This window comes from Catenuloplanes niger (genome assembly GCF_031458255.1).
GTDB lineage: Bacteria > Actinomycetota > Actinomycetes > Mycobacteriales > Micromonosporaceae > Catenuloplanes > Catenuloplanes niger.
The window spans coordinates 922,747-978,494 of sequence record NZ_JAVDYC010000001.1 but is presented as its reverse complement, the minus strand read 5'-3'; the positions used below and the strand labels follow the sequence as shown (position 1 = coordinate 978,494).

Sequence of the window (55,748 nt, the reverse complement as noted above, 5' to 3'; positions counted from 1 at the left end):
GCGCAGGGCGGCTGGCCCACCGCCCGCCGGCCGGAGGAGCTGCGCGAGCAGGTGCTCGACAGCCTGACCACCCTGGGGGTGGAGAGCCTGGACCTGGTCTACCTGCGCATGGGAGACGCGCAGGGCCCGCGGGCCGCCTCGCTGGCCGAGCCGTTCGAAGCGCTCGTCGCGCTGCAGAAGGAGGGTCTGGTCCGGCAGCTGGGGGTCACCAACGTCACCGCGGAGCAGGTGGACGAGGCGCGAGCCATCGCGCCGATCGTGAGCGTGCAGAACATGTACAACCTCGCCCACCGCCACGACGACGCGCTCATCGACCGGCTCGCCGCCGACGGCATCGCGTACGTGCCGTTCTTCCCGCTCGGCGGGTTCACCCCGCTGCAGTCGGACGCGCTGTCCGCGGTCGCGGCGCGGCGCGGCAGCACCCCGATGGCGGTCGCGCTCGCGTGGCTGCTGCACCGCTCACCCAACATCCTGCTGATCCCGGGCACCTCGAAGGTGGCACACCTGCGGGAGAACGCCGCCGGCGCGGCGCTCACGCTCGCCGCGGAGGACCTCGACGAGCTGGACCGGATCGGACGCCCGACGGGATCCGCCGCCGGCTGACCAGCGGCACGTGCCGCCTCGCACGCCGGCGCGGGGCGGCACGCCACCGATGCGGCACAGCGCCGCAAAGCGATCGAAACTAGGCTGTAGTGGTGAGCCGATCCACTCCGTACGGTCGCCGGCTGCTGGCCGCGGTCCCCGAGCTGGACCTGCGCCGCTCGCTCGCCGGCAGTCTGGCCTCGTCCGGATACGTGGTCGAAGCGGTCGACACCGGCGCCGCGGCCGTCGGGCTGCTCGGTGCCCAGCACTACGACCTGCTCATCGTCGACGTCGACATCCCCGACCTGCTGGACCTGGCCGACCACCGTCCGGCCCTGGCCGACAAGCCACCGATCCTGTGCGTGACGTGGTGCGAGTCGCTCGACGACCTGGTGCCGGAGATCGGCGCGGAGGTCGCCGACTACGTCACCAAGCCGTGCCGGGCCGCCGAGCTGCTGGCCCGGGTCGAGGTGCTGCTGCGGGCGCGCGACGCCGTGCGGGACCCGGTGCTGCGGCACGGCGACCTGCTGCTCGACGAGGTGACCTGTCAGGCGTGGCGCGGCGACCGGCCGCTGGAGGTGACGGCCGCGGAGTACCGGCTGCTGCGTTACCTGCTGCACAACGCCGGCCGGGTCCTGTCCAAGGACCAGGTGGCCTGGCAGGTGTGGGGCGAGGCGCGCGGCAGCAACGCGATCGAGCGGCTGATGTCGCGCCTGCGGCACAAGGTCGACCTGACCGGGCCCGCGCTCATCCGGACCCGGCGCGGGTTCGGCTATCTGCTGGGTGAGTGACGCCGGTCACGTCAGCGTCGCGTCAGGTCCGGGTCCGGCCCGTGTCAGCCGCCGCTGCTGGCATGGGTCCCATGTCCGAGACCCTGATACCGGAGTATCCGTCACCCCGCGAGGCGGCCTGCCCGTTCGCACCCTCGGCGACGATCCGCGCGATGCCGCCGGTCGCGAAGGTGCGCATCTGGGACGGCAGCACGCCCTGGTTCGTCACCCGGCACGCGGACCAGCGCGCGCTGCTCAACGACCCGCGGCTGAGCATCGACGAGAAGCGGCCCGGATATCCGCACATGACCCGGGCCCGGGCCGCGTCCGCGCCGCACCACCCGCCGCTGATCACGAACACCGACCCGCCGGAGCACACCCGGCTGCGGCGTACCGTCAACGCGCCGTTCATGGTCAAGCGCGTGGAGGCGCTGCGGCCGCGGATCCAGCAGGTGCTCGACCGGCTGATCGACGAGATGCTGGCCGGACCGAACCCGGCCGACCTGGTGCAGGCGATCGGCCTGCCGGTGCCGACCATGGTGATCACCGAGATCCTCGGCGCGCCGTACCAGGACCACGAGCTGTTCCAGACCGCCAGCCACGCGCTGATCAGCCACGAGTCGACGCCGGAGGAGGCCGCGGCGGCCGGGCGCGCGCTCGGCGGCTACCTGGCGGACCTGTTCGACGCGAAGACCGCGGACCCGGGTGACGACGTGATCTCCGAGATGGCCGGGCGGGTGCGGGCCGGTGAGATGAGCCGCGCGGAGGCGATTATGATGGCCAACGCGATCCTCATCGCCGGCCACGAGACCAGCGCCAGCATGATCTCCCTGGGTACGCTGGCGCTGCTGCGGCACCCGGACCAGCTCGCGCTGCTGCGGGAGCGCTCCGACGACGCGCGGTTCGTGGCGAACGCGGCCGAGGAACTGCTGCGCTACCTGACGATCGTGCACACCGGCGTGCGGCGCATCGCCGATGCGGACATCGAGCTGCACGGCACGGTGATCAAGGCCGGTGACGGCGTCATCTTCGAACTCGCCGGCGCGAACTACGACCCGGCCGAGTTCCCCGAGCCGATGGTGCTCGACCTCACCCGCCCGGCCCGTTCGCACCACGCGTTCGGCTACGGCGCGCACCAGTGCCTCGGCCAGTCCCTCGCGCGCGTCGAACTGCAGGTCGTCTACGGCACGCTCTACCGCCGCATCCCCACGCTCGCGCCGGCGGTGCCGTTCGAGGAGGTGCCGTTCGCGATGGAGGGCGTCGCCTACGGCCTGAGGTCGCTGGCGGTGACCTGGTGATGCGCGTGGAGTTCGACGAACCGAAGTGCGTCGCCGCCGGGCAGTGCGCGATGGTCGCACCGGACGTGTTCGACCAGCGCGACGAGGACGGCGTGGCGATCGTGCTCGACGCCGAGCCCGGCCCGGACCGGCACGACGCGGCGCGTGAGGCCGCCGCGGTCTGCCCGGCCGCGGCGATCCGGCTGGTGGAGGCGTGAGACACGTCGTCGTGGTCGGCGCGTCCGCCGCCGGCCTGGCCGCGGCCGAGACGCTGCGCCGCGAGGGTTTCACCGGCCCGCTCACGCTGATCGGCGAGGAACTGGACGCGCCCTACGACCGGCCGCCGCTGTCCAAGCAGATCCTCGCGTCCCGGTGGGACGCCGAACGGCTCGCGCTGCGCACCACCGAACAACTGGCCGCGCTGGACCTCGACCTGCGGCTCGGCGTGCGGGCCACCGGGCTGGACCCGGCGGCCCGCACGGTCGCGCTGAGCACCGGCGAACGGATCTCCTACCAAGGTCTGATCATCGCCACCGGGGTACGGCCGCGCGTGCTGCCCGGCCGAGGCGCGCACGTGCTGCGTACCGTGGGGGACGCTCTTGCCCTTCGGGCCCGGCTCGGTCCGGGACGCCGGCTGGCCGTGGTGGGCGCCGGGTTCCTCGGTGCCGAAGCGGCCGCGGTCGCCCGTGGTCTGGGCTGCGAGGTCGTGCTGCTCGAACCGGCGCCGGTCCCGATGGCGCACGCGGTCGGCGAGCGGGCCGGCCGGGTGCTCTCCGACGTGCACCGCGACCACGGCGTCGACCTGCGCACCGGCGTCTCCGTCGCCGAGACCACCGATCAGGGGGTACGGCTCACCGACGGCACCCTGATCGAGGCGGACGAGGTGCTGGTCGCGATCGGGTCGGTGCCGAACACCGAATGGCTCGACGGCAGCGGCCTGACCGTCGCCGACGGCGTGGTCTGCGACGAGTTCAGCGCGGCCGGCCCGGACGTCTACGCCGCCGGTGACGTGGCACGCTGGCACAACCCGCTGTTCGGCACCGTGATGCGCGTCGAGCACCGCACGAACGCGGCCGAGCAGGGCATGGCCGCGGCCCGCAACCTGCTGCACCCGGCGGCCCGCAAGCCGTTCGCGCCGGTGCCGTACTTCTGGTCCGACCAGTACGACCTGAAGATCCACGCGTACGGCTACCTGCGCGGCCACGACGCGGTCGAGGTGGTCGAGGGCGACCCGGCCGAGCGCCGGTTCCTGGCCGCGTACCGCACGGGTGACCGGCTGGCCGGCGTGCTCGGCGTCGGCGTGCCACCGAAGACGCTGCGGTCCTGGCGGCAGGCGGTCGCGGCCGGCCAGGACGGTGCGGGCCCGGTCGTCAGCGGGGGCGGCGATCGTAAATGATCACTAATGCGATCAAGTGGAGGCGTGATGAAGTCGATCCAGGTGACCGGGCCCGGCGAGACCGCCGTGGTGGAGGTCGACCGGCCGGTCGCCGGACCGCGCGACGTGCTGGTGCGCATCCGCGCCTGCGGTGTCTGCGGGTCCGACGGCCTGTACATCTCGGTCGGGGGCATTCCGCCGCGGCAGGGCGCGACCCCGCTCGGCCACGAGCCGGCCGGTGAGGTCGTCGAGGTCGGTGCCGACGTCAGGGGTGTGTCGGTCGGCGACCACGTCGTGCTCAATCCGATGGCGGCCGGTGACGGCATCATCGGCAGCGGCGGCGCCCAGGGCGGCCTGTCGGAGTTCGTGCTGGTGCGTGACGCGAAGGCCGGCGTCCACCTGCTGGCCGTGCCGAAGCACATCCCGTTCGAGGTGGCCGCGCTCAACGAGCCGATGGCGGTGGCCGGCCACGCGGTCAACCGGACGAACCCGTCGCCGGGGGACCGGGTGGTGGTGTTCGGCGCCGGACCCGTCGGCCTCGGCGCCGCCATCGCGTACGAGTTGCGCGGCGCGCACGTGGTCGTCGTCGACATCGTCCCCAACCGCCTCGACAAGGCCCTGAAGGTCGGCGCCCACGCCGTCATCAACTCCGCCGAGGAGGACGTGACCCAGCGGCTGCTCGAGATCCACGGCGAGGCTCCCCGCAGCTTCGTGCGCGGCACCCGCCCCGACACCGACATCTACCTCGACGCGGCGGGCGCGCCGGCCGCGCTGGAAACGGCGCTGGCCAACGCCAAGCACGGCGCGACGCTCGGCATCGTCGCCGTCCACAAGAGACCGGTTCCGGTCGACTTCGGCAGCCTGCTGACCACCGAGCTGACCGTCGTGCTGTCCATGGGCTACCCCACCGAGATCTTCGAGGTCACCCAGGACCTCGTCGACCACTGGGAGCGTTACGAAATCCTCATCAGCGACCGCATCCCGTTCGCCGACGCCCGACGCGCGCTCGAACTGGGCTCCACCCCGGGCGCGGCCGAGAAGGTGGTCGTCACCTTCGACGCGTAGCGGCCGCACCGTCCCCGTGACCGGGCGCCCGCCGGTCACCCCCTGGGTGGTGTGATGGCGGCGCGGGCGAGCCGGATGTCGGCCGGGTCGGTGGCCGGGAGGTGTGACACCTCGGGGTCCCAGGGGTGTTCGAGCATGCCGGCCACGGCCCGGGCCGTCTCCACGTTGTCCAGCCGGGCGATGAGGTGCAGCGACATGTCGATGCCGGCCGTGATGCCCGCGCTGGTCACCACCTGCCCGGCGTCGACCCAGCGCCGGTCGCGGACGACGTCGACCCGCGGATGCTGCCGCGTCAGCTCGTCCAGGACCAGCCAGTGCGAGGTGGCGGACAGCCCTGCGCCTCGACTGCGGCGCCGCGGTGGCCACCCGGGTCGCCCGGGGCATCGTCGCCGCACCGCACCGCGAGGGCGGCCAGGCCCAGTACGTCACCCGTCCGGCCGCGCCGCCCGAGCGTGGTGCGCTGAGCGTCACCATGGACTGGGCGCTGCGGAACCTCGACGCCCCTCTGACGGTCGCGGACCTGGCCGCGCACGCGAGCGTCTCCGAGCGTACGTTCGCCCGGATCTTCACCGCCCAGCTCGGTGTCAGCCCGATCAGGTGGCTCACCGCCGCGCGGATCGGCCGGGCACGTGAGCTGCTGGAGACGACGAGCGCCGATGTCGACCACATCGGCCGGGCGTGCGGTCTGGGCAGCCCGGCGAACTTCCGGCACCACTTCCGCCGGGCCACCGGCACCACCCCGACCGGCTACCGCCGCACGTTCGGGGCCGGCCCGGCGGCCTGACCTTCCGGTCAGCAGTTGGACGCCGCGTAGGTGACGGCGCCGATCAGGTCCGCGCGCAGCCGCTGGAACGGGTCCCCGGAGGCGGCCAGCCGCTTCGCGTACGCGTCGAGCCGGCCGACCCAGGCGACGCGGTCGTCCGGGCTCAGGCAGTCGCGGTAGGAGCCGTCGGGACCGCCCTTGGTGATCCGGCCGATCCGGTCGAAGATCGGTTTCAGCCGTGGATGGGTGAGCGGGTCCGCGTCCAGCAGCTCGGCCCGGTCCGGCAGCGCGCGGATCTCGGCGATCGCCGTCATCATCGTGAGGTTCGCCAGGTCGTGCCCGGTGACGGCGGTGGCGCGCGGCAGGGACAGCGCCTGCGCGTCGGTCAGCTCGCCGGCGAGCATCAGCGCGAAGAGCAGGCCGTCCCACGGCACCCGGGCCCGGCGGTCACCGTCCGCTCGCAGGTAGTCGTAGACGACGGTGACCGGCACCCGGCCGCGGTCGGCGGTCCACGGTGGTTCCACCTCCAGCAGCGAGGCGGCGGCCGGTCGCGGGCCGGTGGCCGGGATCGGACCGCCGGCCCGCCGCGCCACGGCCAGCGCGGTGCGGAACGCGGCCAGCCGGGTGTCGTCCGGGTGCGCCTCGGCCAGCCGGTCCAGTGCCGTGGCCACCGCCGGGTCGTGCAGCCGCTCCCAGTTCTCGCGGTGATAGGCCTCGGCCGGGGCCGGGTCGAAGGCGCTGAGCCACTCGCGCAGCGCCACCGGTGACCCGCTGACGGTGGGGGAGAGCGTGGCGGCGTCCTCGAACTGTTTCCGGGCCGGCGTGGCCGTGAGTTCGCCGACCGTGTTGCCGTCGGTGTCCCGCAGCCGCCACCCGGCCATCTCGGTGGTCAGCGCGACCGGTCGCTGTTCCGCGCGCACCTGTTCGAAGAGCGTGAGCCCGTACGCCGTGGCCCGGGACCCGACGACCAGCGGCGCCGGGCCGATCCGCCCGTACCAGCGCAGCAGTTCCCGCAGCCGGTCGATGACCGGCGTGACCACCTCGGGCGGGCCGGCCAGGTCGACCGCGACCACGGGACGGCCGGCGCGCGCGGCGTACGCGTCGACGGCGTCCAGGACGGCCCGGGGCTGCGTGGTCCAGGCACCGAGCCGGTGGACGGGTGCGGGGGCCGGCCAGACGTGGTCCGGGAAGACCCCGGTGCGCAGGACCGCGTCCAGCGCCAGGAGCGGCTGGGCCGCGAGATGTGTCCCGTCCGGGACGAGCCGGGCGACGCGGCGCAGCGTCGCGTCGATGCCCAGCTCGGGCAGCCGCGACCAGGCGTCCGGTGCGGGCAGGTTCCGCAGGCCGGCGAGCGCGGCCGAGGTGTCCGCCCAGGCCCGCCTCGTCTCCGGGTCCGTGCCGGTCAGCTGGTGGACACCGGGCGTGGCCATCCGGATCGCGAACAACGCGTCGTCCAGCTCGGCCGCCGGGTCCCGGCGCAGCAGTGCGGCGATCGCGTCCGGGCCCGGCTGCTGCACCCGGACCGAGTAGACCTGCAGGTCCTCGGTGGGCCGCCGGGTCCGCTGCGGGCCGAGGTCCGCCGGCCGCAGCGTCGCGAGCCGGGTCAGGCCACCGTCGCCCGTCGCGCGGGCCGCCAGGTCCAGCAGCGTGCGGCGGGCGGCGGTCCCACCGGTGCCGGTGATCCGGGTGGCCAGTGCGTCCACCGCTGCCGTGATCTCGGCCGGGTCCGTGGTGTCCGGGGAGACGCCGGCGAGGTCGGCCACCGCGTCGGCCAGGTAGAACGCGTCGGGTGTGCCCGCCGGGGCGTCGTCGCCGGTCAGCGCGCGCAGCAGCGCCCGGTCCGCGTCCGTGACGGGGTGCAGCGCATCCGCCGACGGGGCCGGCACCGCGGGCGTGGTCTGTTCCGGCCGGTGCACGCGGACGCGCCGGGTGCGCAGCTCCAGGCCGGCCGCGGCGGAGAACTCGGCGATCCGGTGCAGCGCGGCCTGCCAGACCGGCCACGGGGTGTCCTGACCGGGGGTGCCGATCACGATCTCCGGGTCGTCCGGCCCGATCCGTGGTGCGGTGCCGGCCGCGCCGATCCAGAGACGGGACCCGATCTGGTACGCGACGGTGCCGGCGCCGAGGTCGTACCGGCCGGACGAGGGGTCCCGGGGCACGGTTATCTCGACGTCCGGGTCGAACGGCTCGGCGCCGACCCGGTAGTGGTCGGCGAACGAGCCCAGCGCCGGCCGGTGGTTGCGGCCGTACGCCGCGAAGTGCCGGGCGTCATAGCCCTCCGGAGGCGTCCGCAGCCGATCCCGCGCGATCGTCACCGTGTGCGTGGTGCCCAGGGCCCGTACCAGCGCGACGGCGTCGGCCGGTGACACCGGCCGGCCCGGCCGCAGCTCGACCACGGTCCCCGGCGGAAGGCTCCGCAGCATCCCGGCGAACCTGCCCGGGTCGGTGCCGGGCCGCAGCCCGATCACCACCAGCGGGCCGTCCTCCGGCGGCCGCCGGGTGATCGCCGGTGCCTCGCCGTCGGGGTGCACGTGGACGCCGGCCCGGCCCAGCCCGGTCACCCGGTGACCGTCCGGTGCCGGGACGTCGATGCCGCTCCAGTCGCGTACCGACCCGGCGGCCAGCAGCGCGCGGTCGGCCCACAGCTCGGTCGCGGCGCGCGGCTCGGCCCGGTGGAGCAGGTCGAGCAGGTCGTGTGCCGTGGCCCAGGCACGGGCCGCGGTCGCCAGGCGGCGACGGACCCGGCCGTTGCCCGTGCCCGGCACGGCCGCGGGCCGCAGCGCGTCGAGGTCCTTGGCGGCCTGCCGCAGCTCCCGGCTCCGGGCGCGCTGCTGCGGGCCGAACGCCCGGCGGACGAGGTCCACCCGGAGGTCGCCGATGTCCGGGCCGCGCAGCATCGCGTTGCGTACCCGTGGGACGGTCCGCTCCGCCAGTTCCGCGGCGCTCACCTCCCGGCGCAGCACCCGGTCCTGGCCCGCGACGACGTGCTGTTCGGCGCGCAGCAGGCCGTGCAGCAGCGCGCGCAGCACCCGGTCGACGTTGCGGTCCCGGGGCAGGGTGAGCGTCCACGTCGCGGAGTCGAGGAGCGGGCCGGAGCCGCCGACCGACACGTGCTCCGGGCGGGGCACCCCGCCCGCGTCCGCCAGCCGGTGGGCCAGCGCGGTCCACGCCGTCACGTCCCCGCCGGCCAGCGCGGTGTGCGCGGCGGTCGCCCACTGCCGTGCCTGTTCCCGCAGCTCGGGGCCGGACATCCGGTACGTGCGGTGGTCGTGGCGGGCGCCGAGGCCGAGCAGTTCGTCGCGCGCGGTCAGGAACGGGCGCTCGTCCGTGTCGTCGGCGACCGTGAGGACCCAGTCGCCGGGTCCGGTGGGTACGTCGTCCCCTTCGGACCGGACGCTCACGCCGGCGGCGCGCAGGTCCTCGGCCAGCCAGCCGAGGCCGACCTGCCCGAGGTGGTCCGCGTACCGCCGGGGGAACACCTCCGGCGGACTCTGGAGCGCGCGGAGCCGGTCCACGGTGATGCCGCGGAGGCCACCGGTGCGTACCGCCTCGGCGGCCAGCACCAGCAACCGGCGCAACGCGTCGATGCCGGTGCCGGTGCCGGCCAGTCGCGCCAGCTCGGACAGTGCCCGGGCGATCTCGTCGTGGCCGGTCGACCGCGGGTCGGCGCCGGCCAGGTCGGCCAGCGCGTCGAGCAGGTGGTACCGGGACAGCGGCCGGCCGTCCGGGTCGGGGACCGGGACGCCGTCGTCGAGGTCGCCGAACAGCCACCGGAACAGTTCCCGGTCCTCGTCGTGCACGGGCCGGATCGCGTCCGGCGACACGTCGGGCAGCGCGGTGGGCATCGGCAGCGGTGCGTGGACGCGGACGTTCTCCGCCGCGAACGGCTCACCGGCGGCCGACGCGAAGTCGGCGACCCGGTCCAGCGCGGTCTGCCAGACGTGCCACGGGGTCGGGCGGCCCGGCGTGCCGACCACCACCGGCGGATCGTCGGGATGCGCGGCCGCTTCCGTGCCGGGCTCGCCGATCCACAGCCGGCCGCCGACGGTCAGCGCCGCTTCGACGCCGGGGCCGAGCCGGAACCGGGCGGTGCCGAGGTCGGCCAGTGCGGTGGGTGCGGTGACCGGGTCGAGCGGGTCGGCGCTGACCAGATAGTGCGCGGCGAACGGGCCGAGCGCGGGCCGGTGGTTGCGCCCGTACGCCGCGAAGTGCCGGATCGCGCCGCTGACCCAGGTGAGGTCGACCCCGTCCGTGCCGATCGTGAGCCGGTGCCGCGGCCCGAGCGCCGCGGCCAACGCGACCACCGTCTCCGGATGGAGGAGGGTGTTGGGGCGTAACTCGACCACGGCGCCGTCGGGCAGTTGCGCCCGCAGCGCGTGCAGCGCGCCGGAGACGTCCATCCGGGCCGGGAAGTCGACGACCACCAGCGGCCCGGTCGCCGGTGGCCGGCGCGCGAGCGGGGCCGGGCCGTGATCCGGTCCGGTCACCGTGTGCCGCGCGTACAGGTGCACGCCGGCCGCGCCCAGCGGGTGCGCGGTGAAGCCGGCCAGTCCGTGGACCCGCACGCCGCTCCAGTCGCGGACCGAGCCGCCCGCCGCCCAGCTCCGGGTCACCGCCAGGTCGGACGCCTTGCGCGGCATCCGTCCGTACCGCAGCTCGAGGTCGGCGGCGAGCTGCCGCCAGGCCGAGTCCTCCGCCACGAGCCGGCGGTGCAGCCGGCCGCCGGGCCATGCCTCGGCCGGTGGGGTCATCGACCGCCGCAACTCCGCCAGGCGTTCCCTGGCCCGCCGCACACCACCGGATCCGGTGTCCCATTCGCGGCCGGCGACGTCGGCCGGCCCGGGAGGCGGCGGTGGCATCGACGACAACGCCTGCCGGATGCTCGCCGGCAGGCCCTCGGCCTGGCCGGTCAGCCGGCCGGCCAGCATCATGCGCCGTACGGCCAGCGCGTAGCGTTCGCTCTGGGTCAGCGCGCCCACGAGCGCGGACAGCATCCCGTCGAGGTGCTGCCGTCCGTCGAGGGTCAGCGTCCAGGTGTCGAGTGCGAAGCGGCCCTCCCGAACGGCGCCGGTGTCGTCGATGAACACGTCGGTGACCGGCGGGACACCCAGCTCCTCGGCGACGGTGCGGGCCAGCGCGGTCCACGCCCGCCGGCGCCGCGCCGGGTCGGTCAGCTCGGCCGCCCGCGCGGTCGCGAGCACGCGCACCCGCTGTTGTGTCTCGGTCTGGGCGAGCCGGTACGACCGGTGTGCGTGCTGGTTCTCCAGGTCGAGCATCGAGTCGCGGGCGTGCCACAGCGCGCGCAGGGTGCCCTCGTCCGGTGCCAGCGTGTGCACCGTGACGCGGCGCTCGGCCGGCCGTACGTCGTTCACCTCACCGTGCGTCACGGTCCAGCCGGCCTGGATCAGGTCGTCGGTGAGCCACTCGATCTTCCGGTCCTGCAGGAACGAGTCGAGCGGCAGCGGTTTCGAGACCTGCACGGCGCCGCGCTCGTCGGACCGCACCCGCATCGACACGTCCAGGTGCGCCACCCGGCTGCGGTAGAACCAGACGGCCGGGTCGACCAGGTCGCGGCGCAGCGGGGCGTCACCGAGCCGGCGCTCGACGAACTCGCGTGCGCGTACCCGCCGCTGGTGCCCGGCGGTGGTGACCGCGCGCCGCAGTTTGCTGCCGGCGTAGCCGGTCTCGTCCGCGAGCCCGGCGAAGTAGTCGACGCTGTCGTCCGTGACGGTCACGGTGGCCTCGGCCGGCCGGCCGGTGAACGCCCGGAGCATGCCGGGTTCACCGCCGGCGGTGCCCGGGTCGAGGAGGGCGGTCACGGTCCGGTCCGACGCGGGTGCGGCCGAGCCGTCCGGGCCGGCCACGATCGCCCGGGAGTCGAGGTCCGCCTGCAGCAGGGCCCGGCCGGCGTCGCCGAGCAGCCGGACGGTGCCGGCCAGCGGCTCCGGCAGACGATCGGTGGTGAACGGCCGCAGTCGCGCCGTGCCGCTCTCCTGGGTCTCGACGAGCGTGTAGTGCAGTGCGTCGTGCCGGTGGACCAGCACCACGTGTGCCTGCTCCACCGCCCAGACCGGGGTGACCGCACCGATCCGCAGCGCGGTCAGCCGGGCCGCGGTGGCCGGCTCCTGGAAGAAGCCGCCCATCCGCGTGGCCAGCCGGTCGCGGCCGCGCACCGCGTCCTCGACGGCGGACGGCAGCGGGATCCCCAGCGCGCGGAGCACGTCCGTCACCCGGTCGGCGCAGTCCGGGTCGGTGCCGTCCCAGGGGTCCAGCGTGTCCAGCGCCCCGATGAGGAGGTCCGCCCAGGGCGAGGCCGTGGCCAGGGCGGCGGCGAGCGCCCGGTCGGCCGCGTCCGGGAACACCGCGTCCGGGCTCGCGCCGGACAACCGGGCCACGAGCGTCGCCGACGACGGCAGGAGCGGGCTGCGCGGGTCCAGGCCGAGCCGTTCGTACGCCCGCTCGCGGGCCCGGTGGTAGGCGGTGATCACGTCGCGGGCCGGTCCGGGTGCCGTCGCGACGAACCGCGCCCACGCCGCGGCCGCGACCGGGTCCTTGGCGAGCAGCGGGGCGACGCGGGCGTCGAGCACGGCGGTGACCAGCGGCAGGTTGCCGGTCGTCCGGGTACGTTCCGGCCCGGTGAGGCGGGCGATGCGGTGCACCGTGTCGTCGGCCGAGCCGGGCTCGGTCAGGCCGCTCCACCGCAACTGTGGTGTCTGCGCCGGCCGGACCGATCGCATCAGCTCGCCGAGCTGCCAGGTGCTGGTGTGCGTGCCGTCGAGCCCCCACGCGGTGCGCAGATCCTCGGGCAGCTCCACCTGGCGCAACTGCACGCCGCCCCCGGCACCGGCGACGAGCACCCGGTCGGTCACGGTGCGGACCAGCTCGCGCAGCGGCGGTTCGGTCAGGAACGGCTCCAGCAGCTCCCGCCACACCGAATCCGGATCGGGGAAGCCGGCCACCACCGGCGCCACCGCGGGCAGGTACAGGTCGCGGCCGCGGAAGAGCAGCTGCCACGCCAGCACGGCGGCGAGCCCGGCGAGCACCGCCGGCCGCTCCGCCTCGGTGAACGATCGCGTCGGGGTGAGCGGATCCGGCCGGTACCAGCTGGCCGCGTGTCCCATGTGGACCGACCGCAGCCGGGGCAGCGCGCCGTCGCCCGTACGGTGCCGGCCGGGCAGCCGGCCACCGATCTGCTCGAGGATCTGCGGCCCGGCCGTCCACAGCAACGGTCTGCGCAGCATGTCCATCGCGCGGTGCTCGGCGACCTCGACACCGCCCGCGTATCCGCTGAACAGCGACCAGATCGGTGCCATGAGCTCCGACTGCCTCGTCGCGTGGTTGTCCGCGATGAGCTCGCGGAACTCGCGGACGGCCGGGTGGTGCCGGGCGCCGAGGATCCCGGAGTTGTTGATCCGGCGCTTGCCGTCCCTGCCGTACGCCCCCTCGTGGATCGCCCAGCCGTACCGCTCGAACAGCGTGCGGACCTCGGCGGCGAACGCGGCGGCGTCCTCGACGGCGTTGTCGCCGTCGGAGTAGAAGCCGCCGAAGTCGGCCACGATGCGCCAGCGCAGGACGTCCGCGGCCGCGGTGTATCCGTCGACCGTGCGCGCGCCCAGGTGCACCAGGAACGCGTCGTCCACCGGGTTCGAGGCGTGGTAGACGTCCTGGACCGGGATGACCCGGATGCCGTTGTCGCGGGCCCACTCCAGGCCGGCCGCGGTCGGCGGCTCGGTCACCCACAGCGTGGTGAAGTAACCCTCGCCGGCCAGTGCCCGGGCCTGCTGTGCGGCGCCGGCCATGAACGCCGCCGCGGCCGGGTTGTCCGGCGAGACCGGGGAGCCGACCCAGATCATCGGTACGTGCGTCGGCATCTCCTGACCGGCCGCGTTCCGCAGGACCGTGCCGGTCTCCGGCAGGCCGTCCAGCGACACGGGCCCGGCGCGGCCGGTCAGGTCGAGCCGCCGGAAGAACGCGTCGAGCTGGCCCGTCCGGATGCCGTCCAGGGGCCGGGCGAACGCGGGCGTGGGCGCCTGCTTACGCGCCCCGAAGTAGTCCGGGCCGAACGCGGGGTGCGCGGGAGCGGTCCGGTCCATGCCGGCGCGCAACCCGCCCACCGCGCCCGGCATGACCGGCTCGTCGGGGGTGATCGTGATCTGCGGGACGGACGTGTCCCGGGCGGCTTCGAGGAAGGTGGCGAGGGCGCCGGGCCTCCCCGACCCGGCCAGCAGCGCCGGTGACGCCGGGCCGACCTCCGGGCCGGTCGCCCAGATCGTGCCGTCCTCGGCGAACAGCCAGGTCAGCCGGTCGCCGCCGAGCCCGGGCACGCGGACGAGCGCGGCCGAGCCGGGCGCGGACAGCAGCGCGCCGGCCAGGTCGTCCGGTGCGGGCCCGGCCCCGCGGAAGGTCTCCCAGATCTCGGCGGTCGTCGGCGGTGTGAGGCGGGCCGGGTCCCAGCCCTCGGTGGAGCCGGTCAACACCATGCCGACCGCCAGCGGGTACGCCGGCGACGTGGCCGCGCCCAGGTCCCGTACCCGCTGAAGGGGTGTGGTGGTCATGTCGGCGGCGAGCCGGGCGGCGGTGCGCAGCAGCGCGCGGGTGGAGGCGTCGCCGTCGGGGAGGACGCGCAGCGCGACCGGCGTGCCACCGGTCTCCCGGTCGTCCGGACCGACCGGCACGATCCGCGCGCCGGCCGAGGGCGGGACGGCGGCCGGTGGCAGGTGCGCCGGAACCCCGGCCGTCTCCGTCGCGCGCAGCCACGCGTCCGGGTCCGGCCGCTCGCCCGGGACCGGGACGAGCACCAGGTCGTGCGAGCGGTCCAGCACGCTCAGTGCCCGGCCGAGCGACTGCATCGCGGTCGTGCTGTCCAGCGCCACCCGCGGCACGAAGATCGGTCCGCCGGTGGCCTGGCGGGTCGCGTTCATCGCCCGGACCAGCGCCATCTGGTCCACGCTCGCCGGCGTCTGCCCGGGGTGGAAGTACACCCCGCCCGGGACGGGCAGGAACATCCCGTCTCGGCAGACGACGTCGAGCAGTGGATGAGCGGGCATGGCGAACTCCTGAGGACCGGGCGGTCCCGTTACTACGCGGTACCGGCGACACCGGTTCAGCCGGCCGGTGCCCGCGCGTTCGTCGCGGGCCGCGGGCTCGCCCGTTCGGGTCGGACCGTAGCGCAATAACGGGCTATTCCGTTGACCCGGTCCCGTGGCGGACGCAGCATTGTCGCGACCGGAGCCCCGGGCGACCGGTACGTGCCGATTGAACAGGAGTCGCTACCGTGCGCGCCGTGGAGAACGGTCACCCCGCACATGCCTGCACGCTGCCGGCGGTGCCGTTGCTGACCAGCCGGGAGCTGGGCTGGACGACGGCCGACGTGGGGATGTACGCCGACCCGCCGGTCTGCGACGACTACCGGGTGGAGTTCGCGAAGCCGATGATCCACGTGGCGCTCAGCGGCCGGTACGACCGCGGCACCCGCCATCGGGGCCGCTGGCAGGTCGTGGACCGGGTACCCGGCTCGATCTGTGTCGCCCCGCCCGGCGAATTCGGGCGGATGCGCTGGCGCAGCACCTCGGACGTGCCGATGCGCTCGCTGCATGTGCACCTCGACCCGGTGGCGACCGGCGGCCGGCCGATCGGGCTGGCGATGGGCGTGCGTGACCCGTTCCTGTCGGCCGGTGTACGCGCGCTCGAGCAGGCCCTGCGGGCCGGTGGCCCGGCCCTCTACGCCGACTCGGTCGCCCGGACGCTGGCCGTGCACCTGGCCTGGGGGCCGCGGTCACCGGCCGGGCAACGCATGCCGCGGCTGAGTGAACAGCAGGTCGATCAGCTCACCGACTACATGCGTGCCCGGCTGGCCGACAACGTCACCGTGGACGATCTGGCCGGCGTCGTCGGGGTCAGCAGGTTCCATTTCATCCGGGTGTTCTCCGCGACCACCGGGCAGACCCCGTACCAGTACCTGCGCCGGATCCGGATGGCCGCGGCCGCTGACCTGCTGCGCGGCACCGCCCAGCCGATCGCCCAGGTCGCGCTCGCCTGCGGCTACCGCAGTCCCGGGCAGTTCGCGGCCGCGTTCCGCAGGGAGTACGGCGTCAGCCCCACCGACTACCGCGGGTAGCGCGACCGGGATCACGGTCCGGCGTGTCGCGCCCGGGCCGGGTCAGGGCCTGATGAGCGAGGTGACGCCCGCGACGAGCGCGGCTCTGCGCTGCGCGGGGTCCGGTTCGACGGGCGCCAGCTCCTTCAGCGACCAGGCGGCGGTGTCCCAGCTGAGCACCATGGCGAGCACCATGGCCAGCAGTTCCACCGGCGAGATGTCGTCGCGGACCTGGCCGGACTTCTGCGCGGCCTCGATCGCCGCGATCCGCTCCCGGTACTGCGTGACCTCCGAGTCGATGCCGTGCTGCCGTTCCAGCGACGCCCAGCGGTACAGCCGGGACACGTGCGGACGTACCTGCAACCGGTCGAACAGCTCGGCGGCGTAGCGGGGCACGTCCCCGTCGTCCAGCGTGATCGCCTGCGCCAGATCGCGCATGCACTCGGCGACCACCCTGTCGAACAGTTCTTCCTTGGCACCGAAGTGCATGTAGATGGACCGTTTGTTGGCGCCGGCGGTGTCGGCGATCCGGTCGACCCGGCCACCGGCCAAGCCGTGCTGGGCGAACTCGTCGGTCGCCGCTTTCAGGAGTCGCCGCTTGGTGTCGGTCGCGTCGGGTGGCATGCGCACATCGTACATAACCATCCGGATATTTATCTCCCCGGCCGGCCGGCGGTGAGAGCAATTTCCGGCGTGTGCCCGCAGCCGCCGGTGCGCGACCCGCGCAATGTCGGGGGCATCGCTGGAAGAGCGGGCGCCGAGGCCCGATAGTCGGCCAATGATCTTGCGGTCCATCCTCAGATTCACCCTTTCGTCCGCCGTAGCGGCCGGCGCCGTACTGGCTCCGGCGCTTCCCGTCCTGGCCGCGCCCGCGGTGCGCGTCGACTACGTCGCGCTCGGCGACTCCTACGCGGCCGGCGTCGGCGCCGGCGCCGAGTCCACGGCCTGCCGGGTCACCGACGGCGCGTTCCCCCGGCTGTGGGCCGAGCCGGAGCTGGTCGACCTCACCCTGGCCGCCTGCAGCGGTGCGACCTCCGCCGATGTCGCCGCCACCCAGCTGGGTGCGCTGAGCGAGACGACCGACCTGGTCAGCGTCACGGTCGGCGCCAACGATCTCGGGCTCACCACGATCCTCCGCACCTGCGCCACGGCGCCGCAGGGCGAGGCGTGCACCGTCGCGCTGGCCGGCATCCCGCAGGCGCTCGCCACCACGGTCCCGGCCGGCGTCGCCGCGCTGCTGACCCAGGTCCGCGCGGACGCGCCCGCCGCGAAGCTCGTCGTCACCGGCTACCCGGTGCCGTTCGCCGAGGCCGCGCAGTGCCCGCAACTGCCGCTGCCGCCCGCGCTGCGGACCGCCGGTAACAGCGCGATCGCCGGACTCAACCAGGTGCTGGCCGCCCAGGCCGTGGCGGCCGGTGCCACGTTCGTCGACGTGACCGGCGCCTTCGCCCCGCACGCCCTGTGCACACCGCAGCCGTGGCTGGTGGGCGTGGCCGGACTGAACGACGGGACGGTGCTGCACCCGACGGCGGCCGGGCAGGCCGAGGGATACCTGCCGGCGTTCATCGCGGGCGCCGGCTCCGTCGAGGACGTCGTGGAGTGGATCCGCCAGCGGGACACCGCCGCGAGTGCGTCGCCGTCGCCGTCCGTGCCGGCCTCCGTGCCCGCCTCCACGCCGGCCGGCGTCGCGGCCCCGCCGGCTGACGGTGCGGGCGGTGGCCTGCCGGTCACCGGTCCGCGCGTCGGTGCTGTCGTCGCCGTCGGTGTGTTCCTCGTCGTCCTCGGTATCGTCGGGCTCGTGGTGTGGCGCCCGCGCCGGGTGCGGACCCTGTCGGAGTAGCGCGGACCGGTGCCGGGGGATGGGCGACCGGGCTGACGCCGCGGGGGAAGCGGCGCACCGGGAGGTGCGGGTGGCGATCCGGGCCCCGGACCCGCTCGCCCGCGCGGGCGTCGCCGCTCTGCTCCGGCACCACCCCGGCCTGGTGCCGGCCGGCCCGCGGCCGGACGTGCTCGTGCTCTGCTGTCCCCGGTTGACCGCCCAGGCCGGCGCGGGCCTGCGCCGGGTGGCGGCCGGGGCACCGGTGGTGCTGGTCGTCGACACGGCCGAGGAGGAGGACGCGCTCGTCGCCGCCCGGTGCCGCGTCGTCGCCGTCCTCGCCCGCGCCTCGGTCACCGCCGAGGCGCTCGTGCATTGCGTTCTGGCCGCCGCCGACCTGGGTGGCGGCCTTCCGCCCAACCTCGCCGGGGAGTTGCTCGCCCGGATCGGGTACCTGCGCCGTGACCCGCTCTTCCTGGGCCGCGCCGGACTCACCCCGCAGGAGGTGCGGGTGCTGAGACTGTTGGCGGACGGGCTCGGCACCGCCGAGGTCGCGGCGCGGATGCGGTGCTCGGAACGGACCGTCAAGACCCTGATCCACCACCTGAACCATCGGCTGGGGTTGCGGAACCGTCCGCACGCCGTGGCCTACGCGCTGCGCGCCGGCGCGATCTGAACCCGGGGTTCGCCCGCTCAGATCGCTCCGCTGCGGATCGCGTAGGCCACGGCGTGCGCGCGGTTGCGCAGGCCGAGGCGGCTGGTCAGCTCGTGCACGACGTTCTTGACGGTGCGGTCCGACAGGAAGAGCCGCCGGCCGATCTCCTCGGTGTTCAGGCCGTCGGCCAGTAGGGCGATGATCCGCACCTCGCGAGGGTGCAGGCCGGCGGTGGCCGGCCCGGCCCGTTCGATCAGCCGCAGCAGCCGGCCCACGAGGTCCGGTGGCAGCACGCCGTTGCCCGCCCGTACCGCCGTGACGGTGTCGATCAGCCGGTCGGCCGTGGCCGCCGCGCGCGGCACCACGGCAGCCACCCGGTGGCGCACCGCGCGGAGCAGTTCCTCATCCGTGATCTCGCCGACGACCAGCACCGCGGGTGCGGTCGAGTGGCGCAGCGCGTCGATCACGGCGGCGGAGAGGCGTTCGCCCGCCACCACCAGAACCTCCGCGCCGTCGTCCACGACGGACAGTCCCGCCGCGCCGTCCAGGCAGGCGAGGAGGCCGGCCCGGTCCAGCGGATCGCCGGCGACGAGCGAAATCCGTACGTCCACGGTGCTCTCCTTCGGGCCCGTGCGGTGTGACCGCGGGGCGGGTCCCATCGTACATAACTATCTAGGTATTGACATTGGGGTCGCGGCTCCGTAGGAATGTACCTAGTTAGTTACGTCGTCGGGCGGCAACCACACCACTTCACTTCGGCTCGGGCCGGTGGCGAGGTGCTGCCCGCGACCGGACGCGCCACGACCAGCAGATCGGAACCCCATGAACGACAAGCAGCAGTTCCCGTGAGAGCGCTCAGATTCCACGAGTACGGCGGACCGCTCGCCGTCGACGACGACGTGCCGGCGCCGACCGCCGGCCCGGGCCGCACCCTGGTCACCGTCGCCGCCACCGCGTTCAACCCGGTGGACCTCCTGATCCACGGCGGCTTCCTGGAGCCGGCACTGCCGCACATCCCCGGCGTCGAGATGTCCGGCACCACACCCGACGGACGCACGGTGATCGCGGCCCTGCCGATGAACCTCGCCGGTGCCGCGGCCGAGCTGGTCGCCGTGCCCGACGACCTGCTGGCACCCGCGCCGCGCAGCATCCCGCTGGCCGACGCCGCCGCCATCCCGGGCGGCGCGCTCACCGCCTGGCAGGCCGTCACCGAGCACGCCGACGTCCGGGCCGGGCAGCGGGTGCTGGTCAACGGCGCCGGCGGTGGGGTCGGCGGTTTCGCCGTGCAGTTCGCCAAGCGGCGCGGCGCCACGGTCGTCGCCACCGCCAGCCCGCGCAGCACCGCGGCGGTCCGCGCCGCCGGCGCGGACCAGATCATCGACTACACCGGTACCGACCTGACCACCGCGCTGACCGAGCCGGTCGACGTGGTGATCAGTCTGAGCCGCGGCGTCCCCGGCCTGTCCCGCCTGGTCCGCCCCGGCGGCGTGCTGGTCAGCGCCGTCGGCCCGGCCGAACCGGCGGACGGCGTCCGCATCGTCGAGATGTACGTCCGCGCCGACGCCGCCCAGCTCACCGAGATCTCCCGGCTCGTCGACGCCGGTGAGATCCGGGTCGACGTCTCCGAGCGGCGGCCCGTGGCCGGCCTGTCCGAGATCTTCGCCCGCGCGGCGAAGGGTGACCTCCGCGGCAAGGTGGTCCTCCTCGTCCAGTACGGCGACGGACTCCGGCCGGTGCGCACGTGACCGGCGACGAGGCGCCCCTCGACGGCGTACCCGTCGAGGCGCGACGCATCGTCGCGGTCCGGACCGGCCCCGTCGGCCGCCCCACCAACTGACCACCTGATGTCCGTGAGGCGCCGGCCACCGGCCGGAGCCCCCGCGATCCCACCTAGGAGTACACATGTCACGCACCTGGTTCATCACCGGAACGTCCTCCGGCTTCGGCCGCCAGCTCACCGAGCAGCTGCTCGACAGGGGTGAGCGGGTCGCCGCGACCGCGCGCCGCACGGACAGCCTCGACGACCTGGCCGACCGGTACGGCGACCGGCTCTGGCGCGCCCGGCTCGACGTCACCGACACGGCCGCGATGCGTGCGGTCGTGGACCGCGCGTTCGCCGAGCTCGGCCGGGTCGACGTGGTCGTGTCGAACGCCGGTTACGGCCTGTTCGGCGCGCCGGAGGAGCTCACCGACGCGCAGATCGACCGGCAGATCGCCACGAACCTCACCGCGTCGATCCAGCTGGCCCGCGCCGCCACCCCGCACCTGCGCCGGCAGGGCGGCGGGCGCTACATCCAGGTCGCGAGCATCGGCGGCCAGATCGCGTTCCCGGCGATGAGCCTCTACCACGCCACCAAGTGGGGCATCGAGGGCTTCTGGGAGTCCTCCGCGCCGGAGCTCGCGCCGTTCGGCATCCACGTGACGATCGTCGAGCCGGGCGTGGCCCGTACCGGCTTCGGCGTGAGCAACTCGACGCTCGCCGCGCCGATGCCGGAGTACGCGGACGGGCCGTCCGGTCTGCTGCGGCGCATGCTCTCCGGCGAGTTGCCGCCGCTGCCCGCGCCCGGCGACCCGGTGAAGATCGCGGCGGCCATCATCGCCTCCGCCGACCAGCCGAATCCGCCACTGCGCCTGACGCTCGGCTCGGACGCCTACACGCAGGCCACCGCGGCGCTGCGCGGTCGCCTCGACGCGCTCTACGCCGGGCGGGACCTCGCCTTCTCCACCGACGCCGACGACGTCGCCGTCCTCGCCACCATCTGAATCCATCCGAATCCCTCGAAGGAGCCTGTCATGTTCGATTTCACCGGCAAGACTGTCCTGATCACCGGTGCCTCCGGCGCCCTCGGTGTCGCGCTGGCCGTCCGATTCGCCGAGGCCGGCGCGAACGTCGTCGCCGCGTCCCGCAAGGGGTACGAGGAGGTGGCCGAGAAGGCCGGCGGCCGTAGCATCGGGGTCCGCCTCGACGTCACCAGCGAGGCCGAGTGGGCGGACGCGCTCGCCCGCACCGAGGCGGCGTTCGGGCCGCTGGACGTCCTGGTCAACAACGCCGCCTACCTGCGGGTCGGTACGTCCGAGAGCATCCCGGTGGAGGAGTTCCGGCGGGTGGTGGACACCAACCTCACCGGCTCGTTGCTCGGCATCCGCGCGGCGGCCCCGTCGATGCGCAAGGCCGGCGGGGGAGTGATCATCAACGTCAACTCCATCGCCGGGCTCAACGCCGCGCCCGGACTGGCCGCGTACAGCAGCAGCAAGTGGGCGTTGCGTGGGCTGATGCGGGCGGCCGCGGCGGAGCTGGCCCGGGACAACATCCGGGTCAACTCGGTGCACCCCGGCATCATCGAGACGCCGCTGGCCTACGGCCCGGACGGCAGCCCGCTGGTCCCGGTCGACCGCCTGGCGATCCCGCGCAACGCCTCCGCGGAGGAGATCGCCGACGTCATCCTCTTCTCCGCCTCGGAGCAGGCCCGGTTCGCCACCGGCTCGGAGTTCCTCGCGGACGGCGGCTTCGGGCTCGGCGCCGTCGCCTGACGACCGTCCCACCGGCCCGCCGTCGTGAGGTACGACGGCGGGCCGGCGTGGGTGCGCGGTCCGGCACGCGATGCGGGACGGCGTTCGCGGCCGGACTGCCCGGCTCTCCGGCCCCGCCCGGACGTCACGGATGCGGTGACGAAGGGGCATCGGCGACGACCGCGGGATCCGGCTGGCGGGCCCGGGCGCGTCCGCGCTCGCCGGCGAGGCGGCCCGGCTCCGGCGGCACGCGGACGCGGCCGTGACCCGGCTGGGAGCCCGGCCGGTGACGGCCTGACCGCGCCGACGCGTTCGGCCTCCGGCGTCAGTTCTCCGGTGTGCCGGTGAACAGGGCGATGAGCTCGCCGATGCGATGGTCCGCCTCGGCGGGATGCCGGAAGCTGCCGGTGGTGTCGATGGTGTACTCGTTGCGGCGCCCGACGCGTTCGCGGTGCAGGTAGCCGGCCTCCTCGAGGTCGGCGACGATGGCTTGCGCGGCACGCTCGGTGATGCCGACGGACGCCGCGACGTCGCGCAGCCGGGCGGTCGGCTCGCGGGCGATGGCCAGCAGCACGTGGGCGTGGTTGGTCAGGAACGTCCACGTTCGTGCCGAGGGTGTGGTGGCCGGTCGAGCTGCCGCGGGCATGCGGGGTGCCTCCGTGGGTGAGGTGTGGCTGCCGCCTGAATATACGTTCCGTGACACACGAAAACTGCATCGCACTTCGGGTGCCCGAGCCCTTGACGTACGAACTGTGCTTCGTGAATAATCGATCGTAGTTCGAGGGGGAGTACCCGACGATCCACGCATCGCCGTCAGTACGGGCCGGCTCATCCGGATCCCGGCGGTGCAGCCACCGGTGCGGTGGCCCGGGGAGACCTTCGTCCAGCAGCGCCGTAGGGCCCGTCACGCGGGCTCTCCGGCCCGGACGAAAGGTTCCCTCCACTGTGTCCGTGTCCTGGTGGATCTGGGCTCTGCTCATGCTGGCGATCGCGGCGATGCTCGCCGTCGATCTGTTCCTGCACCGCGACAACCACGTCATCGGCTTCCGCGAGGCCGCGATCTGGTCCGGCATCTGGATCGCCGCCGGCCTGCTGTTCGGCGTCGTCCTCTGGGCCTGGCAGGGCGCCGACGTGGCCGGCACCTACTACGCCGGCTACCTGATCGAAAAGGCGCTGTCGATCGACAACGTGTTCGTCTTCGCGCTGATCTTCACCTACTTCGCCGTACCGGCCGCGTACCAGCACAAGGTGTTGTTCTGGGGGGTCATCGGCGCTCTCGTGTTCCGGCTGGTCTTCATCTTCGTCGGCGCCGAACTGCTCGAGACGTTCTTCTGGACCGCGTACGTGTTCGGCGCCTTCCTGATCTACACCGGTTACAAGATGGCGTTCCGCCGGGACGAGCAGACCCCGCCGGACCGCAACCCCGTCGTCCGCCTGGTCCGCCGGATCATCCCGACCGACTCGGCGTACCACGGCGACAGGTTCTTCGCCCGGGTCGACGGCAAGCGCGTCGCCACCCTGCTGTTCGTGGTCCTGATCGCGGTCGAGGCCACCGACCTGATCTTCGCGATCGACTCGGTGGCCGCGATCCTGGCCATCACCACCAGCACGTTCATCGTCTGGACCGCCAACGCCTTCGCCATCCTCGGCCTGCGCAGTCTGTACTTCTGCCTCGCCGGGCTGCTGCGCCGCTTCGTGCACCTGCACTACGGCCTGGCCGTGCTGCTCGCCTTCGCCGGCGTCAAGCTGATCCTGTCCGAGACCCCGGTCGGCAAGCTGCCGATTCCGGTCACCCTCGGCGTCATCGTCGTCACGATCACGGTGTCGATCGTGTGGAGCCTGCGCAGCACCCGCGGCACCGACGCGCGTGACGGCGGTGACCTCGACCCGGCCGGCACCTCACCGGACACGGCGCGCTGATCCGCCGGCGGGCCGGAGCGTGGTGGCGGCGACCCGGCCACCACGCTCCGGCACGCGGTCGGGCGCCTACCCCCTCTCGTCGTCCGGCGTCGGCAGGAGGGTGTGCAGCGTGCGGGTGAGGTGGCGGATGCGCGTGCGCGGAGAAACCGGGACGGAGCCTTGCCACCGCCTAGACGTTCCGTCTAAGGTTGGACGAAACGTCTAGGAGTGTGGTGTGGGATGTCGGATTCGGCAGATGCGATCTTCGCCGCGCTGCGCCCGGTCGTGGCGGGCATCGCCGCCACCTTCGGCAGCGCGTGCGAGGTGGTGCTGCACGACTATCGCGACGAGGAGCACTCGGTCGTCGCGGTCGCCGGAGACGTCACCGGCCGGCGCGCCGGTGACGCGATGAGCCAGATCGGGCTCCGGGTCCTCGCCGCCGGTGACGAGGCCACCAATGAGGTCAACTACCTCACCCGGACGGCCGACGGCCGGACGCTGAAATGCTCGACGCTGCCGCTGCGCGACGGGCACGGTGTGCTGATCGGCGCGCTTTGCATCAACGTCGACGTCACCGTGCTGCACCGGGCCGCCGCGATACTGACCGACCTGGCGGGGACGGCGGCCGCGGCGGCCCCGCTCGGCGCGACGAACTTCTCCGGCGACCTCGACCAGGTCGTGTCGGCGCTCGTCGAGGAGGCGGAGGCCGCGCGTGGGATGCCGGTGGCCGCGATGGACAAGCACGATCGGCTCGAGGTCGTGCGGGCGCTGCACGACGCCGGCGTGTTCGCGCTGCGTGGCGCGCCGGGCCGGGTCTCCACCCGGCTGGGCATCTCCCGTGCCGCGCTCTACAACGACCTGGCGGCGATCAGGGAGAACGGCTGATGCGGGTCCTCGAGGAAGCGCACACCGTGCGGCTCGTCGACGACGACCTCGCGCTCGCGGCCGCCCGCGAGGCATTTCTCGCCACCGGGGACGGGGTCACCTTCCCGGTCGTGGTCGGCCACGGCGGGCGCCGGGCCGACCGCTTCACCCTGAAGTCCGGCACGGTCGGCGCGGAGACCGGTGTGAAGATCGGCAGCTACTGGCCCGGCAACGACGCCGGCGGCATCCCGCGGCACGGCTCGGCCGTGATCCTGCTGGACCAGCGCACGGGCCGGCTGGCGGCCGTCGTCGAGACGGCCGCGGCGAACGCGTATCGCACCGCCGCCGCCGACGCGCTCGCCGTGCTGACCCTGGCCCGCCCGGACTCCCGGGTGCTCACCGTGATCGGCACCGGGCACCAGGCGCTGCACGACGTGCGTGCCGTCGCGCGGGTCGGTTCCTTCGCCACGGTGCTGGTCGCCGGCCGCCGTCCCGAGGCCGCCCGCGCGTTCGCCACCGAGATCCGGCGGCTGACCGGACTGCCCGCACGCGCGGCGACCGCGGAGGCCGCCTGCCGGGCCGCGGACGTCGTCATCACGGCCACGACCTCGGCCCGCCCGCTGTTCGACGCGGACTGGATCCGGCCCGGTGCCCACGTCTCGGCCATGGGTGCGGACGCGCCCGGCAAACAGGAGCTTCCACCGCGGCTGTACGAGCGCGCCACGCTCTTCTGCGATCTGGCGGCGCAGTCGCGCGCGATCGGCGAGTTGCAGCACGCCCCGGTGACGGCGCCGGTCACACAGCTCGGCGACGTACTCCGCGGCCGGGCCCCGGGCCGTGTCTCGGCCACGCAGATCACGGTCTTCGACAGCTCCGGCTTCGCGCTCCAGGACCTCACGCTCGCGGCGGCCCTGCTCGCGCGCGCCGACCAGCACCGCACGGAGATCTGCGAATGAACACGCTCAACGACCCCCAGACGCCGTTCGCCGTCGTCGACCGCGCGCGGACGGACCGCAACATCGCGCGGCTCCGGGCCCACCTGCACGCGTCCGGCGTACCGCTGCGGCTGCACGTCAAGACGTCCAAGTCCCTCGACGTCGCGGCACGGGTCTTCCCGGGCGGTCCCGGCCCGGTCACGGTGTCCACCCTGGCTGAGGCCGGGTACTTCGCCGACGGCGGATACACCGACGTGCTCTACGCGGTCGGCATCGACCCGCACAAGCTCCCGCGCGTGCTCGCCCTGCGGCGCCGCGGCGTGGACCTGGCCGTGCTGCTCGACAGCGTCGCACAGGCCGACGCGGTGGCGAAGGCGTCGGCCGATGCCGGCGACCCGGTGCCCGCCCTCATCGAGATCGACTGCGACGGGCACCGCGGCGGTATCGGCGCCGACGACCCGATCCTGCCGGAGATCGGGCGGCGCCTCGCCGACGGCGGCGCCGAACTCCGCGGCGTGCTCGCCCACGCGGGGGAGTCGTACTTCGCGGACACGCCCGCGGCCCGCCGGGAAGCAGCGCGCCACGAGCGCGACACCGTCGTCCGCGCGGCCGGCCACCTCCGGCGGGCCGGCCTGCCGTGCCCCGTCGTCAGCGTCGGATCCACGCCCACCGCGCACGCCGAGGCGGACCTCGCGGGCGTCACCGAGGTCCGGGCCGGCAACTACGTCTTCTTCGACCTGGTCATGGCCGGCATCGGGGTCTGCGACGTCGACGACCTCGCGCTGTCCGTGGTCGTGACCGTGATCGGTCACCGCCCCGACCGCGGGTGGATCCTCACCGACGGCGGCTGGACGGCCACCTCCCGGGACCGCGGCACCGCCACCCAGCGCATCGATCAGGGGTACGGGCTCGTCACCACCCTGGACGGCCGGGTCCTGCCGGATCTGATCATGAGTGGCGCGAGCCAGGAGCACGGCACCCTCGCCCTGCGCCCCGGCAGCACCGGTGTCCTCCCGGAGCTGCCGGTCGGCACCCGCGTGCGGATCCTGCCCAACCACGCCTGCGCCACCGCCGCCCAGCACCGGCGCTACCACGTCATCGGCGGCGGCGCGGCGGCCGGCGCGCCCGTCGTCGAGGCGCACTGGGCCCGGCACGACGGATGGTGACGGAGTTCCACCCGCCGGCACCGCGCCACTGTGGAAACCAGGACCTCGGGAACGACATGGTGCACAACGACCATGACCGGGCGGGAACGCGCGCCCTGCACCTGCTGATCGTGCACCTGGGCGGCGGCACCGCGCACGGACCCGGTGCCGGCGGTGCCGCCCGCGGGCTGCTGTTCCTGGCCGGCGCCTACCTGCTGGCCATGCTGGTCAAGGCGGCTGAGCGGTTCTCGTAGCGACCCTCGCGACGCGGTCACCGGCGTGGAACCGTTGCGCACGACCGCCCGTACCGCTACCGGATCTTAAGTAGACGGTCACCCCGAATCAGGAGTTCAGACACATGGCACGATTGCTGTTCGCGGCCACGCCGGCCGCCGGTCACGTCAATCCGGCACTACCGCTGGTCAAGGCCTTGCGCGCGGCCGGGCACGAGGTGCGGTTCACCACCGGCCGCGAGTTCGAGCGGTCCGTGACCCGGGCCGGTGCGGTCTTCACGCCGGTGCCGGCGGAGGTGGACTGGAGCGGCATGACGCCGGACGAGCGCTGGCCGGAGCGGGCCGCCCTGACCGGGCTGCGCAAGCTCCAGTGGGACATCGCCAACTACTTCGTCGCGCCGGTCGCCGCGCACGTGCGGCACATCGAGGCGATGCTGGCCGAGGAGCCGGCGGACGTGCTGGTCGCGGATCCGCCGTACGGCGCGGCCACGGCGGTGCACGAGCGCGGCGGGCCGCCGGTCGTCCACTACGGCATCACCGCCCTCGGGCTGCCGAGCCGCGACCTTCCGCCGTTCGGGCTGGGCCTGTCGCCGATGAGCGGACCGCTCGGCAGGCTTCGTGACCGGGCGCTGACCGCGTTCGTGCGCCGCACGGTGTTCGCGGCGAGCATCGGCCAGATCGACGCGCAGCGCACCGCGCTGGGGCTGCCGCCCGCGGGCCGCACCGCGATGGACGCCGGCCACGGTGTCGCGCTGCATCTGCAGTTGTGCACGCCGGGGTTCGAGTACCCGCGTACCGACCTGCCGGCTCACGTGCACTTCGTCGGGCATCCGGCACCGCTGCCGCCGTCGACGCCGTTCACGCCGCCGCCCTGGTGGCCGGAGGTCACGTCCGGGGACCGGCCGGTGGTCGTGGTCTCCCAGGGCACCATCGCGACGGACCCGGCGGAACTGCTGCGCCCGGCGCTGGCCGGGCTCGCCGCCGAGGAGCTCCTGGTGGTCGTCGTGACCGGGGGCGCGGATCCGTCCGTGCTCGGGCCGCTGCCGGGCAACGCGCGGGCTGCGGCGTTCATCCCGTTCGCCGAGCTCTTCCCGCACGCGCGCGCCGTCGTCACCAACGGTGGTTACGGCACGATCCAGCTCGCGCTCGCGCACGGCCTGCCGATGGTGGTCGCCGGGCGGACCGAGGACAAGCCGGAAACGGCCGCCCGCGTGGCCTGGTCCGGGGTGGGACTCGACCTGCGCAGCCAGACGCCGTCCGCGTCGGCCGTGCGCGACTCGGTCCGCCGGGTGCTGCGCGATCCGTCGTTCTCGGACCGTGCCCGCGCGCTGCGTGACGAACTGGCCGACGGCGCGACGCCGGAGCAGCGCGCGGTCGCGCTGATCGAGAAGCTGATCCGGTGAATGGCACTTTCGTACCACCCACGCCCGCCACGATCAGCCATTGCGCTGACGTTTCCGGCTGCCGGTGCCACGAGGCTGGAGGCAACCCATCACCACCGAGGAGTTGACGTGCGCAAGGCCGTACTGATCGCCATCGCCCTGATCGTGCTCGCCCCCGTCGTGTTGTTCGCCTACCTCGCCCTCGCGGTCACCGGCTGACCGTCGTGATCACGAGGTGGTGGCGCGCGATCAGGTCCGCCGGACCGGCGCGGCTGACGTACGACGCGGGCCTGGCGATCGCGCTCACCGCCACGGCCGTGGGCCTGCCGGACCTCGGCCGTCTGCTGCCGGCGGGGCTGGTCGTGCTGGTGGCGTGCGTGGACATCGGGTCGGTCCTGCTGCGCCGCGCGTACCCCGCGACGGCCCTGCTGACCGCGGCCGCCGTCGGCACCGCCAGCGGCCAGAACAGCTTCTTCCTGCTCATCGCCCTCAGCGTGTCCGCGGGGTACCGGATCCGCGACGTCCGTCGGCTCGCCGTGGCGCTCGGCGCGACGCTGCCGCTGCAGCTGATGGCGGATCTGCGCGCCGACGACGAGGGCGGCCCGGCGCAGGTGCTGGTCACCGCGTGCGTCTTCGTCGCCGCCGACCTGCTCCCGGCCGTCGCGACGTGGCTGGCCGTCCAGCGTCGCGAACTGCTGTCCCTGGTGCGGCAACGCACCGAGATGCTGGAGGAACAACAGCGCACGACAGCCGAGCGGGTACGGATCCGGGAGGTCGCCCGGATCGCCGGCGAGATGCACGACTCGCTCGGTCACCGCCTCACGCTCATCTCGCTCCACACCGGTGCGCTGCGGTCCACGCAGGCCCCACCGCCGGCGGACGTGGTCCGGCTGGTGCACACCGCGGCCGTGCAGGCGATGGATGAGATGCACCAGATCCTCGTGGTCCTGCGCGACGGCCAGAACGGTGCCGAGACCGAGCCGCTGTCCGCCGGGCTCGCCGAGCTCGACCGCCTGGTCGAGGGCGCCCGTGCGGCGGGAACCCGGATCACGTTGCGGCGGGAGGGCACGGTACGGCCGCTGCACCCGGTGATCGACCACGCGGCGTACCGCACGCTGCAGGAGGGGCTGACGAACGCGCTGCGGCACGCGCACGGCAGCCGCGTCCGGCTCGCGCTGCGTTACGAGCCGGACGCGGTGATCGCCGAGGTGGTCAACGGCCCCGGCCGGCCCGGTGGCGGCCCGGGCGGTGGCCGGGGCCTGCCGGGACTGGCCGAGCGGGTCCGGCTGGTCGGTGGCGTGCTCTACCACGGCCGCGAGCCGGACGCCGGCTTCCGGCTCGCGGCGACGCTGCCGCTCACCCCGCAGGGACCGGCGGCCGGCGCGGTCGACGAGGTCACGGTGGCGTTGCGGCGTGCGGATCGCCGGAGCCGGCTCGGGTGGGCGGTGCTCGCCGCGTCCTCGGTCACGGTGCTGCTGCTGTGCGCGGCCGGCTGGTGGACGGCGACCGTCGGGTCCACCGTGGACGACCACACGTTCCGGGACATGGCGATCGGCGCGACCGAGGCGCAGGTCCGCTCCCGCCTTCCGGACCCGGCCGCGTCGGTGGCCGACCCGATGCCGCCACCGGGCCTGGAGTGCGTCTCGTACCAGGCCCGGATCCGTTTCCGGCCGGACTCGTTCACCGGCCGGTACCGCTTCTGCTTCCGTGACGGCCTGCTGGTGTCGAAGGAGATGCGTCAGCCGTGACCGCTCCGGCCGTCGCGCCGCGTCGCATCGTCGGCCACCCGAACGGCGGCGAGCCGCGGCAGCCGGTCGCACACAGCGGACCGCCGACGGCAGCTACGTGGCGTACGTCTACGCGTTCCACGGCATCTGAGCGCGCGTCGAGTCGGCGGTGTCCGTCGCGGTGCGCGCCGCACGGGCCGGCACCGGCCCGTGCGGCCGTCATGGCGTGCCGGGCCGGTCAGCCGCGGGACCAGCGCTGGCCGGCTGCGGCGGTGCAGGTGCGCAGCACGGCCGGGCTGCCGTTGGCGGTGCCGCCGGCCTCCAGGCACAGCCCGGACCGGCTGCCGCGGATCGTGCCGTCGGCGCCGAACGACCACTGCTGGTTCGTACCCCCGTGGCATGCCCAGAGTTGAGCCTTGGCGCCGGAGGCGGCGCCGGTGGGGGAGTCGAGGCACGTGCCCAGCGCGCGCAGGGTCTGGCCGTCGGCCGTCCAGCGCTGGTTCGCCGCGCCGCCGCAGTCCCAGACGATCGGCTGCGTACCGTCGGCGGGGTTGCCGTTCGGCACGTCCAGGCAGCGCCCGGACGCGGCGTTGACCAGCGTCTGCCCGCCGCCGCCCGGTTCGCCGACGGTGCCGGGGACCGCGCGCAGGGCGGCGTACCAGGTGGCGGCCATCTTGTCGTAGCCGCCGGCGGTGGGATGGACGCCGTCGATCAGGTCGGCGGTGGTCAGCGCCGCGTGCATGTCGACGAGGTGCACGCGTTTGCCGGCGTTCACCTTGGCCCGCACGATGCCGGGGATGGCGGCGTTGAACGTGCGCGCGGCGGCCTCCTGGCCCTGGTTCGCCAGCGGGATGATCGTCGCGACGAACACGTCCGCCGAGGGTGCGCCCGCGGTGATGCGGTCGATGAGCGCGGACAGCCGGTTCGGCGCACCCGGGACGTCGACGTTCTGCAGGATGTCGTTGGTGCCGATGTGCAACAGGACGGTGCGTGGGCGGCCGGCGGTCAGCCATCCGCTGATGGCGCTGTCGATCTGGTCGATGCGCCAGCCGGGATGGCCTTCGTGGTCGTGGTCGCCCAGGGCCGCAGGCCCGTTGTACTGCGAGCCGACCAGGTCGACGCGGTAGCCGGCGCCGGCCAGCCGCTGCCAGAGCCCGATGCGGTAACCGCCGGGGATCTGCGTGCCCTCGGTGATGGAGTCGCCCAGCGGCATGACCCGGGTGCCGCCGTTCGATTCGGCGGCGTGTGCCGGAGCCGCGACGCCGACGACGGCGAGTGCGGCGGTGAGCGCGACCGCGACGAGTTGTCGTCTCGTGTGCATGGCGGAAGGTCTCCTTCGGAGACGGGTGCTCGTGCCGGCCGGGCCCGGACGCCGTAGAAACATTTATGTATCGCGATGCTTGCAGAGTCCGTTCGCATGTTCAAGGCGCCCGGTGCGTGCTTTTATGTGTTCCTGTCGATCGATTCCGGTGCGCGTTTCGGCATGACGAAAAATTGGCATGCGGGGAAAGTGTTATGCGCTCACCCGTGCCGAGGTCGCCGATTCGGACAGCGCTCGGTCCGGCGCTCCATAACATTTAGAACCTTGAATGTGTCTATTCATTCTGGCAATCTGGCGGCGGTGGGTCTCCACCCGGCACCACCCGGACGCAGGCGATGGAGGACGCGATGCGCGGAGGACGGACGATCGGTGCGGGACTGACGGCCGTCGCGGTCGCGGTCACCGCCGCGGTCCTGGCGATCGGTGCCGGGCCGGCCGATGCCGCGGTGGGCGGCTCCGGTCCCTACCCGGCCGACTACGAGACCTCGGCCGGGCTGCCCGACCACACCGTCTACCGGCCGCAGAACCTGCCGGCCGAGCGGCTGCCCGTTCTCGTGTGGGGCAACGGCGGCTGCGCGTCCAACGGCACCGCCCAGGTCAACTTCCTCCGGGAGATCGCCTCGCACGGATTCCTGGCCATCGCCAACGGCGCGCCGAACGGATCCGGGTCCACCACCGCGCGGATGCTGACCCAGTCCATCGACTGGGCCTTCGCCGAGAACGCCCGGGCCGGCAGCAGGTTCTACGGCAGGATCGACACCTCCGCGGTGGCGGTCGCGGGCTTCTCCTGCGGCGGCCTGGAGGCCTACGCGGTCTCCGACGACCCGCGGGTCACCACCACCCTGATCTTCAGCAGTGGCCTGCTCAACGACGCCGACGACTACCAGCTGCGCCGGCTCACCAAGCCGATCGCCTACGTCATCGGCGGGCCGAGCGACATCGCGTACCCGAACGCCATCGACGACTGGGGCAAGCTCCCGTCCGGGCTGCCCGCCTTCATGGGCAACCTGGACGTCGGGCACGGCGGCACCTACGACCAGGCCAACGGCGGCGAGTTCGGCCGGGTCGCGGTGCTGTATCTGAGGTGGCGGCTGAAGGGCGACACCGCGGCCGGTACCGCCTTCGTCGGCGCCGGCTGCGGACTCTGCGGCGGCCCGTGGCAGGTGCGGCAACGGAACCTGAGCCTGGGCGGGACCCCGCCGACCACGCCGCCGGTCAGCCCGCCGCCGACCGGCGGCACCGCCGCCTGCACCGCGGCCTACACGGTGCAGGACCAGTGGAACGGCGGATTCGTCGCGAGTGTGGCCGTCACCGCCGGCGGTGCCGCGCTCGACGGGTGGCGCGTCACCCTCGCCCTGCCGGCCGGAGCCTCCGTCACCTCGGTGTGGAGCGCCGTCGGCAGCGGCACCAGCGGCACCGTCACGATGGCGAACGCGGCGTACAACGGGCAGCTGGCCCCCGGCCGGAGCACCACGTTCGGCTTCCAGGGCACCGGCACCGGCGGCGGCGCCACCGCCACCTGCGCCGCGGCCTGAGCGCGCGGCGGTGCCTATCGCCGGGGGACGTGCAGCCTGTCGACCCTGATGGTGAGCAGGACCCGCTCGTGGCCGCCGCCGCTGAAGCCGGGGTAGGGACGGCCGATGTACTGCTCGGAGAGCTCGTCGATGTGCTCGCGGGCGCCGTCCGGCGAGGCCGACACGACCGTGCCGCGCACCGCCCAGGAACGCAGCGGTGCGGCCGGGTCGGCGATGCCGACGGCCACCCGGGCGTCGCGGGCGACGTTGCGGGTCTTCTGGTGGGTGTCCACCGTGTTGATCAGGATGTGTTCGCCGTCGGTGCCGGCCCAGGTCTGGGAGATCTGTGGGGAGCCGTCCGGCATGAGCGTGGTGACGAAGCAGATCGCCTTGCCGCGCAGCACGCGGAGCAGGTCGTCGGGGAGAGGCATGGCTACTGTTCCTTCACCTGGTCTGGTCGTGGTAGAGGTGGTCGATGACCGTCTCGTCCGGCGCGACGCCGGGCAGGTCCGCGTGTTGCAGGCCGGCCAGCGCGACCGCGAGCGCCCGCCGCCACAGATGTGGGGCGAACGTGCGGGACGCGTCCATCACGCTGCCGACCATCAGGTGCGCGGCCGCGAAGTCGCCGGGGGTCACCCCGGCCGGCAGCTGACCGGCGTGCACGGCGCGCGCGACGAGGTCGGCGATCAGCGGCGTCATCCGTTCGCCGGCGTCACGGACGAGCGCGGAGGACTGCTTCTGCCCGCGGAGCAGCTCGCCCAGCCCGCGGCTGGCCGCCTCCAGTTCCAGCTGCCGTTCGAGGAAGCGGGCGAGCGCGGCCAGCGCGTCGTCCTGCTGTGCCGCCTCCTCGGCGAACGCCACGACCGCGTCGATGTGCGTGGCGAACAGCGCGTCCAGCAGGTCCTGCCGCTGCGGGAACCGGCGGTAGACCGTCCCCAGCCCGGTGCCGGCGGCGCGCGCGATCTCCTCGTAGGTGACGGCCAGGCCGTCGGTGGCCATCAGATCGTAGGCCGTCCGCAGCAGCAGCTGGCGGTTGCGCTCGGCATCGCGGCGCAGCGGGGGCGGGGACTCGGTCACCGACCCACCGTACAGAAGTGGAGGATCATTTCTCAAGTTGAAGTTTTCATCCGCTTACGGTTCGCGGGTGCGCCGGTCCGGCGGGGTGCCGGGCGGAAATATGCCGGTCTGCGGGCAAAGGGCGGCCTGGGTACGCTTCGTCCATGCGAGTTGATGATGTTCTGCTCGACGCGTTCGGGCGCCTGCCGGAGCTGGTCGACGGCGCGATCGACGGCCTGACGCCGGAGCAGTTGCGCTGGGCGCCGGCCGACGGCGCGAACACGATCGGGTGGCTGGTCTGGCACCTGACCCGGATCTACGACTACCTCGCCGACTCGATGGGCGAGAAGCACCTGTGGGAGACCGGTGACTTCGCCGCCGCGTTCGGCCTCGAACCGGACCCGGCGAACTCGGGTTACGGCCACGGCCCGGCCGACATCGCCGCGGTCCGCCCCCGGGACACGGCGGCGCTGCGGGACTACTTCGCGGCCGTGCACGAGCGCAACACCGGCTGGATCCGCGGCCTGTCCGAGTCCGACCTCGACCGGGTCGTGGACACCGACTGGGATCCGCCGGTCACGCTCGGCGTGCGCCTGGTCAGCATCCTCGGCGACTGCACGCAGCACGTCGGGCAGGCCGCGTACCTCAGGGGGCTGCTGCCGCGCGGCTGACGCGGAGAGTTCGTCGCCGGCGCCGGGTGCGCCGGCCCGGCTACCGCGTCATGGCCGGAACGTGTGGTGCACGAGATCCCGCAGGCCGGCGAGCGGGTCGGTGCCGGGCTCCTGGCGCAGGTGTTCCACCAGGTCGCTGCGGACGGCGGCCAGCAGCGCGTGTGCGAGGAAGCGGGCGTTGGCGGGGCCGCGGGCCCGGCTGAGCAGGTCGGTCAGCGCGGCGTGCAGGCGCTCGTATCCGGCGGTCCGGTAGGGGCTGCCCTGGCCGTCGCGTTCGAGCGCGAGGGTGAGCCCGCGGTGGCGCTGCTTGAAGGTCCACACCCGGGTGAGCAGCGCGAGGGCGGTGTCCGCGGGCGAGTCGCCGTCCGGTGGGACGGTGAGCTCGCGCGCGACGCGCTCGTCGTAGAGCGTGCGGATGAGGGTGGCGCGATCGCCGAAGCCGCGGAAGATCGTGCCCTTGCCGACGCCGGCCGCGGCCGCGACCGCGTCCATCGAGACCTCGTCCGGGTCGGTGGCCTCGTCGAGCAGGCGTCCCACGGCCGCGAGGACGGCCTCCCTGTTGCGTGCCTTGTCCGCCCGCACCGCACCCACCCCTTCTAAACGGACTGTCGGTCCGCTATGGTGAAACGGACCAACAGTCCTCATCCTAGGGGAGGCCGGCATGGATCCGACCGCGGTGTTTCACCGTGCCACCGACGCACTGCTCGCCCACGGCATGGCCGCGTTCACCGCGCTGTACGCCGACGACGCGGTGATGGAGTTCCCGTTCGCCCCGCCGGGACGGCCGCAACGGCTGCACGGCCGGGCCGAGGTGGAGGCCTACCTGGACGGCTACACCGACATGCTCGACATCCGGCGGATCCACGACGTGGTGGTGCACCGGACGGCCGACCCCGACGTGATCGTCGCCGAGATGGCGGCGAGCGGAGTGGTCGTCGCGACCGGCAAGCCCTACACCGCGCGGTACGTCGCGGTGCTGACCGTCACCGGCGGACTGATCCGGCACTACCGCGACTACTGGAACCCGTTGCTGCTGCAGGAGATCGCGGCATGACGGTGCTGGTCACGGGCGCGAGCGGCAATACCGGCGGCCGCGTCGCCCGGCAGCTGGCCGACCGCGGCGTCGAGGTGCGGCGGGCCGGGCGCACGTCTCGGACGAGGTTCGACTGGTCGGATCCGGCGACGTTCGGCACCGCGCTCGACGGCGTCCACGGCGTGTACCTCGTGCTGCCGCCGGGCGTGGCCGACCCGGCGACGGTACTGACGCCGTTCCTGGCGCAGGCGCGGCGTACCGGCGTGCGGCGGCTCGTGCTGTTGAGCTCGTCGGCGGTGCCGTTCGACGGCGCGGTCGGCGCGGCGCTGGGGGAGAGCGTGCCGGACTGGGCGGTGCTGCGGCCCAGCTGGTTCGCCAGCAACTTCACCACGGATCACCTGCACGGCGCGTCGGCACGCCGGGACGGCGAGATCGTCAGCGCGACCGGGGACGGGCGGGTGCCGTTCATCGACCCCGCGGACATCGCGGCGGTGGCGGTGCGGTTCCTCACCGGTGAGGCGGCGGCGCGACGCGACGTGGTGCTGACCGGGCCGCGGCCGTTGAGCTTCGACGAGGTCGCGGCCGCACTGAGCGAGGCGATCGGGCGCCCGGTGCGGCATCGCCGGGTGACGGCGCCGGAGCTCTCCGCGCGCCATCAGGCGCACGGGATGCCGGCATCGTTCGCCGACCTGCTCGCCGGGATGGACGTGGCGATCGCGGCCGGCACGGAGGACCGCACCACACCGCTCGTCGAGCAGATCACCGGCCGCCCGCCCACGTCGTTCCACGACTTCCTGACCGCCACCGTACGGCCGGGAGCGGCCGGCACCCACGGGTGACCGAGATCGGTCGTGCCGCTCGGCCCGCTGACCGGGCGCCGCCATCACCCGGCCAGTGCCGGTCTGCCGGCGTCCAGGCGATCACGAACCGCGCCGCGAGTGGGTTCGGCGATCGGCGGCGCCCGTCGGAGTGCCGCCGCGTCAAGGGCGCTCGAGGGCGGGAACGCGTGCACCGGGCTCGGCGAACCACGCCGGAGCGTCGACGGCCAGTGTCGTCTCGATCTGAAGCCTCGACAACGCGTCGAGTTCCGGCAGGGATCGCGGATCGAACCAGCCGACCTCGGTGGATTCGGCGTCGTTCACCCGTGGCTCTCCGCTGACCACGCGACAGCGGAACCACACGTTGAGGTATTCGCAGACAACTCCGTTCGGGTAAACGGAATGGTGCAGGGCGACTCCGCCGATCCGCTCGATCTCGACGACCACCCCCGTCTCCTCGTAGATCTCGCGCACCACGGCATCGGCCGGCTGCTCGCCGGGGTCGATCGCACCGGCTGGAAGCCCCCAGGATCCGTCGTCGCTGCGCCGTCCGAGCAGGATCTGCCCTCGGGCACCGCGGACGACGGCGCTCACCCCGGGCAACATCAACAGATCGTGGCCGACATGAGCGCGAAGGCCGGCGATGTACGGCGAAATAGGCATGAGGACGACAGTAATGAGTGCGGTCCACCGCTCGGTGCGTACGGGCGGGGGCAAAGCACTGCGTTCACGCAGCATTCGCGCCGCCTGCCGCGTGGGGTGCGGTCGATAATTGCTCGGGTCGCCGCGGGTTCACTCATGTCCGTCGCTCCATGACCTGCCAGCTCCGATTTACGTACCCTTTGCTTTCGTATGGCTTTCGTCGATCGGCGGTACTTTCGGAAAAATCGATGGTCCAAACCTCGGGGGCAACCCTCTCGACCGGTGCATCGTGGACTCCCGCGGCGAATCTGTTCAGGAGCGTGTCCCGGGTGACCAGCCTGACTCGTCGGTCGATAGCCGTGGCCAAAATCAGCAGGTCATTGATGGAGTTGCGGAAATTGGTCTTGACGTTCGCGGTCTGTGAAAAGGCTTCCAGTAGCGTAAACATCTGCTCGATGATCCTGGGTGAGAGGGCGATGCACCTGACTCCGTTCGCGGCCAGGAAAGCGAAGCGGGACAGTAGGGTGTCCTGGATTTGGCGATCCAGGACGGATGTGCATGCACTGTAGTACGTGATGTCCTTGGCGTTGATGGTGCCGGATATTCTGTTGTGACCATATTCGACGATTCTTGGGTAATCGCTTGCGAAATCGATGATGAGTCGATCGGTTTGGTCCTTCCATTTTCGGCGCAGTCTCTCGCGCTGTGCGGGGGAGATTCGATTTCCTGCCCTTACTACGAGATGGTGACGTCCGACCACGAGGAGGCCGCGGCTTGGCAGGTAGTACAGGGGTTGTTTCGGGTCCGGCGTCTGCACGAGAAGGAATTCCTGTGCCGTAACGGAACTGATGCTTCTGCCCTGGATCTCAAAACCGGGGATGCCCTTCCAGGCGTAGGAGACGATCATCGTGTCGACGAGGTCCAATGGGGCTCCCTTTGCTCACCGGCCCGGCGGGCGGCAATCGTTCGGTGCTCCACTCTTCCCTACTGTGGATGATCTCTGCCGCGGGGTCCGCGTTCGGGGCTCCGGTTGTTCGCTCCGATCCGCCGTCGGACTCACTGCACTCGAGGCCTGCCGTCGAGCAGCTTGGCGTGCCCGTCGCCGCGCAACCCTGCCCCGCCACCGCCGTCGCGCCTGCTGTCGGCCGGCGAGTCGTCATGAAGGTCGCGGAACAGGGGAACCGCATCGTCCCCTCGGCCGGACCGCCGTCTCCGGCCGGAGCCGGTCTTCGTGTGGTTTCCGCGGGTGGCGTCTCGTGGCGTGTGACCTCAGTCGAAGTGGATGCGCATCAGTCTGCTGCCGGCCCAGTCCGCCAGCCGTGTCGGCCGTACGGTGCCGGGATCGTGGGGTTGGTTGAGGTCGTCGACGATGGCGGCGAGGACCGCCGCTCGTTCGGCCGGGTCGGTGACGGTGGTGGCGTGGGCCGGCAGGTCGGCCCGGACACCGTGCTTCAGGTGGAAGGTGAAGGCGGGGTTCGCGCGTAGATTCGCGTGCCAGCCGGTGGGGCCGCCGCCGGCGCCGCTGCACAGGTAGGTGGCGCCGTGGGCGCGGTAGAAGAAGATCTCGATGCGGCGGGGGCGTCCGGTCCGGCGCCCGGTCGTGGTGATGTCCACGATCCGTTCGCGGGTGCCGGCCGCGGGCGTGATCTCGATGGCTCGCCTGATCCGCGGTGGCAGGTGCGACAACGATGTCATGCGGCCTCGTTCTTCAGTGCGGGCCCGAGCAGCAGCCCGCCGTCGACGACGTGCTCGGCGCCGGTGATGAAGGCGGCGTGCGGCGAGGCGAGGAACAGCAGCGTCGCGGTGATGTCGGCGGGTTGCCCGAGCCGGGGGACGGCGAACGGTTCGGGGGTGTAGAAGTCCGCGATCGGGGCGTCGGCGCCGGCCGCGGGTTCGGTGATGAACGCGGTGGCCACGACGCCGGGGTGGATGGTGTTGACGCGGATGTTGTCGCGGCCCAGTTCGAGGGCGGCGGTCCGGGTGAGGCCGCGGACGGCCCACTTGCTGGCGACGTAGGGCGCGTAGTGGGCGGTGCCGCCGGTGCCCATGGTCGAGGCGATGTTGACGATCGACCCGCCGCCCGCTCGCCGCATCGCCGGCGCGGCGGCCCTGATGCCGAGGAAGGTGCCGGTGAGGTTGATGTCGAGGACGCGGGCCCAGGTGGCCGGGTCGGTGGACTCGATCAGGGCCGGCGGGTTCTGCACCCCGGCGTTGTTGACCAGGACGGTGAGCCCGCCGAACGCTTCCTCGGTCGCCGCGACGGCGGCGGCCCACGACCTCTCGTCGGAGACGTCGAGGTGGACGAAGAGCGCTCGGTCCCCCAGCTCGGCGGCGAGGGCGGTGCCGCGGCCGGTGTCGATGTCGCCGATGACCACGTCGGCGCCCTCGGCGTGGAAGGCGCGGACGTGGCTGGCGCCCTGCCCACCGGTGCCGCCGGTGACGAGCGCGGTGTGGGCGGTGAAGCGGGACATGCGGTCCTCCGATGATGGAGCGGATGGTGAGTCGTGCGACTCGCCATGGCGCAACGGTATGCCGCCGCGAGAGGTGAGTCAACCCACTCACCTCGCTATGATGACCGCATGACGACCTATCACCAGCGGGTGGCTCAGCAGAAGCGCGCGCTGATCGTGCGGGCCGCCACGCAGCTGTTCCTCGAGCTGGGCTACGACCGGGCGTCGCTGGCGCGCATCGCCGAGGAGGCCGGGGTGTCCAAGGCGACGTTGTTCAAGCAGTTCCCGACGAAGGCGGCCCTGTTCGACGCCATCGTCATCGACTCCTGGGCCGGTGGTGACGACGCCGAGGTGCCGTCCGTGGGTGACCTGACAGCCGGTCTGACCACGCTCGGAAGGCACTACGCGGCGCTGCTGGGCCGGCCCGGGATGGTCGATCTGTTCCGGATCGTCATCGCCGAGTTGCCCCGCTTCCCGGAACTGGCCAAGGTGCACTTCGCCGAGGGCAAACTGCCGTACTTCGAGACGGTGCGGACCTACCTCGTGGCCGAGCGCGACGCGGGGACGGCGGACGTCGCGGACCCGCGGATGGCCGCCACGCAGTTCCTCGGGATGATCTCCAACTACCTGTTCTGGCCGAGGCTCGTGGTCCCGGGATGGACGGTGACCCCGGAGCGCGTCGTCGCGGTGGTGGACGACGCCGTCCGCACCATGGTCGCGCGGTACGACCGGGCCGGTTAGGCGACAACTGCCGATGCCGCCCGGGTGGCGTACGCGCATCGTGGAGCGAGTCGATCCGTCATCCGGAAGGAGCCGTCCGATGCGCCTGCGTGCACGCGCCGCCACGGCACTGGCCGCGCTGATGCTCACGTCGCAGGCGTGCGCGGGCCACCCGTCCGAGCCCTCCGGAGACGCGGTGCTCGTCAAGGACGTCCGGGTCCACGGACCGTCCGGCACCGTCGTGTCCGACGTGTGGGTGGTGGACGGCCGGATCGCCGCGACCGGGACGGCCGGTGAGGTGATCGACGGCAGCGGCCTCGGGATGGTCGCCGTCGTCCCGGCCCCGGACGGCACGCCCGGGCACGTGGCCGGGCGGGTCGCCCCGGGGATCGCCGCCGACCTGCTCCTGGTGCCGGAACCGGTCATGCCGCGCGACGGCACTCCCTGGTGGCGTGTCGTGGTCGGCCGCGGCGACGTGCGGATGCTGATGCACCGGGGCCGGATCGTGGTCCGTGACGGCGTCCCCCTCACCCGCCCGGTGAACGCCGATCTCGCCGGCGGCGTCTGGGTCGACCGCACCGGCTGGCTGCGTCAGTATCTGCTTCCCGAGGGCCGCTACGACGAGACCCGTGGCGGGCGGGAGCACGCCTACACCGGCCGCTATTGGCGGGACGGCAGCCGCATCGACTATCTCGACGACTCCGGCTTCTACGCGTTCGGCGAATTCATCGGCGACGAGCTCCATCACGCCGAGTACGTCATGCGGTGGCAACCGGACGGCAGCCAGCGCCCGATCCAGATGGAGGACGGGCGGTTGCACGGTCGGGTGTGGAATCACGCGCCGGACATTGCCTTCTACCGCTTTTTGACGTTCCCGCCGGCGTCGGTACTATCCTCACGTTTTTTGTTGGCAACGGGGAGGAAGATCAATGCGATGGAAGACGTCGGCGAGCGCCCTGGTGGCGCTGGCCTTCCTGATTCCGGCGGCACCGGCGACGGCTCAGGAGGCGCAGCCGGGGCTTGACGCGGCCTGCCAGACGGTCGAACGCAAGGTGTACACGGACGTCCGCAAGCTGGTCACCATCGATCTGGACACCGCCACCGATGCGGATGTGGAGGTGCTCGCGACCCAGATCATGACCACCGCGAAGTCCGAGTCGCTGCCCGTCCTGCCCGGTGCGATAGAGGATCGGCTGAAGGGTTCCACGGAAGACCTGCGAGAGTTCCTCAAGACGGGCATGCGCACCGCCTGGTCGACGGATCTGCGGATCTCGGTGACCCGGACGCTGACGAACGCCCGCGCCAACGTGCGCGCGGCCGCGCAGCAGACGCTCGGCACCGCCACCATCGACGGCTACCTGGCGTACCTGAACGAGGGCCTGTACGCCGCACGCGCGCTTGACTGCGCGTCGCAGCCCACCCCGACGCCGACCGTCACGCCCAGCGCCACGGCGACCGCCGCACCGACCCCCACCGGCTCCGCAAGCGCAACCCCCGGCGGCGCCGGCACCGGCGACGGTGGCGAGGGCGGCGGGCTGCCCGTCACCGGTGCCGACACCGGCACCGTGGCCGCCATCGGCGGTGCGCTCCTGCTCCTCGGTGGCATCGGGTTCCTGATCGGACGCCGCCGCCGGTCCCGTTTCGTGGCCTGACCCGACCCGACCCCGCCCCACCCGACGCAGCGTCGGGTGGGGCGGGGTCGCGCTGTCATGGTCAGTGACGAGCAGCTCAGGAGAACCGGATGTCACGTCCCGACGCCGTGGCTGTTGTACCACCGGCGTTTCCTCGACGCGGACGGCGTCGAACTGGACGCGTCCGGCCGTCCGCCGCCGCCCCGGCCGGCCGGTCCGCCGAGCCGGACGTCACGGCCGGCCGGCTCGGCGCGATGAACCGTGACCCGTCAACGCCGGGCTGGCTGCGGCCGGCCCCGGACGCCGGCGCGCTCTGACGGTCGCCCAGGTTCTGATCGACCGCTCAGCGGATGCCGTGCCCGGCCGGGCACGGCGGGATGCGCGCCGCGGGTCAGTTGAGGGTGGTCAGCAGGTCGCGGCAGGCGAGCTCGCAGGCGCGGCACGCGTCGGCGCAGATGCGGCAGTGTTCGTGCATGCCGGCGTGGGAGCCGCACTCGTCGCCGCAGGCCCTGCAGACGGTCACGCAGGCCTCGAGCAGGTCGCGGGTGATGTTCGCGTCGTAACCGGTGTGCCGGGACAGCACCCGCGCGGTGGCGCCGCACACGTCGGCGCAGTCGAGATTGGTCCGGATGCACGTCGTCAGCTCGGCGACGCCGTCCTCGCTGAGGCAGGCGTCCGCGCAGGCGGTGCAGGCCTCGGCGCACGCGATGAGCGCGTCGATCGTCGCGGCCAGCTTCGCGCGGTCGAGGTTGATCGTCCGCGGGTACGTGTCCAGCATCGGCACGGTTGTCGTCGTCATGCCGTTCGGGTACCCGCCGGGTGCTGCGTTACACGACCCGAAGCCCGGCACCGGAGCGCGCGGCCGGCGCATCGGGCCGGCCGCCGGGCGTGGCCGGTGGGCCCGACGGGCCATGACGGGCGGCCTGCCCGGCAGAATGATGGACCGAAGCGTGGCGATCGCCGGTCGGAGGTGGCATGAGCAGCTTGGAATCGGTGCGGCAGCTGCTGGGGCAGACGCATCGTGCCCAGCCGGAGGACCTGCCGGGGATGGTGATGGACGCCGCCGCCCAGCTGGACGCCACCGCCTTGATCATCTATCTGGTCGATCACCAGCAACGCTGGCTGACGCCGCTGACCGCCCCCGGGACTCCCGCGCGTGAACCGCTGGCCGTCGACGGGACGCTGCCCGGCCGGGCGTACAGCCTGACGGAAACCATCGTCGCGGAGGGTGGCGGCGACGGGGTGCGGATGTGGGTGCCCGTGCTCGACGGCGCGGAACGCCTCGGTGTGCTCGAGGTCGTCGCGGCCGTGGCTCTCACCGCGCAGGCCGTGGAGGACTGCAAGGCGGTCGCCTCGGTGCTCGGCGAGATCATCGTGACCCGGAGTCTCTACACCGACACCATCGAGCGGGTACGCCGCCGGGAGCCGATGCGCCTGCCGGCGGAGATCCTGCGGGCGCAGCTGCCGCCGTTGACGTTCGCCACCGACCGGCTGGTGGTCAGCGGCATCCTGGAGCCGTGTTACGACGTGGCCGGGGACGCCTTCGACTACGCGGTCAACGGCGACGTCGCGCATCTGGCGCTCTTCGACGCGGCCGGGCACGGATCGTCCGGCGGGACGCGGGCGGTCATGCTCGCCACCCAGGCGCTGGGCGCGTACCGCAATGCCCGGCGCACCGGCCTGGACCTGATCGGCACCTACCATCACATCGACGACGCGGTCCGCGCGTACGACCGGTCCGGGATGATCACGGCGGTGCTCGCCGAGCTGGATCAGCGTACCGGCGTGCTTAGGGTGATCTCCGCGGGTCATCCGGGCGGGATCCTGCTGCGTGGCGGCCGGGCCGTCAAGGTGCTGCCGACGCCGACGGCGCTGCCGGTCCCGCTCGGTGACCTGCGGGCCCCGGTCGTGGTCGAGGAGATGCTCGAGCCCGGTGACCAGTTGCTGCTGTACACCGACGGCATCACCGAGGCCCGCTCCCGCGACGGTGACCTGTTCGGCATCGACCGGCTCATCGACTTCGCGGTGAAGGCCGTCGCCGACCGGCTGCCGCCGCCGGAGACCACCCGCCGCCTGGTCCACGCCATCCTCGCCCATCAGGACGACACGCTGCAGGACGATGCCACCGTCCTGCTGGCCGCCTGGCGGGACGGCTCGCCCGGTGAACTCCAACCCTGACCGTACGCGTGGCGGGCCGGGAGGCCGGGCGGAAGTTTCCACGTTGAACAAAGCAGCGATTAAAGTCCGCTTAAAGATATTTATGTACGTCGAAGTGCCCTCGCGGATGTTGTGCGGCATATGGTCCGTGTGTGCCCCACCTTGACCGGAAGAGAGTGGGTAACGACGAAAGGTCGAGACCATGAGAACACCACGCGTGCTCCTCGGCGCCGCCGTGCTGGCCGCGGCGATGGTCGGCTCCGTGTCCGTGACGAGCCTGGCGTCCGCCGACGCCGACGTCCCGGTTCCCCAGACGATCCAGGTCTCCGGCACGTTCAACGGCGGCGGGAACCGCTACTACGGCACCGGCGACCTCGGCAGCGGCGGCCAGAACGAGGGCCAGGACCCGCTGTTCCGGCTGGCCAACGGCGCGACCCTGACGAACGTCGTGCTGGGTGCCCCGGCCGCCGACGGCGTGCACTGCGCCGGCTCCTGCACGTTGCGCAACGTCACCTGGCAGGACGTGGGCGAGGACGCCGCCACCTTCCGCGGCACCAACGCGACGGTGCTGATCGAGGGCGGCAGCGCGGCCAAGGCGTCCGACAAGGTCTTCCAGGACAACCGCGGCGCCGGCGGGTCGGTGACCATCCGCAACTTCACGGTCAACGACTTCGGCAAGCTCTACCGTTCCTGCGGCAACTGCTCCACGCAGGCGGCCCGCTCGGTGACCCTGCAGAACATCACCGCCTCCGACGGTGACGTGCTCGTCGGCATCAACATCAACTACGGCGACACGGCGCGGCTGTCCGGGCTCAACGTGGGCTCCATCGGCATCTGCGACCTCTACAACGGCAACAACAGCGGCGACGAGCCGGTGAAGGTCGGCGAGGGCCCGAACAACACCAACTGCAGAGTCTCCTGACCGATCGATGCGATCCGGCCCCTCGGCACGTTCCGGGGGGCCGGATCGGCGCGGCCGACGGGGCCACGGAGGGCGTCCGGCGGTGACCGTCCCGGTGGTCAGGACTCCGGGGTGGCGTGGTGGATGCGGTTGCGGCCGGCGGCCTTGGCCGCGTACATGGCGGCGTCCGCGCGGCGCAGCTGCTGGTCGGCGTCGCTGCCCGGGGGTGCGGTGATCACGCCGATGCTCGCGCCGATGCGGACCGCGCCGGCCGGGGTGTCGATCGGCGCGGTCAGCATCCGGAGGATGCGCTGTGCGATCTGGCCGGCCTGGGCGTCGTCGGCGTGCGGGAGGATGACGGCGAACTCGTCGCCGCCGAGGCGGGCGACGATGTCGCCGGAGCGCACCACGCCGCCGATGCGCTGGGCGACGGCGGTCAGCACGGTGTCGCCGGTGTCGTGGCCGTGGGTGTCGTTGACCGGTTTGAAGCCGTCCAGGTCGATGTAGAGCAGCGCGGTCGGGCCGGCCGGGGTGCCGAGCGCGGCCTGCCAGCGGTCGTGGAAGCGGCGCCGGTTGGCCAGGCCGGTCAGCTGGTCCGTGGAGGCCAGGTTCTCCGCCGCGCGCAGGGTGCTGGCCAGCAGCCGTACCACGCCCTCGAGCCGGGCGATGACGAGCAGGAACAGGATCGTGCAGCCGCCGATGATGATCGGCACGTCGATCGGCATGTCGCGCAGCCACTCGATGGCCAGCACCGCCGGCGCCATCAGGCTGGCGAGGGCGAGCGCGACGAGCCGGCCGGGGGACACCGAGGCCGGTGCGGTCGCCGGTCCGGGCCGGGACAGCGCGGCCATCGACGGGTGCAGCGCGGCGGCGCCGCCGAGCGCCTGCATGGCCAGCCAGGTGACGTCGACCGGGTGGCCGGGGTGGTAGCCGATGCTGAGCTCGAGCAGGGCGTAGACGACGTCGCCGATGAGCAGCACGATCATGCTGGCGACGAAGAGGCGGTACGCCGGTGGCCGGTCGCCGCGCCCGGTCGCCAGCCGTACCAGCACCGCCAGCATGAGGATGTCGGCCACCGGGTACGCCAGTGACACCGTCCGCGCCAGCGGGCTCAGGTCGTCGGCGCGCACGTGCGGCACGATGAGGTACACCCAGGCCAGCATCGCCGCACCGGTCGAGAGCACCGCGGCGTCGAGGAGGCCGGGGAGGTCCCGGCCGGGCCGCCGGGCGCGGACCAGGCCGGCGATCGCCACCACCAGCGACGCGCTGAACGTCAGGTACAGCACGTCGGAGAAGGACGGGAACGCGTCGCGCTGCCACACCGCCGTCTGGATCCAGTACAGGACCTCGGCCACGGCGAACAGCAGCCGGGCGCCGGCCATCAGGTACCACGGCCAGCGCACGGCCGGCCGGTGCCGGTGGACGCCGACCATGATCGCCGCGGCGGCGGACGCGCCGAGCAGCCCGACGAGCACCGTCTGGACCGCGTCGGCGGGTATCGCGTAGTAGACCACGATGACCAGCGCGGACCATGCCAGATAGACCGCCCATGCCGCGTTCCGCGTCATGTCGCCGTCCTCCTTCGCGGTGTTCCGGGCCGCCGGCCGGCAGTGGTCCCCGGCTGTCCTATCGGCGGTCCACCGCCACCATCTGAGCCACCGGTCCCGACCGCGTCCGTGCCGGGGTCGGCCGGGCCCGCCCCGGACGCGGTTAGGCGACTCTCACGGATACGTCCGGGTGCCCGGAGGGTGCATTCTCGCTGGTGAGCGGCTGCGTCAGCGCCGCGCTGTGCACGGAGTCCGGGAGCTTTCCCCAGCAAGGAGCGCGGTAGTGAAGGCAGTGCGATTCGACCGGTACGGCGGTCCCGAGGTGCTACGCGTCGCGGAGGTGCCGCGCCCGGCGCCCCGGCCGGACCAGGTCCTGGTGGAGGTGGTCAGCGCCGCACTCAACCCGGGCGAGATCGGCATCCGGGAGGGCGTCTTCGCCCGCATCTGGCCGGCGCGGTTCCCCGAGGGGCAGGGCAACGACTTCTCCGGCGTCGTCACCGAGGTCGGTGCGGAGGTCGGCGACGTCACCCCGGGCCAGCACGTTCTCGGCTTCGCGCCGCGCGCCGCGCAGGCCGAGTTCGTGGCCGTCGACGCCACGGCGCTGGCGCCGAAGCCGTCCGGTCTCGGCTGGGACGAGGCCGCGACGGTCGCGGGCGCCGGTGCGACCGCGTGGGCCGCGGTGGCGGCGGTCGACCCGCGCCCCGGCGAGACGGTGGTGGTGTCGGCCGCGGCCGGCGGCGTCGGGAGCTTCGCGGCCCAGCTGGCCGCGTGGCGGGGTGCGCGGGTGATCGGCACCGCCGGCGACGGCAACCTCGAGTTCCTCGCGTCGCTGGGAATGACGCCGGTCCGGTACGGTCCCGGTCTGCTGGACCGGATCCGGGAGGTGGCTCCGGCGGGCGTCGACGCCTACATCGACACGTTCGGTGCCGGCAACGTGGACACCGCCGTCGCCCTGGGTGTGCCGCCGCACCGGATCAACACCAACGCCGACGGGCAGGCCGTGCGCCGGTACGGCGTGCGCGGCGACGCGCAGGAGCAGGCGAACACGCCGCGGATCTGGGCGGAGCTGGCCACGCTGGCGGCTCAGGGCCACCTGACCATCCCGAACACCCGGGGGTACCCGCTCGGTGAGGTGGCCGCCGCGTACCGCGATCTGGCCACCCGGCACGTCCGCGGTAAGCGGGTGCTGCACGTGATGGCCCCCGGGCGGCGGGCCGGCCTGGTCTGATCCGGCCGTCACGGGTGCGGCAGCGTGCGCAGCTCCTCGTCGACGCGGCGGACGCCGACGTCGTTGTAGATCTGGCGGGCGAGGTCGCGCGCCAGCTCGAGGTCGGCGCGCGCGGCCGGCGTGTCCCCGAGTTCACGGGCGGCCCGCGCCCGTACCTCCAGCGCCCACGCGCGCACGTGCGTGAGCTCGCCACCGTGCTGAACGTCTTCGACGCGGTCCAGGCCGGACGCGGCGGGGTCCTGGCGATCAGCGGTCAGGCCGGCGTGGGCAAGTCCAGGCTGGTGCAGGAGGCGGTCGGCCGGCACGGCATGGACCTGCGGATCATCACGACCACCGGCGCGCAGTTCGAGGCCGGCCTGCCGTACACGGCGCTGCAGCAGGTGTGCGCGCCGCTGCTGGAGGACCTGGGATCGCTGGCCGCCGCGCACGCCGAGGCGCTGAGCCGCGCCTTCGCGCTGGACCGGGCGCTGCCGGGCCGGCCGATGGCCGACGACGGCTTTCTCACGCTGGGCGTCGGCGTGCAGGCGCTGCTGGCCCGTGCCGCCGCGCGGACGCCGGTGATCTGGGTCGTCGACGACGTGCAATGGATCGACGAGGCGAGCGCCCGGATCCTCGCCTTCGTCGCCCGCCGGATCGCCAGCACGTCGGCGGGCCTGGTCGTCGCCGCCCGTGACGACGACGTGCTGGCGTCGTTCGGCGGCGCGTCGCTGCGACTGGCGGGGCTGCCCGACCCGGAGGCCCGTGACCTGCTGACCGCCGCGGTGGGTACCCCGCTCGACCCTCGGGTACGGGACCGGATCGTCGCCGAGGCCCGGGGGAACCCGTTGGCGCTGCTGGAACTGCCCCACGCGATCTCCACGGCCGGGCTCGTCGGTGGATACGGCTGCCCGCCGCACCAGCCGCTGCCGGAGACCCTGGAGGCGGAGTTCGGGCGGCGGCTGGCCGCGCTGCCGGAGGCGTCCTCGATGCTGTGCCTGCTGGCGGCCGCGGAGCCGACGGGTGAGGCCGCGCTGCTCTGGCAGGCCACGGCACGGCTGGGCATCCCCGCCGCGGCGGGAACGGCGGCCGAGGCCACCGGGCTCGTCTCGTTCGGCGCCCAGGTGCTGTTCCGTCATCCGCTGGCACGAGCCGCCGCGTACCACGGTGGCAGCGACGCCCAGCGCCGCGCCGCGCACCGGGCGCTGGCCGACGTGATCGACCCGGTGCGCGACCCCGACCGTCGTGCCTGGCACCTGGCCAGCGCCGCGACCGGGCCGGACGAGGCCGTCGCCGCCGAGCTTGCCCGCTGCGCCGACCGCGCCCGCGCCCGTGGCGGTGCCGCCGCCGCGGCCGTCTTCCTGGAACAGGCGGCGCACCTCACGCCGGATCCGCGGCAGCGCGCCGGCCGGTTGCTGGCGGCGGCCGCGGCCAAACGGGCCGCCGGGTGGGTCCCGGACGCGACGGCGCTCCTGGCCGAGGCGGCACGCGATCCCCGCGACGCGCGGCAGGTGGCGCTGACGGAGGTGCTGCGGGCCCGGCTCGCGTTCGACCTGCGTCGCGACCCGGACGCGTTGATGCGGCTGTTGACCGCGGGCGAGCACGCCGTCGCGGTCGATGCCGTGCTGGCCCGTGAGGTGTTGCGGGAGGCGTACGCGGCGGTGGTCTTCGTCGGCCGCTACGGCACCCCGGACGCGGGTTCCCGGATCGCGGCGGCGACGGCGGTGCTGCCACCGGTCCCGGAGCCGTCGTCGCGGGACCTGCTCTTCGAGGGACTGTTCACCGAACGGCTGGACGGCCCGGCGGCGGCGACCGCGGTGCTGCGGCGCGCCGTCGACCGGTACACCGAGGAGCCGGCGAGCCGCTACACGCTCGGAGATCTCTGGCTGGCCTGCGCCGCCACGCTGGAGTGCTGGGACGAGAACGCGTTCCGGGAGGTGGCGCACAACCAGCTGCGGGCGGTCCGGGACAGCGGCGCGATCAGCTCACTGCCCGTGGCGTTGAGCTACCGGGCGCTGGCCCACGTCTACGAGGGACAGTTCGCCGAGGCGCAGCGGCTCGTGGACGAGAGCCACCGGATCGCGGCGGATCTGGGCACCCCGGCGATGGCCTACGTCGACGTCACCATCGCCGCCTGGCGGGGGGACCAGGCCGCGGTCGAGCAGATCGCCGCCGTCGCGACGGCGGACGCCACGGTACGCAAGGAGGGCCGGCTGCTGACCGCCGTCGAGTACGCGCGTGCCGTGCTCCTCAACGGCCTGGGCCGGTACGGCGAGGCGATGGACGTCAGCGCCCGGGCCGCGTTGCTGGATGAGGTCGCGTTCCGGACCACCGTCCCGGGTGAGTTCATCGAGGGCGCGGTCGGTGCCGGGCGCGTCGATCTGGCCGTGTCCGCGGTGCAGCGGCTGCGGCGGGCGGTGGCCGGTGCCACCGACCGGGACTGGGCGATGGGTCTGCTCAGCCGCTGCGAGGCGCTCGTCGCGGACGACGCCGACCTCGCCGAGCAGCGGTTCCAGGACGCCGTCGCGCGGTTCTCCCGCACCACGCTGCTGACCGAACTGGCCCGCACCCAGCTGCTGTACGGCGAGTGGCTGCGCCGGGCCGGCCGGGACGCACCGGCGCGCACGGCACTGCGGGCGGCCTACGAGAGCCTGACCGCGCTCGGCGCCGGTGCGTTCGCCGCCCGGGCCCGCCGTGAGCTGACGGCTGCCGGCGGCCGCCCGCGCCACTCCGCCGCGCGGGCCGGTGCCCGGCTCACCGACCAGGAGCGGCAGGTCGCTCTCGTGGTCGCCGGCGGCGCCACCAGCAAGGAGGCCGCCGGCCAGCTGTATCTGAGCCCGCGCACCGTCGACGCGCATCTGCGCAGCATCTTCGCCAAGCTCGGCGTGACGTCCCGGCGGCAGCTGGCGGAGGCGTTGCGGCGTGCCGACGCGACGGACCGGGTGCCCGACCGGCTGTGACGCGGCGGCCCGCGGGCGTGGCGGGAGCCGTGCTCACCGCTGGTCGCCGGGGGACGACGGCGCGTCGATGCGACGGTTTGCCCTACCCCCGATCGGCCTGCCAGCGGGATCGTCGGCCGCGGTGCGGCCCGCGAGGATTGATCCGCACATATCGCTTACGCGCCCAACGGCGTAGCCGAGGAGTCGACTCTCGTGTTCCACCATCACCATGTACCGACGCCGGGTGTGTCACGGCGTGGCCGCCGGGCCGCGATGCTGGCCGCGGCCCTGACCGTGACCGTGGCCGCGGGGGTCGCCGGCGGCGCGCCGACCGCGGTGGCCGGGGACGCGGCGTCGCCGGTCAGGGCGGGCCTGGCGGCGCTCGTCGACGCGGACGGGTTCCCCGCCGCGACGGCCGCCGTGCGGCGCGGCGACGGCCGCACCCGCGACTACACCGCCGGCCGGGCCGACCTGGGCAGTGGCGCGCCGGTGCCGCCCGACGGCCGGTTCCGGGTGGGCAGCACCACGAAGACGTTCACCGCGGTGACGGTGCTGCAACTGGTCGGGGAGGGGCGTGTTCGGCTCGACGAACCGATCGAGACGTACCTGCCGGGTCTGGTGCGCGGCGAGGGGATCGACGGCCGGGCCATCACCGTCCGGCAGCTGTTGCAGCACACCAGCGGCCTGCCCAACTACACCGCCGTGCTGGGCGGGGACTGGTTCGACATCCGGCACCGTTACTACGAACCCCGCGAGTTGCTCGACATCGCGCTGGCGCATCCGGCGAACTTCGCGCCGGGGACGCGGTGGGAGTACAACAACACCAACTATCTGCTCGCGGGTCTGATAGTGCAGCGGGTGACCGGGCGTCCGCTGGCTGAGGAGATCGACAACCGGATCATCCGGCGTGCCGGGCTGACCGAGACCTACTTCCCGCCGGTCGGGGAGCAGCGGATCCGCGGTGCGCATCCGCGCGGCTACCACCGCCCCGCGCCCGGCGAGCCGCTGCGCGACATCACCACCCTCGATCCGTCGTGGGCGTGGGCGGCCGGTCAGATCGTCTCCACGCCGCGGGACATCAACGCGTTCTTCGGCGCGCTGCTGGCGGGCCGGCTGCTCGGAGCGGCGGAGCTGGCGCAGATGCGCACCACGGTGGAGGCGCCGGGGACGTGGGCCGGGGCCCGCTACGGTCTGGGCCTGTTCAGCACGCCGCTGACCTGCGGGGGGCTCGTGTGGGGCCATGGCGGTGACATCCCCGGCTACGAGAGCCGGGGCGGCGCCACCGACGACGGTCGCGCGGTCACGGTGGTCGTCACGGCGCTGCCGGAGACCGAGGCGGCGGCCCAGCACGTCCTCGACGTGGTGGACACGGCCCTCTGCCGCTGACGCCGGGCCGGCTTCCCACGGCGGGCCGCCGTGGGAAGCCGTGCGGAACAGCCCGTGTGCGACCGCCGGCGTCCCCCGGACCGCGGTCGTGGAGGGCTCGCCGGCGGGGCGGTGGGTCAGGTGATCGAGTTGTAGACCGGGACGAAGCCGAGGCTCACCCCGGCGGCGTCGAAGACCTCGATCCGGCGGACCACCGAGCCGGGCCGGGTGGCGGCGGCCGCGTTGCCGACACCGAGGCCGCCCATGGCGATCACCTTGCCGGTCGCCTTGATCATGTCGACCTTGCCGGGCACCGGGTCCTTCACGGGCTGCATGATCACGGTGTCGGCGGGCGCGTAGGTGTGGTTCACGGCCTCGATCTGGTTCCAGGCGACGGTGACGTTGGTCGCGGGCGGAGTGATCGTGCCGTCCTTCAGCTGCTCCGTCGGCTTCACCCAGATCGCCGGGCGGTTCTCCGGGTCCTGCTGGTGGCACTGGTTGCCGACCACGACCGCGTTGTCGGTGGACTGGTTGATCGCGATGCAGGTCGACGCGCGGTTGTTCTGGATCCGGTTGCCCGTGACGGTGACGCCCACGGTGTACAGCACGTTGATGTTGCCGAGGTTGTTCTCCAGCGTGTTGCCGGTGATCGTCACGCCGTAGGCGCGCGGCTTGTCCGGCTCCGGCGTCGGGTTCTCCGGCGATTCCCCGTGCTTGCGCTGGCCGTCGATCTCGATGCCGCGCAGGACGCACCGGGTGACGGTGTTGCCGGAGACGACGAGGTTCTTCACCGCCTGCGTGTAGATGCCGGACTGGCCGCACGCGGTGATGGTGTTGCCGGAGACCACGGTGCGATCGGAGCCGGCCAGGACGCAGATGCCGTCGTAGTAGTCGGAGGTCTCCGCCCACGGGCGCACGGCCTCGGGGGTGTCCCACCAGTCCATCGCCACGTGGTTGCCGATGATGCGGATGTCGCGGCCGTTGACGGAGATGCCCTGCCGGGTGCCCTCGACGACGCACTCGGTGATGAGCACGTCGTCGGAGAGGGCCGGCTGGTTCTCGGCGGCCGGGACGGCGTCGAAGACGGCGATCCCGGTCCACCGGACGTCGATCACCCGGACGCCGCGCACGATGCAGCGCTTCGCCTTGGCCAGCAGCAGGCCGTCGTACTGCTGGGTGCGGTCGGTGTCGCGGATCGTCAGATCCTCGACGGTGACCTCGCGGACGTCGGTCAGGCTCAGCACCCGCCGGGCCCCCGTTCGGCTGGGGGCGCCACCGGTGAGCGCGAGCGTCGCCCCGTTGCCGGCGATCGTCGCGTTCGCGTACCCGGTGAGGCTGATCTCGTCGCTGACCCGGAACACCCGGCCGGCCGGGAAGTACACGCTCTTCTGCGGCCGGGCCGCCTTCGCCGCGTTCAGCGCGGCCTGGATCTTCGCGGTGTCGTCGGTGACCCCGTCCCCGGCCGCGCCGTGGTCGAGGACCGAGATCCAGCCCTCGTCCGCCGGTGCCGCCCGGGCGGCCGTCGGCGCGATGACCGCCGCGCCGGTGGCCGCCGCCCCGCCGACCACCGCGGCCCGCAACGCATTACGTCTGCTGAAGATGTCCGTCACGCAGCAGAGGCTAACGAAGATCACCTATCCGCGGGAACCCTCTCGGTGACCGGCCGTGGCGTGCCCGATCCGGCGGCGGCGGATCCCGCCCCTCGCGGGGACTACGTGTAGGTGTCCGCGATCGCGTTCTTGACGGCGGTGCGCAGGTCCTCGATGACGCCGGTGAAGCGGGGCTTGATCGTGTGCTTCGGCAGGCCGGGGAAGGCGCGCCGGTGCCAGTCCGCGGCCGTGACCAGCGCGACCAGCGCCTGCGTGCGGTCGTCCGGTGTGGCGTGCGGGTCGGTGACGGCCGCGTGCATCAGCCGGCGCCGTGCGGTCTCGGCGGCGGGCTCCACCCCGCCCGGTGACGGATAGCGGGTGAACGGGACGACGAGCAGCACCTTCCGGTCGTGCCGTTCCACGACGCCGGTCTCGACCAGCCGGTCCAGCACCGGCTGGAGCGCCTTCTTCGACAGCAGGTTCACCGCGTCCTTCGGGCGGCGCGGTGCCGGGTCGGCGGTGAGCGTGGCGAGCGCGGTGTCGGCCGGCGGCGAGCCGGTCGGGGTCGGGTCGAGCACGGTGACGCGTCCGTCGTGGACCGCGATCCGGCCGGCCAGTGCCAGCTCCATCAGGTGCGCGCCGGCGACGGCGAAGTTCACGGCGGTGCCGGTACCCCACGCGGTGCCGTCGGTGTCGTACGCGATCAGGACCAGTTCCTCGGCCAGCGACATCGTCATGACCGAAACGGTATGGCACCCACCCGCGCGCCGGCGTCAGCCCGCGGTGGGAGCGGTGCGGTCCCACCCGCGACGGACCCGCACCGCTCGCCGGCTGACGTCGACCGATGTCAGGGCACGAGGGCGCTGCCGAGCTTCCAGTAGCCGAGGAAGGAGACGCGCTCCTTGTCGATGCCGCGGTCGCGGGTGAGGTGTTGCCGGATCCGGGTCACGGAGCCGGACTCGCCGGCGAGCCAGGCGTAGAAACCGGTGCCGAGCCGGCGGGCGGCGTCCGCCTCGCGGTCCGCCCAGGCGCGCACCGCGGCCTCCACGGCGTGGCCGTGGACGGTGGCGCGCCGCACCGGGTGGACCGTGTGCCGGTCGCGGGCGGCGCCGGAGACGAGGTCGTCGGCCGGGTCGGCGGTCTCGACGAGGACCGTGGCGCGGACGTCGCCGTGCAGGTCGGCCAGGATGTTGCGGATCGCCGGGAACGCGGTCTCGTCGCCGACGACGAGCACGTCGCGAGCGTCGCCGGGGGTCCAGCAGATGCCGTACCCGGTGTAGCCGGCCCGCACGTCCGGGCCGGTGACGACGAGTTCGTCGCCGGGGCGGGCGGTCAGCGCCCAGGTGGAGGCGGGACCGGGCGGCTGGTGGACGACGAAGTCGACGTCGATCTCGCCGGCGTCGGCGCGGATCGCCGCGGGGGTGTAGGTGCGCAGCACGTTGCGGTCGGCGGCGGGCAGCGCGCGCCAGCGGGCGTACCAGTGCGAGGGGTGCGGTGTCGGCTCGTCGAGCAGGCCGAAGTCGGCGGTACCGCCGCCCGGCAGCGGGAGCACCAGTTTGATGCGCTGGTCGACGCCCCACGGGGCGAAGTGCCGCAGCGACTCGCCGGCGAGCGTGACCCGGACGAAGCCGGGGCTCAACTGCCGGACCGCGCGGACGCGCACGCGGAAGGCGCTGTACGCCCAGGGCCGGTCGTTCATCGAGTCTCCTTCAGGCATGCCGGCGGATCTCCCGGACGATCATGGCGACCAGGTACGCGCCACCCACCGACACGGTCACCACCCCGACGGGCAGGGTGACCGGCAGCAGGTGCTGCGCGACCAGGTCGGAGGCGAGCAGCAGCGTGCCGCCGACGAACGCCGACAGACCCGTCGACAGATAGGGGGTACGGGCGGCGCGCCGGGCGATCTGCGGCGCGGCGAGCGCGATGAACGCGACCGGGCCGACCACCGCGGTGGCGATCGAGACCAGCGCGACCGCGACGACGAGCGCGCCGCGGCGTACCCCGGCGGGTCGTGCCCCGGTCGCGGTGGCGACGTCGTCACCCAGGTCGAGCTGGCGCAGCCGGGGCCCGAGCACGGCCAGCACGGCCAGCAG

General features: G+C 73.5%; 52 protein-coding genes (2 of these 52 only partly in view). 32 read left to right on the top strand and 20 right to left on the bottom strand.

The window, feature by feature from the left end:
• The 6 genes from J2S44_RS04330 to J2S44_RS04305 form a co-directional block, all read left to right on the top strand.
• Window positions 1-603, top strand: partial view of an oxidoreductase gene (locus J2S44_RS04330; protein ID WP_310409202.1) — the 3' portion only. 285 nt of this gene lie to the left of the window's left edge; only the last 603 of its 888 coding nucleotides appear in the window; its start codon lies beyond the left edge, outside the window; its stop codon occupies window positions 601-603.
• A gap of 92 nt (window positions 604-695) precedes the next feature.
• On the top strand, window positions 696-1,373 hold the full coding sequence (locus tag J2S44_RS04325; protein ID WP_310409201.1) for a response regulator transcription factor: 678 nt from the start codon (window positions 696-698) through the stop codon (window positions 1,371-1,373).
• Window positions 1,374-1,444: 71 nt separating this feature from the next.
• Window positions 1,445-2,650: a cytochrome P450 gene (locus tag J2S44_RS04320; protein WP_310409199.1), complete on the top strand. Its 1,206-nt coding sequence runs from the start codon at window positions 1,445-1,447 to the stop codon at window positions 2,648-2,650.
• Window positions 2,650-2,847, top strand: coding sequence for a ferredoxin (locus tag J2S44_RS04315; RefSeq protein ID WP_310429472.1), 198 nt, complete (start codon window positions 2,650-2,652; stop codon window positions 2,845-2,847). Before J2S44_RS04320 ends, J2S44_RS04315 begins: the two co-directional genes overlap by 1 nt.
• Window positions 2,844-4,025 (top strand): NAD(P)/FAD-dependent oxidoreductase, encoded by a 1,182-nt coding sequence (locus J2S44_RS04310; protein ID WP_310409197.1) that lies wholly within the window; start codon window positions 2,844-2,846, stop codon window positions 4,023-4,025. Before J2S44_RS04315 ends, J2S44_RS04310 begins: the two co-directional genes overlap by 4 nt.
• Window positions 4,026-4,052: 27 nt before the next feature.
• The gene (locus J2S44_RS04305) at window positions 4,053-5,069 is read left to right on the top strand and encodes a zinc-dependent alcohol dehydrogenase (protein WP_310409195.1); all 1,017 of its coding nucleotides are present in this window, start codon (window positions 4,053-4,055) and stop codon (window positions 5,067-5,069) included.
• A 35-nt stretch (window positions 5,070-5,104) separates the two neighbouring features.
• Here J2S44_RS04305 and J2S44_RS04300 read toward each other — a convergent pair whose 3' ends face one another.
• Window positions 5,105-5,302, bottom strand: a complete 198-nt coding sequence (locus J2S44_RS04300) for a hypothetical protein (RefSeq protein ID WP_310409193.1) — start codon at window positions 5,300-5,302, stop codon at window positions 5,105-5,107.
• Window positions 5,303-5,427: 125 nt separating this feature from the next.
• On the opposite strand from J2S44_RS04300, the gene J2S44_RS04295 reads away from it, so the two are divergent.
• Window positions 5,428-5,853 (top strand): helix-turn-helix domain-containing protein, encoded by a 426-nt coding sequence (locus J2S44_RS04295; RefSeq protein ID WP_310409192.1) that lies wholly within the window; start codon window positions 5,428-5,430, stop codon window positions 5,851-5,853.
• Window positions 5,854-5,861: 8 nt separating this feature from the next.
• On the opposite strand, the gene J2S44_RS04290 is transcribed toward J2S44_RS04295, so the two are convergent.
• Window positions 5,862-14,879: a hypothetical protein gene (locus J2S44_RS04290; RefSeq protein ID WP_310409191.1), complete on the bottom strand. Its 9,018-nt coding sequence runs from the start codon at window positions 14,877-14,879 to the stop codon at window positions 5,862-5,864.
• 236 nt (window positions 14,880-15,115) lie between these two features.
• Here J2S44_RS04290 and J2S44_RS04285 point away from each other — a divergent pair, with 236 nt between their 5' ends.
• Window positions 15,116-15,949 carry a helix-turn-helix domain-containing protein gene (locus J2S44_RS04285; protein ID WP_310409189.1) on the top strand — a complete coding sequence of 278 codons (834 nt, stop codon included), beginning with the start codon at window positions 15,116-15,118 and terminating at the stop codon, window positions 15,947-15,949.
• A gap of 42 nt (window positions 15,950-15,991) precedes the next feature.
• On the opposite strand, the gene J2S44_RS04280 is transcribed toward J2S44_RS04285, so the two are convergent.
• Entirely contained in the window at window positions 15,992-16,552 is a 561-nt protein-coding gene (locus J2S44_RS04280) for a TetR/AcrR family transcriptional regulator (RefSeq protein ID WP_310409188.1), read from the bottom strand.
• A gap of 154 nt (window positions 16,553-16,706) precedes the next feature.
• Between J2S44_RS04280 and J2S44_RS04275 the strand changes: the two genes are divergently transcribed.
• Together J2S44_RS04275 and J2S44_RS04270 are read left to right on the top strand one after the other, a co-directional pair.
• The gene (locus J2S44_RS04275) at window positions 16,707-17,768 is read left to right on the top strand and encodes an SGNH/GDSL hydrolase family protein (protein WP_310409187.1); all 1,062 of its coding nucleotides are present in this window, start codon (window positions 16,707-16,709) and stop codon (window positions 17,766-17,768) included.
• A gap of 19 nt (window positions 17,769-17,787) precedes the next feature.
• On the top strand, window positions 17,788-18,420 hold the full coding sequence (locus J2S44_RS04270) for a helix-turn-helix transcriptional regulator (protein WP_310409185.1): 633 nt from the start codon (window positions 17,788-17,790) through the stop codon (window positions 18,418-18,420).
• Between the two features lie 17 nt (window positions 18,421-18,437).
• Here J2S44_RS04270 and J2S44_RS04265 read toward each other — a convergent pair whose 3' ends face one another.
• Window positions 18,438-19,058 carry a helix-turn-helix transcriptional regulator gene (locus J2S44_RS04265; RefSeq protein ID WP_310409184.1) on the bottom strand — a complete coding sequence of 207 codons (621 nt, stop codon included), beginning with the start codon at window positions 19,056-19,058 and terminating at the stop codon, window positions 18,438-18,440.
• 186 nt (window positions 19,059-19,244) lie between these two features.
• On the opposite strand from J2S44_RS04265, the gene J2S44_RS04260 reads away from it, so the two are divergent.
• The 3 genes from J2S44_RS04260 to J2S44_RS04250 all read left to right on the top strand — a co-directional run bounded on the left by J2S44_RS04260 (window position 19,245) and on the right by J2S44_RS04250 (window position 21,930).
• A complete protein-coding gene (locus J2S44_RS04260) occupies window positions 19,245-20,144 on the top strand; it encodes an NADP-dependent oxidoreductase (RefSeq protein WP_310409183.1) in 900 nt (299 codons plus the stop codon).
• Window positions 20,145-20,301: 157 nt separating this feature from the next.
• The gene (locus J2S44_RS04255; RefSeq protein WP_310409182.1) at window positions 20,302-21,162 is read left to right on the top strand and encodes an SDR family oxidoreductase; all 861 of its coding nucleotides are present in this window, start codon (window positions 20,302-20,304) and stop codon (window positions 21,160-21,162) included.
• 30 nt (window positions 21,163-21,192) lie between these two features.
• Window positions 21,193-21,930: an SDR family NAD(P)-dependent oxidoreductase gene (locus J2S44_RS04250; RefSeq protein ID WP_310409180.1), complete on the top strand. Its 738-nt coding sequence runs from the start codon at window positions 21,193-21,195 to the stop codon at window positions 21,928-21,930.
• A 304-nt stretch (window positions 21,931-22,234) separates the two neighbouring features.
• Here the strand turns inward: J2S44_RS04250 and J2S44_RS04245 are convergent, their stop codons facing one another.
• Complete coding sequence (locus tag J2S44_RS04245; protein ID WP_310409177.1) at window positions 22,235-22,555, bottom strand: helix-turn-helix transcriptional regulator; 321 nt, start codon at window positions 22,553-22,555, stop codon at window positions 22,235-22,237.
• 299 nt (window positions 22,556-22,854) lie between these two features.
• Here J2S44_RS04245 and J2S44_RS04240 point away from each other — a divergent pair, with 299 nt between their 5' ends.
• From J2S44_RS04240 to J2S44_RS04210, 7 genes are all read left to right on the top strand, one after another.
• Window positions 22,855-23,829 (top strand): TerC family protein, encoded by a 975-nt coding sequence (locus tag J2S44_RS04240; RefSeq protein ID WP_310409176.1) that lies wholly within the window; start codon window positions 22,855-22,857, stop codon window positions 23,827-23,829.
• Window positions 23,830-24,048: 219 nt separating this feature from the next.
• Window positions 24,049-24,693 carry a helix-turn-helix transcriptional regulator gene (locus tag J2S44_RS04235; RefSeq protein WP_310409174.1) on the top strand — a complete coding sequence of 215 codons (645 nt, stop codon included), beginning with the start codon at window positions 24,049-24,051 and terminating at the stop codon, window positions 24,691-24,693.
• The gene (locus J2S44_RS04230; RefSeq protein WP_310409173.1) at window positions 24,693-25,628 is read left to right on the top strand and encodes an ornithine cyclodeaminase family protein; all 936 of its coding nucleotides are present in this window, start codon (window positions 24,693-24,695) and stop codon (window positions 25,626-25,628) included. The genes J2S44_RS04235 and J2S44_RS04230 overlap by 1 nt, the downstream gene beginning before the upstream one ends.
• The gene (locus J2S44_RS04225; RefSeq protein WP_310409171.1) at window positions 25,625-26,773 is read left to right on the top strand and encodes a DSD1 family PLP-dependent enzyme; all 1,149 of its coding nucleotides are present in this window, start codon (window positions 25,625-25,627) and stop codon (window positions 26,771-26,773) included. The genes J2S44_RS04230 and J2S44_RS04225 overlap by 4 nt, the downstream gene beginning before the upstream one ends.
• A 56-nt stretch (window positions 26,774-26,829) precedes the next feature.
• Window positions 26,830-27,006, top strand: a complete 177-nt coding sequence (locus J2S44_RS04220) for a hypothetical protein (RefSeq protein WP_310409170.1) — start codon at window positions 26,830-26,832, stop codon at window positions 27,004-27,006.
• A 104-nt stretch (window positions 27,007-27,110) separates the two neighbouring features.
• Window positions 27,111-28,388: a nucleotide disphospho-sugar-binding domain-containing protein gene (locus J2S44_RS04215; RefSeq protein WP_310409169.1), complete on the top strand. Its 1,278-nt coding sequence runs from the start codon at window positions 27,111-27,113 to the stop codon at window positions 28,386-28,388.
• 203 nt (window positions 28,389-28,591) lie between these two features.
• Window positions 28,592-30,115 carry a sensor histidine kinase gene (locus J2S44_RS04210; protein ID WP_310409167.1) on the top strand — a complete coding sequence of 508 codons (1,524 nt, stop codon included), beginning with the start codon at window positions 28,592-28,594 and terminating at the stop codon, window positions 30,113-30,115.
• 217 nt (window positions 30,116-30,332) lie between these two features.
• Here the strand turns inward: J2S44_RS04210 and J2S44_RS04205 are convergent, their stop codons facing one another.
• Window positions 30,333-31,415, bottom strand: a complete 1,083-nt coding sequence (locus tag J2S44_RS04205) for a ricin-type beta-trefoil lectin domain protein (protein ID WP_310409165.1) — start codon at window positions 31,413-31,415, stop codon at window positions 30,333-30,335.
• A gap of 347 nt (window positions 31,416-31,762) precedes the next feature.
• Between J2S44_RS04205 and J2S44_RS04200 the strand changes: the two genes are divergently transcribed.
• Complete coding sequence (locus tag J2S44_RS04200) at window positions 31,763-32,950, top strand: cellulose binding domain-containing protein (protein ID WP_310409163.1); 1,188 nt, start codon at window positions 31,763-31,765, stop codon at window positions 32,948-32,950.
• A gap of 14 nt (window positions 32,951-32,964) precedes the next feature.
• Here J2S44_RS04200 and J2S44_RS04195 read toward each other — a convergent pair whose 3' ends face one another.
• Both J2S44_RS04195 and J2S44_RS04190 read right to left on the bottom strand, forming a co-directional pair.
• The gene (locus J2S44_RS04195; RefSeq protein WP_310409161.1) at window positions 32,965-33,360 is read right to left on the bottom strand and encodes a TIGR03618 family F420-dependent PPOX class oxidoreductase; all 396 of its coding nucleotides are present in this window, start codon (window positions 33,358-33,360) and stop codon (window positions 32,965-32,967) included.
• A 13-nt stretch (window positions 33,361-33,373) separates the two neighbouring features.
• Entirely contained in the window at window positions 33,374-34,006 is a 633-nt protein-coding gene (locus J2S44_RS04190; protein ID WP_310409159.1) for a TetR/AcrR family transcriptional regulator, read from the bottom strand.
• Window positions 34,007-34,149: 143 nt separating this feature from the next.
• Between J2S44_RS04190 and J2S44_RS04185 the strand changes: the two genes are divergently transcribed.
• The gene (locus J2S44_RS04185; RefSeq protein WP_310409157.1) at window positions 34,150-34,656 is read left to right on the top strand and encodes a mycothiol transferase; all 507 of its coding nucleotides are present in this window, start codon (window positions 34,150-34,152) and stop codon (window positions 34,654-34,656) included.
• Between the two features lie 48 nt (window positions 34,657-34,704).
• Here the strand turns inward: J2S44_RS04185 and J2S44_RS04180 are convergent, their stop codons facing one another.
• Complete coding sequence (locus J2S44_RS04180; RefSeq protein WP_310409155.1) at window positions 34,705-35,238, bottom strand: TetR/AcrR family transcriptional regulator; 534 nt, start codon at window positions 35,236-35,238, stop codon at window positions 34,705-34,707.
• A 79-nt stretch (window positions 35,239-35,317) separates the two neighbouring features.
• Here J2S44_RS04180 and J2S44_RS04175 point away from each other — a divergent pair, with 79 nt between their 5' ends.
• Together J2S44_RS04175 and J2S44_RS04170 are read left to right on the top strand one after the other, a co-directional pair.
• Window positions 35,318-35,710, top strand: a complete 393-nt coding sequence (locus tag J2S44_RS04175) for a nuclear transport factor 2 family protein (protein ID WP_310409153.1) — start codon at window positions 35,318-35,320, stop codon at window positions 35,708-35,710.
• Window positions 35,707-36,528, top strand: coding sequence for an NAD(P)H-binding protein (locus J2S44_RS04170; protein ID WP_310409152.1), 822 nt, complete (start codon window positions 35,707-35,709; stop codon window positions 36,526-36,528). The genes J2S44_RS04175 and J2S44_RS04170 overlap by 4 nt, the downstream gene beginning before the upstream one ends.
• Window positions 36,529-36,669: 141 nt before the next feature.
• Here J2S44_RS04170 and J2S44_RS04165 read toward each other — a convergent pair whose 3' ends face one another.
• The 4 genes from J2S44_RS04165 to J2S44_RS04150 all read right to left on the bottom strand — a co-directional run bounded on the left by J2S44_RS04165 (window position 36,670) and on the right by J2S44_RS04150 (window position 39,620).
• Window positions 36,670-37,170: an NUDIX hydrolase gene (locus J2S44_RS04165; protein WP_310409150.1), complete on the bottom strand. Its 501-nt coding sequence runs from the start codon at window positions 37,168-37,170 to the stop codon at window positions 36,670-36,672.
• A 133-nt stretch (window positions 37,171-37,303) separates the two neighbouring features.
• Window positions 37,304-38,074, bottom strand: coding sequence for a hypothetical protein (locus tag J2S44_RS04160; RefSeq protein WP_310409147.1), 771 nt, complete (start codon window positions 38,072-38,074; stop codon window positions 37,304-37,306).
• A 344-nt stretch (window positions 38,075-38,418) separates the two neighbouring features.
• Window positions 38,419-38,844 carry a nitroreductase/quinone reductase family protein gene (locus tag J2S44_RS04155; RefSeq protein ID WP_310409145.1) on the bottom strand — a complete coding sequence of 142 codons (426 nt, stop codon included), beginning with the start codon at window positions 38,842-38,844 and terminating at the stop codon, window positions 38,419-38,421.
• Complete coding sequence (locus tag J2S44_RS04150; protein ID WP_310409143.1) at window positions 38,841-39,620, bottom strand: SDR family NAD(P)-dependent oxidoreductase; 780 nt, start codon at window positions 39,618-39,620, stop codon at window positions 38,841-38,843. The genes J2S44_RS04155 and J2S44_RS04150 overlap by 4 nt, the downstream gene beginning before the upstream one ends.
• Window positions 39,621-39,728: 108 nt before the next feature.
• On the opposite strand from J2S44_RS04150, the gene J2S44_RS04145 reads away from it, so the two are divergent.
• From J2S44_RS04145 to J2S44_RS04135, 3 genes are all read left to right on the top strand, one after another.
• Window positions 39,729-40,340, top strand: a complete 612-nt coding sequence (locus J2S44_RS04145) for a TetR/AcrR family transcriptional regulator (protein ID WP_310409142.1) — start codon at window positions 39,729-39,731, stop codon at window positions 40,338-40,340.
• 79 nt (window positions 40,341-40,419) lie between these two features.
• Complete coding sequence (locus J2S44_RS04140) at window positions 40,420-41,343, top strand: Atu4866 domain-containing protein (RefSeq protein ID WP_310409141.1); 924 nt, start codon at window positions 40,420-40,422, stop codon at window positions 41,341-41,343.
• Window positions 41,249-41,971 carry an LPXTG cell wall anchor domain-containing protein gene (locus J2S44_RS04135; RefSeq protein WP_310409139.1) on the top strand — a complete coding sequence of 241 codons (723 nt, stop codon included), beginning with the start codon at window positions 41,249-41,251 and terminating at the stop codon, window positions 41,969-41,971. Before J2S44_RS04140 ends, J2S44_RS04135 begins: the two co-directional genes overlap by 95 nt.
• 370 nt (window positions 41,972-42,341) lie before the next feature.
• On the opposite strand, the gene J2S44_RS04130 is transcribed toward J2S44_RS04135, so the two are convergent.
• Window positions 42,342-42,749, bottom strand: a complete 408-nt coding sequence (locus tag J2S44_RS04130; RefSeq protein WP_310409137.1) for a four-helix bundle copper-binding protein — start codon at window positions 42,747-42,749, stop codon at window positions 42,342-42,344.
• Between the two features lie 176 nt (window positions 42,750-42,925).
• Here J2S44_RS04130 and J2S44_RS04125 point away from each other — a divergent pair, with 176 nt between their 5' ends.
• Both J2S44_RS04125 and J2S44_RS04120 read left to right on the top strand, forming a co-directional pair.
• Entirely contained in the window at window positions 42,926-44,128 is a 1,203-nt protein-coding gene (locus tag J2S44_RS04125; RefSeq protein ID WP_310409136.1) for a PP2C family protein-serine/threonine phosphatase, read from the top strand.
• A 181-nt stretch (window positions 44,129-44,309) separates the two neighbouring features.
• Window positions 44,310-45,029: a pectate lyase gene (locus tag J2S44_RS04120; RefSeq protein ID WP_310409135.1), complete on the top strand. Its 720-nt coding sequence runs from the start codon at window positions 44,310-44,312 to the stop codon at window positions 45,027-45,029.
• Between the two features lie 98 nt (window positions 45,030-45,127).
• Here J2S44_RS04120 and J2S44_RS04115 read toward each other — a convergent pair whose 3' ends face one another.
• Window positions 45,128-46,576 carry a diguanylate cyclase domain-containing protein gene (locus J2S44_RS04115; RefSeq protein ID WP_310409134.1) on the bottom strand — a complete coding sequence of 483 codons (1,449 nt, stop codon included), beginning with the start codon at window positions 46,574-46,576 and terminating at the stop codon, window positions 45,128-45,130.
• A gap of 262 nt (window positions 46,577-46,838) precedes the next feature.
• On the opposite strand from J2S44_RS04115, the gene J2S44_RS04110 reads away from it, so the two are divergent.
• On the top strand, window positions 46,839-47,783 hold the full coding sequence (locus tag J2S44_RS04110; protein WP_310409132.1) for an NADP-dependent oxidoreductase: 945 nt from the start codon (window positions 46,839-46,841) through the stop codon (window positions 47,781-47,783).
• Between the two features lie 8 nt (window positions 47,784-47,791).
• Here J2S44_RS04110 and J2S44_RS04105 read toward each other — a convergent pair whose 3' ends face one another.
• The gene (locus tag J2S44_RS04105) at window positions 47,792-47,959 is read right to left on the bottom strand and encodes a hypothetical protein (RefSeq protein WP_310409130.1); all 168 of its coding nucleotides are present in this window, start codon (window positions 47,957-47,959) and stop codon (window positions 47,792-47,794) included.
• Between J2S44_RS04105 and J2S44_RS04100 the strand changes: the two genes are divergently transcribed.
• Both J2S44_RS04100 and J2S44_RS04095 read left to right on the top strand, forming a co-directional pair.
• Window positions 47,960-50,719, top strand: a complete 2,760-nt coding sequence (locus J2S44_RS04100) for an AAA family ATPase (RefSeq protein ID WP_310409129.1) — start codon at window positions 47,960-47,962, stop codon at window positions 50,717-50,719. It begins immediately after the preceding gene.
• Between the two features lie 252 nt (window positions 50,720-50,971).
• Window positions 50,972-52,084 carry a serine hydrolase domain-containing protein gene (locus J2S44_RS04095; RefSeq protein ID WP_310429471.1) on the top strand — a complete coding sequence of 371 codons (1,113 nt, stop codon included), beginning with the start codon at window positions 50,972-50,974 and terminating at the stop codon, window positions 52,082-52,084.
• Between the two features lie 116 nt (window positions 52,085-52,200).
• Here J2S44_RS04095 and J2S44_RS04090 read toward each other — a convergent pair whose 3' ends face one another.
• The 4 genes from J2S44_RS04090 to J2S44_RS04075 all read right to left on the bottom strand — a co-directional run.
• A complete protein-coding gene (locus J2S44_RS04090; protein WP_310409127.1) occupies window positions 52,201-53,673 on the bottom strand; it encodes a right-handed parallel beta-helix repeat-containing protein in 1,473 nt (490 codons plus the stop codon).
• Between the two features lie 101 nt (window positions 53,674-53,774).
• Entirely contained in the window at window positions 53,775-54,389 is a 615-nt protein-coding gene (locus J2S44_RS04085) for a GOLPH3/VPS74 family protein (protein WP_310409126.1), read from the bottom strand.
• 110 nt (window positions 54,390-54,499) lie between these two features.
• A complete protein-coding gene (locus J2S44_RS04080) occupies window positions 54,500-55,351 on the bottom strand; it encodes a siderophore-interacting protein (protein WP_310409124.1) in 852 nt (283 codons plus the stop codon).
• Window positions 55,352-55,361: 10 nt separating this feature from the next.
• Window positions 55,362-55,748 carry the 3' portion of a FecCD family ABC transporter permease gene (locus tag J2S44_RS04075; RefSeq protein WP_310409122.1) on the bottom strand. Its footprint extends 654 nt past the window's final position, so 387 of the gene's 1,041 nt are visible here — the last part of the coding sequence; the start codon falls outside the window, past its right edge — the gene reads right to left on this strand; the stop codon is at window positions 55,362-55,364.

Coding starts and splice junctions, on each gene's coding strand:
- J2S44_RS04115 (WP_310409134.1), bottom strand. CDS start 46,576: ATGACGCGGAACGCGGCATGGGCGGTCTATCTGGCATGGTCCGCGCTG.
- J2S44_RS04165 (WP_310409150.1), bottom strand. CDS start 37,170: ATGCCTATTTCGCCGTACATCGCCGGCCTTCGCGCTCATGTCGGCCAC.
- J2S44_RS04215 (WP_310409169.1), top strand. CDS start 27,111: ATGGCACGATTGCTGTTCGCGGCCACGCCGGCCGCCGGTCACGTCAAT.
- J2S44_RS04145 (WP_310409142.1), top strand. CDS start 39,729: ATGACGACCTATCACCAGCGGGTGGCTCAGCAGAAGCGCGCGCTGATC.
- J2S44_RS04130 (WP_310409137.1), bottom strand. CDS start 42,749: ATGACGACGACAACCGTGCCGATGCTGGACACGTACCCGCGGACGATC.
- J2S44_RS04230 (WP_310409173.1), top strand. CDS start 24,693: ATGCGGGTCCTCGAGGAAGCGCACACCGTGCGGCTCGTCGACGACGAC.
- J2S44_RS04155 (WP_310409145.1), bottom strand. CDS start 38,844: ATGACATCGTTGTCGCACCTGCCACCGCGGATCAGGCGAGCCATCGAG.
- J2S44_RS04280 (WP_310409188.1), bottom strand. CDS start 16,552: ATGCCACCCGACGCGACCGACACCAAGCGGCGACTCCTGAAAGCGGCG.
- J2S44_RS04175 (WP_310409153.1), top strand. CDS start 35,318: ATGGATCCGACCGCGGTGTTTCACCGTGCCACCGACGCACTGCTCGCC.
- J2S44_RS04235 (WP_310409174.1), top strand. CDS start 24,049: ATGTCGGATTCGGCAGATGCGATCTTCGCCGCGCTGCGCCCGGTCGTG.
- J2S44_RS04315 (WP_310429472.1), top strand. CDS start 2,650: ATGCGCGTGGAGTTCGACGAACCGAAGTGCGTCGCCGCCGGGCAGTGC.
- J2S44_RS04200 (WP_310409163.1), top strand. CDS start 31,763: ATGCGCGGAGGACGGACGATCGGTGCGGGACTGACGGCCGTCGCGGTC.
- J2S44_RS04150 (WP_310409143.1), bottom strand. CDS start 39,620: ATGTCCCGCTTCACCGCCCACACCGCGCTCGTCACCGGCGGCACCGGT.
- J2S44_RS04135 (WP_310409139.1), top strand. CDS start 41,249: ATGCGATGGAAGACGTCGGCGAGCGCCCTGGTGGCGCTGGCCTTCCTG.
- J2S44_RS04080 (WP_310409124.1), bottom strand. CDS start 55,351: ATGAACGACCGGCCCTGGGCGTACAGCGCCTTCCGCGTGCGCGTCCGC.
- J2S44_RS04185 (WP_310409157.1), top strand. CDS start 34,150: ATGCGAGTTGATGATGTTCTGCTCGACGCGTTCGGGCGCCTGCCGGAG.
- J2S44_RS04270 (WP_310409185.1), top strand. CDS start 17,788: ATGGGCGACCGGGCTGACGCCGCGGGGGAAGCGGCGCACCGGGAGGTG.
- J2S44_RS04220 (WP_310409170.1), top strand. CDS start 26,830: ATGGTGCACAACGACCATGACCGGGCGGGAACGCGCGCCCTGCACCTG.
- J2S44_RS04225 (WP_310409171.1), top strand. CDS start 25,625: ATGAACACGCTCAACGACCCCCAGACGCCGTTCGCCGTCGTCGACCGC.
- J2S44_RS04275 (WP_310409187.1), top strand. CDS start 16,707: ATGATCTTGCGGTCCATCCTCAGATTCACCCTTTCGTCCGCCGTAGCG.
- J2S44_RS04170 (WP_310409152.1), top strand. CDS start 35,707: ATGACGGTGCTGGTCACGGGCGCGAGCGGCAATACCGGCGGCCGCGTC.
- J2S44_RS04120 (WP_310409135.1), top strand. CDS start 44,310: ATGAGAACACCACGCGTGCTCCTCGGCGCCGCCGTGCTGGCCGCGGCG.
- J2S44_RS04255 (WP_310409182.1), top strand. CDS start 20,302: ATGTCACGCACCTGGTTCATCACCGGAACGTCCTCCGGCTTCGGCCGC.
- J2S44_RS04250 (WP_310409180.1), top strand. CDS start 21,193: ATGTTCGATTTCACCGGCAAGACTGTCCTGATCACCGGTGCCTCCGGC.
- J2S44_RS04320 (WP_310409199.1), top strand. CDS start 1,445: ATGTCCGAGACCCTGATACCGGAGTATCCGTCACCCCGCGAGGCGGCC.
- J2S44_RS04085 (WP_310409126.1), bottom strand. CDS start 54,389: ATGACGATGTCGCTGGCCGAGGAACTGGTCCTGATCGCGTACGACACC.
- J2S44_RS04140 (WP_310409141.1), top strand. CDS start 40,420: ATGCGCCTGCGTGCACGCGCCGCCACGGCACTGGCCGCGCTGATGCTC.
- J2S44_RS04205 (WP_310409165.1), bottom strand. CDS start 31,415: ATGCACACGAGACGACAACTCGTCGCGGTCGCGCTCACCGCCGCACTC.
- J2S44_RS04290 (WP_310409191.1), bottom strand. CDS start 14,879: ATGCCCGCTCATCCACTGCTCGACGTCGTCTGCCGAGACGGGATGTTC.
- J2S44_RS04265 (WP_310409184.1), bottom strand. CDS start 19,058: ATGGGACCCGCCCCGCGGTCACACCGCACGGGCCCGAAGGAGAGCACC.
- J2S44_RS04095 (WP_310429471.1), top strand. CDS start 50,972: ATGCTGGCCGCGGCCCTGACCGTGACCGTGGCCGCGGGGGTCGCCGGC.
- J2S44_RS04125 (WP_310409136.1), top strand. CDS start 42,926: ATGAGCAGCTTGGAATCGGTGCGGCAGCTGCTGGGGCAGACGCATCGT.
- J2S44_RS04195 (WP_310409161.1), bottom strand. CDS start 33,360: ATGCCTCTCCCCGACGACCTGCTCCGCGTGCTGCGCGGCAAGGCGATC.
- J2S44_RS04245 (WP_310409177.1), bottom strand. CDS start 22,555: ATGCCCGCGGCAGCTCGACCGGCCACCACACCCTCGGCACGAACGTGG.
- J2S44_RS04305 (WP_310409195.1), top strand. CDS start 4,053: ATGAAGTCGATCCAGGTGACCGGGCCCGGCGAGACCGCCGTGGTGGAG.